Annotated in this window: 34 protein-coding genes, 1 tRNA gene and 1 pseudogene; 25 read left to right on the top strand and 11 right to left on the bottom strand. The window is 68.9% G+C overall.

From position 1 onward, the window contains the following. The first annotated feature begins 148 nt into the window (after positions 1-148). The 9 genes from ACWEF6_RS21390 (at position 149) to ACWEF6_RS21350 (ending at position 9,278) form a co-directional block, all read left to right on the top strand. A complete protein-coding gene (locus ACWEF6_RS21390) occupies positions 149-1,081 on the top strand; it encodes an ABC transporter ATP-binding protein (RefSeq protein ID WP_449684557.1) in 933 nt (310 codons plus the stop codon). Next, positions 1,078-1,818: an ABC transporter permease gene (locus ACWEF6_RS21385; protein ID WP_449684556.1), complete on the top strand. Its 741-nt coding sequence runs from the start codon at positions 1,078-1,080 to the stop codon at positions 1,816-1,818. The genes ACWEF6_RS21390 and ACWEF6_RS21385 overlap by 4 nt, the downstream gene beginning before the upstream one ends. Positions 1,819-1,837: 19 nt before the next feature. Then, on the top strand, positions 1,838-3,031 hold the full coding sequence (locus ACWEF6_RS21380; protein WP_449684555.1) for a sensor histidine kinase: 1,194 nt from the start codon (positions 1,838-1,840) through the stop codon (positions 3,029-3,031). Continuing rightward, a complete protein-coding gene (locus ACWEF6_RS21375; protein ID WP_449684554.1) occupies positions 3,028-3,633 on the top strand; it encodes a response regulator transcription factor in 606 nt (201 codons plus the stop codon). The genes ACWEF6_RS21380 and ACWEF6_RS21375 overlap by 4 nt, the downstream gene beginning before the upstream one ends. A 24-nt stretch (positions 3,634-3,657) precedes the next feature. Continuing rightward, positions 3,658-4,311, top strand: coding sequence for a YdcF family protein (locus tag ACWEF6_RS21370; protein WP_449684553.1), 654 nt, complete (start codon positions 3,658-3,660; stop codon positions 4,309-4,311). Positions 4,312-4,407: 96 nt separating this feature from the next. Then, positions 4,408-5,682: a deoxyguanosinetriphosphate triphosphohydrolase gene (locus ACWEF6_RS21365; RefSeq protein ID WP_449684552.1), complete on the top strand. Its 1,275-nt coding sequence runs from the start codon at positions 4,408-4,410 to the stop codon at positions 5,680-5,682. Positions 5,683-5,848: 166 nt separating this feature from the next. Next, positions 5,849-6,928 carry a serpin family protein gene (locus ACWEF6_RS21360; RefSeq protein WP_449684551.1) on the top strand — a complete coding sequence of 360 codons (1,080 nt, stop codon included), beginning with the start codon at positions 5,849-5,851 and terminating at the stop codon, positions 6,926-6,928. Further along, positions 6,925-8,742, top strand: coding sequence for a glycosyl transferase (locus ACWEF6_RS21355; RefSeq protein ID WP_449684550.1), 1,818 nt, complete (start codon positions 6,925-6,927; stop codon positions 8,740-8,742). Before ACWEF6_RS21360 ends, ACWEF6_RS21355 begins: the two co-directional genes overlap by 4 nt. After that, positions 8,739-9,278, top strand: a complete 540-nt coding sequence (locus ACWEF6_RS21350) for a DinB family protein (protein WP_449684549.1) — start codon at positions 8,739-8,741, stop codon at positions 9,276-9,278. The genes ACWEF6_RS21355 and ACWEF6_RS21350 overlap by 4 nt, the downstream gene beginning before the upstream one ends. 207 nt (positions 9,279-9,485) lie before the next feature. Here ACWEF6_RS21350 and ACWEF6_RS21345 read toward each other — a convergent pair whose 3' ends face one another. Beyond that, a complete protein-coding gene (locus ACWEF6_RS21345; protein WP_449684548.1) occupies positions 9,486-9,935 on the bottom strand; it encodes a MarR family winged helix-turn-helix transcriptional regulator in 450 nt (149 codons plus the stop codon). 24 nt (positions 9,936-9,959) lie between these two features. Between ACWEF6_RS21345 and ACWEF6_RS21340 the strand changes: the two genes are divergently transcribed. The 3 genes from ACWEF6_RS21340 (at position 9,960) to ACWEF6_RS21330 (ending at position 12,740) form a co-directional block, all read left to right on the top strand. Beyond that, the gene (locus ACWEF6_RS21340; RefSeq protein WP_449684547.1) at positions 9,960-11,318 is read left to right on the top strand and encodes an MFS transporter; all 1,359 of its coding nucleotides are present in this window, start codon (positions 9,960-9,962) and stop codon (positions 11,316-11,318) included. A gap of 21 nt (positions 11,319-11,339) precedes the next feature. Continuing rightward, on the top strand, positions 11,340-11,906 hold the full coding sequence (locus ACWEF6_RS21335; protein ID WP_449684546.1) for a carboxymuconolactone decarboxylase family protein: 567 nt from the start codon (positions 11,340-11,342) through the stop codon (positions 11,904-11,906). A gap of 63 nt (positions 11,907-11,969) precedes the next feature. Next, positions 11,970-12,740 (top strand): hypothetical protein, encoded by a 771-nt coding sequence (locus tag ACWEF6_RS21330; protein WP_449684545.1) that lies wholly within the window; start codon positions 11,970-11,972, stop codon positions 12,738-12,740. Here the strand turns inward: ACWEF6_RS21330 and ACWEF6_RS21325 are convergent. Then, positions 12,721-13,665 (bottom strand): sigma-70 family RNA polymerase sigma factor, encoded by a 945-nt coding sequence (locus ACWEF6_RS21325; protein ID WP_449684544.1) that lies wholly within the window; start codon positions 13,663-13,665, stop codon positions 12,721-12,723. The genes ACWEF6_RS21330 and ACWEF6_RS21325 overlap by 20 nt on opposite strands. A 32-nt stretch (positions 13,666-13,697) precedes the next feature. Here ACWEF6_RS21325 and dnaG point away from each other — a divergent pair, with 32 nt between their 5' ends. From dnaG to ACWEF6_RS21310, 3 genes are read left to right on the top strand one after another with little or no spacing between them, the layout of a single operon-like run. After that, the gene (dnaG, locus tag ACWEF6_RS21320) at positions 13,698-15,614 is read left to right on the top strand and encodes a DNA primase (protein ID WP_449684543.1); all 1,917 of its coding nucleotides are present in this window, start codon (positions 13,698-13,700) and stop codon (positions 15,612-15,614) included. A 1-nt stretch (position 15,615) separates the two neighbouring features. After that, a complete protein-coding gene (locus ACWEF6_RS21315) occupies positions 15,616-16,137 on the top strand; it encodes a hypothetical protein (RefSeq protein WP_449684542.1) in 522 nt (173 codons plus the stop codon). Between the two features lie 47 nt (positions 16,138-16,184). Beyond that, on the top strand, positions 16,185-16,952 hold the full coding sequence (locus ACWEF6_RS21310) for a trans-aconitate 2-methyltransferase (RefSeq protein ID WP_449684541.1): 768 nt from the start codon (positions 16,185-16,187) through the stop codon (positions 16,950-16,952). Here ACWEF6_RS21310 and ACWEF6_RS21305 read toward each other — a convergent pair. Then, positions 16,942-17,112, bottom strand: a complete 171-nt coding sequence (locus tag ACWEF6_RS21305; protein ID WP_003097798.1) for a hypothetical protein — start codon at positions 17,110-17,112, stop codon at positions 16,942-16,944. The two genes, ACWEF6_RS21310 and ACWEF6_RS21305, sit on opposite strands and share 11 nt — an antisense overlap. A 167-nt stretch (positions 17,113-17,279) precedes the next feature. Here ACWEF6_RS21305 and ACWEF6_RS21300 point away from each other — a divergent pair. Together ACWEF6_RS21300 and ACWEF6_RS21295 are read left to right on the top strand one after the other, a co-directional pair. After that, positions 17,280-17,352, top strand: a tRNA-Asn gene (locus ACWEF6_RS21300). Between the two features lie 377 nt (positions 17,353-17,729). Continuing rightward, positions 17,730-18,956, top strand: a complete 1,227-nt coding sequence (locus tag ACWEF6_RS21295; protein ID WP_449684540.1) for a hypothetical protein — start codon at positions 17,730-17,732, stop codon at positions 18,954-18,956. Positions 18,957-19,390: 434 nt separating this feature from the next. On the opposite strand, the gene ACWEF6_RS21290 is transcribed toward ACWEF6_RS21295, so the two are convergent. The 4 genes from ACWEF6_RS21290 to ACWEF6_RS21275 all read right to left on the bottom strand — a co-directional run bounded on the left by ACWEF6_RS21290 (position 19,391) and on the right by ACWEF6_RS21275 (position 25,492). Beyond that, positions 19,391-19,681, bottom strand: coding sequence for a hypothetical protein (locus tag ACWEF6_RS21290; RefSeq protein WP_449684539.1), 291 nt, complete (start codon positions 19,679-19,681; stop codon positions 19,391-19,393). 240 nt (positions 19,682-19,921) lie between these two features. Beyond that, complete coding sequence (locus ACWEF6_RS21285) at positions 19,922-22,918, bottom strand: fibronectin type III domain-containing protein (RefSeq protein ID WP_449684538.1); 2,997 nt, start codon at positions 22,916-22,918, stop codon at positions 19,922-19,924. A gap of 710 nt (positions 22,919-23,628) precedes the next feature. Beyond that, positions 23,629-23,958, bottom strand: coding sequence for a hypothetical protein (locus tag ACWEF6_RS21280; protein ID WP_449684537.1), 330 nt, complete (start codon positions 23,956-23,958; stop codon positions 23,629-23,631). Positions 23,959-24,025: 67 nt separating this feature from the next. Then, the gene (locus ACWEF6_RS21275) at positions 24,026-25,492 is read right to left on the bottom strand and encodes a hypothetical protein (protein ID WP_449684536.1); all 1,467 of its coding nucleotides are present in this window, start codon (positions 25,490-25,492) and stop codon (positions 24,026-24,028) included. Between the two features lie 1,389 nt (positions 25,493-26,881). Between ACWEF6_RS21275 and ACWEF6_RS21270 the strand changes: the two genes are divergently transcribed. Further along, entirely contained in the window at positions 26,882-27,082 is a 201-nt protein-coding gene (locus ACWEF6_RS21270) for a hypothetical protein (protein WP_449684535.1), read from the top strand. Positions 27,083-27,383: 301 nt separating this feature from the next. Here ACWEF6_RS21270 and ACWEF6_RS21265 read toward each other — a convergent pair whose 3' ends face one another. After that, positions 27,384-28,073 (bottom strand): NUDIX hydrolase, encoded by a 690-nt coding sequence (locus ACWEF6_RS21265; RefSeq protein WP_449684559.1) that lies wholly within the window; start codon positions 28,071-28,073, stop codon positions 27,384-27,386. A gap of 186 nt (positions 28,074-28,259) precedes the next feature. Here ACWEF6_RS21265 and ACWEF6_RS21260 point away from each other — a divergent pair, with 186 nt between their 5' ends. The 6 genes from ACWEF6_RS21260 to ACWEF6_RS21235 are packed head-to-tail and all read left to right on the top strand — an operon-like array spanning position 28,260 to position 35,580. Then, entirely contained in the window at positions 28,260-30,260 is a 2,001-nt protein-coding gene (locus tag ACWEF6_RS21260; protein WP_449684534.1) for an Hsp70 family protein, read from the top strand. Then, positions 30,257-31,546 (top strand): GTPase, encoded by a 1,290-nt coding sequence (locus ACWEF6_RS21255; RefSeq protein WP_449684533.1) that lies wholly within the window; start codon positions 30,257-30,259, stop codon positions 31,544-31,546. The genes ACWEF6_RS21260 and ACWEF6_RS21255 overlap by 4 nt, the downstream gene beginning before the upstream one ends. After that, positions 31,546-32,025 carry a nucleotide exchange factor GrpE gene (gene grpE / locus ACWEF6_RS21250; protein WP_449684532.1) on the top strand — a complete coding sequence of 160 codons (480 nt, stop codon included), beginning with the start codon at positions 31,546-31,548 and terminating at the stop codon, positions 32,023-32,025. The genes ACWEF6_RS21255 and grpE overlap by 1 nt, the downstream gene beginning before the upstream one ends. Continuing rightward, positions 32,025-33,938: a dynamin family protein gene (locus ACWEF6_RS21245; RefSeq protein WP_449684531.1), complete on the top strand. Its 1,914-nt coding sequence runs from the start codon at positions 32,025-32,027 to the stop codon at positions 33,936-33,938. Before grpE ends, ACWEF6_RS21245 begins: the two co-directional genes overlap by 1 nt. Next, positions 33,935-34,498, top strand: a complete 564-nt coding sequence (locus ACWEF6_RS21240) for a hypothetical protein (protein WP_449684530.1) — start codon at positions 33,935-33,937, stop codon at positions 34,496-34,498. The genes ACWEF6_RS21245 and ACWEF6_RS21240 overlap by 4 nt, the downstream gene beginning before the upstream one ends. Next, positions 34,498-35,580 carry a 5'-methylthioadenosine/S-adenosylhomocysteine nucleosidase family protein gene (locus tag ACWEF6_RS21235; RefSeq protein ID WP_449684529.1) on the top strand — a complete coding sequence of 361 codons (1,083 nt, stop codon included), beginning with the start codon at positions 34,498-34,500 and terminating at the stop codon, positions 35,578-35,580. The genes ACWEF6_RS21240 and ACWEF6_RS21235 overlap by 1 nt, the downstream gene beginning before the upstream one ends. A 187-nt stretch (positions 35,581-35,767) precedes the next feature. On the opposite strand, the gene ACWEF6_RS21230 is transcribed toward ACWEF6_RS21235, so the two are convergent. Next, positions 35,768-36,547, bottom strand: a complete 780-nt coding sequence (locus ACWEF6_RS21230) for a hypothetical protein (RefSeq protein WP_449684528.1) — start codon at positions 36,545-36,547, stop codon at positions 35,768-35,770. A 328-nt stretch (positions 36,548-36,875) separates the two neighbouring features. Next, positions 36,876-39,824 (bottom strand): NACHT domain-containing protein, encoded by a 2,949-nt coding sequence (locus ACWEF6_RS21225; protein ID WP_449684527.1) that lies wholly within the window; start codon positions 39,822-39,824, stop codon positions 36,876-36,878. A gap of 113 nt (positions 39,825-39,937) precedes the next feature. On the opposite strand from ACWEF6_RS21225, the pseudogene ACWEF6_RS21220 reads away from it, so the two are divergent. Beyond that, positions 39,938-40,771: pseudogene (locus ACWEF6_RS21220) on the top strand (IS5 family transposase). Between the two features lie 188 nt (positions 40,772-40,959). Here the strand turns inward: ACWEF6_RS21220 and ACWEF6_RS21215 are convergent. Further along, the coding region (locus ACWEF6_RS21215; protein WP_449684526.1) for a HEAT repeat domain-containing protein at positions 40,960-42,008 on the bottom strand (1,049 nt) is incomplete at its 5' end.

Below are 42,008 nucleotides of genomic sequence, written 5' to 3'. Positions count from 1 at the left end.
CCCCGCCACCTCTGTGGCGCGCCCCCCCCCCCCCCCCCCCCCCCACGCCACATTGGGGCGCTTGGGCCGGGCACCCCTGACACCTGTCACGGCCAAGTCGTGACGCACGATCCGGGGACCCGGGCCCGCCGGGCGGCAGCCTGGGGGCATGCGAGAAACAGACATCCAGGCGGTGGCGGCGGGGGCCGCGATCCACCTCACCGGCCTGCGGAAGCACTACGGCGACGTGCACGCGGTCGACGGCGTCGACCTGACCATCGCCCCGGGCGAAGTGGTCGCCCTGCTCGGCCCGAACGGGGCCGGCAAGTCCACCACCGTCGACATGATCCTCGGCCTGACCAGTCCCGGTGCCGGCGACGTGCGCGTGTTCGGGCGCAAGCCGATCGACGCCGTCCGCGCCGGCCTGATCGGGGCGATGCTGCAGGGCGGGGCCCTGATGGACGACCTGACCGTCGGCGAGACCGTCGGCATGGTCGCGGCCCTGCACCGCAAGCCGATGCCGGTCGCCGAAGCCCTGCGTGCCGCCGGTGTCGAAGAACTGGCCGGCCGTCGCGCCAACAAGCTTTCCGGTGGGCAGAAGCAGCGGGTCCGCTTCGCCGTCGCCCTGGTCAGCAACCCGGACCTGCTGATCCTCGACGAGCCGACGGCGGCGATGGACGTCGGCACCCGGCGCGAGTTCTGGCAGTCGATGTACTCCTTCACCGAATCCGGGCGCACCGTCCTGTTCGCCACGCACTACCTCGAAGAGGCCGAGGAGTTCGCCGACCGGGTGGTGCTGATGCGCCGGGGCCGGATCGTCGCCGACGGCTCCGTCGCCGAGGTCCGCGCGCTGGCCGGCGGCCGCACCCTGCGCGCCGCCGTCCCGGGCGCCACCGACGCCGTCATCGCCGCGCTGCCCGGCGTCAAGGAATTCGAGCTGCGCGGCGACCGCGTCGCGATCTCCAGCGGCGACTCCGATGCCACGCTCTGGGCGCTCAAGGCCGCGGTTCCGGCCGTGCACGACGTCGAAATCAGCGCCGTCGGCCTCGAAGGCGCCTTCCTGTCCCTGACCGCCGACGAGACCGCGGAGCCCGTCCGATGAACGCCACCTACCTGCTCACCGAGATCCGCCGGAACTTCCGGGCGCCCCGCTTCCTGATCTTCGTCGTCGCCTTCCCGGTGCTGATGTTCCTCTTGCAGACCAACGTCTTCACCAAGGCGAGCGATCCGCACCACGCGGAGATCGCCGCGGTGATCATGATCAACATGATGACGTTCGGCGTGTTCGCCGCGGCGACCAACAGCGGGGCCCGGCTGGCCCTCGAACGCGCGGCCGGCTGGCAGCGCCAGCTGCGCCTGACCCCGCTCACCGGCACCGGCTACCTGGCCGGCAAGGGCATCTCCGGGATGCTCGTCGGGCTGCCCGCGCTGGTCCTCGTGCCGTTGCTGGGCGTGCTGGCCGAGGGCGTGCACGTCGACGGCGGCGGCTGGGTGCGGATCTTCGCCGGCATCTGGCTCGGCATGATCCCGCTGGTGCTGCTCGGCCTGCTGCTCGGCCAGTTCGGCACGCCGGACTCGATGCAGCCGATCAACATGCTCGTCACGCTCGGGATGGGGTTCCTCGGCGGGCTCTGGATCCCGATCGAGTCGATGCCCGGCTGGATGCACGACGTCGCCCAGATCATGCCGACCTACTGGGTGCTGCAGGTGGCGCGACCGGCGGTGACCAGCGACATGGTGGTCTCGCTGCCGACGGCGGCCGGCGTGCTCGGCGCCTGGACGGTCGTGCTCGGAGCCCTGGTGATCAGGCGTTACCGTAAGGACAGCGCCCGCGTCTGAGGGCCGGAGGGGAACGACGATGGCGAAGCGCCGGTTCGGTCTGGACAGCAAGGAATCCTGGTGGGAGGACCCGCTGCCGGATGCCGCCGACCGCGGGCCCGGCGGTCCGCGCTGGCCGATCATGTCGATGGTTTTCCTGCTGCCGTTCCTCATCCCGGTCACGCGCTCGCTGCTGGCCGAGCCCGCGGTCACCCCCGGGCTCGTCGCCACCCTCGTCCTCGTCTACGCCTACTCCGCGTGCTACGCGGTGTTCCCGTACTTCTTCCGCCGGGAACGCCTGGTGAAGCTGGCCTTCGGGATCACGATGAACGTGCTGGGGCTCGCCTCGCTGGCGACGGCCGCCGGCAGCGGGTTCGTCCTGCTCTACGGCACGGCGGTGGTCGTGTTCCTGGTGCCCGCCGCCTGGTCGGTGATCATCGACCTGACCACGGTGGCGCTCGGCGCGGTGATCCTGCTGGCGCAGGGCCGGTTCGTGGCGGACTACGGCGACCTGATCACCGTCTTGTCGATCACGGTGGCGATGTTCTTCATGGGCAACCTCGTCCGCGCGGTCCGGCGGCTGGAACGCGCGAACGAAGAGATCGCCACCCTCGCCGTGGCGAACGAGCGCCAGCGCCTGGCCCGCGACCTGCACGACCTGCTCGGGCACAGCCTCACCACGATCACCGTCAAGGCGGGGCTGGCCCGGCGGGTGCTGGAGAGCGCCGGTGACATCCCGCGCGCGGTCGAGGAGATCCGCGAGGTGGAGAGCCTCACCCGCAGCGCGCTGTCCGACGTCCGCGCGACCGTGTCGGCGAACCGAGAGGTGTCGCTGTCGGCGGAGCTCGTCGGCGCCCGGGCGGCGTTGCGGGCCGCGGAGATCGACGCCGACCTGCCGCACGCGGTCGACAATGTCCGTCCGGAGTTCCAGCCCACCTTCGGGTACGTGCTGCGCGAAGCCGTCACGAACGTGCTGCGGCACTCCGGGGCCAAGCGGGTGCGCGTGCGGCTGGGCGACACCTGGCTCGAGATCGAGGACGACGGCACCGCCACCGACGTCGTCGCGGGCAACGGCCTGCGCGGGCTGACCGAGCGGCTGGCCGCGGCCGGGGGCACGCTGCGGACGTCGGGCCGGCCTGGGGGAGGATTGCTGGTGCGGGCGGAGATCCCGCTGCCCGAACCGAGCCCGGCCACCCCGGCCGTGCGCGCCGAACCCGCGGGAGGACTCGCTTGATCCGGGTGCTGCTGGCCGACGACCAGGCCATGGTCCGCGGGGCCCTGGCCACCGTGCTGGGCCTGGAGAACGACATCGAAGTGGTCGGGCAAGTGGGTTCCGGCGACGAGGTGGTGGCCGCCGCGCGCGAGACCAAGCCGGACGTCGCCCTCCTCGACGTCCAGATGCCCGGGAAGGACGGCCTGGAGGCCGCGGCCGACCTGCGGAACGCCCTGCCGTCGTGCCGGGTGATCATCTGCACGACGTTCGGCCGTCCCGGCTACCTCGCCCGCGCGATGGCGGCGGGCGCGGCCGGGTTCGTCGTCAAGGACGCGCCGCCGGAGCAGCTCGTCGAAGCCGTCCGGCGAGTCCATAGTGGACTGCGGGTGGTGGATCCGGCGCTGGCCGCGGAATCCCTCGCCACTGGCGCCAGCCCGCTCACCGGGCGCGAGCGGGACGTGCTGCGGGAGGCCAAGGACGGCAGCACGGTGGCCGACGTCGCCCGGGCGCTGCACCTCTCGGAAGGCACCGTCCGCAATCACCTCTCCGCGGCGATCGGGAAGACCGGCGCGCGGACGCGGGCCGAAGCGGTGCGTGTCGCCGAGGAGCGTGGGTGGCTCTGAGCCGCCTCTGAAAGAATGGCCCGGATGGGTACCGCTGAACGCACCAAACCGTCGGTGGCGAGCTGGGCACGCCGGATCGTCCTCGGCACGCTCCTCGTGCTGGTCGCGCTCGTCGGCGGCACCGCGTTCCGGGTCTGGCAGGTGGCCCGCGTGAACGACCGGACACCCGCCGACGTCATCGTGGTGCTGGGCGCCGCGCAGTACAACGGCAGGCCGTCGGAGATCTACGCCGCCCGGCTGGCGAAGGCCAAGCAGCTCTACGACGCGGGCGTCGCGAAGACGATCGTCACCGCGGGCGGCAAGAAGGCCGAGGACAACTACACCGAGGCCCGGGCCGGCCAGCTGTGGCTGACCCGGCGCGGCGTGCCGGCGTCGGCGACCCTCGCCGTCGGCGAAGGCAGCGACACGCTGCGCAGCCTGCGCGCGGTCGCCCAGCAGGTCGAGGCCCGCGGCTGGCGGACGGCGGTGCTGGTCAGCGACCCGTGGCACTCCTTCCGCGCCCGGACCATGGCCGACGACCTGGGCCTGGACGCCTGGACCGCGCCGACGCACAGCGGGCCGATCGTCCAGGAGCGCGTCACCCAGGTGCGGTACATCGTCCGCGAGACCGGGGCGCTGCTGTACTACCGGCTGACGAAGACGCCCGCGGACGATCTGTTCGCCACTTTCCTCGGCTGAGCGTTTTGTCGGTGACATCCGGGGCTTCGCCCCGGGTCGGGGGCTTCGCCACCCGAACCCCCGAAAAATGTCGGTGGCGCCGTTTAGGCTGGTCACGTGGACTACACCGAGCACGACACCGCCCGCCTGCTGCCCGAGGCGGCCAAGGGCGCGGCGCTGCCCGGGGCCCGGGCGGACGGGCGCAGCGCGTTCTCCCGCGACCGGGCCCGGGTGCTGCACTCGGCAGCGCTGCGGCGGCTGGCCGGCAAGACCCAGGTGGTCGGGCCGGGGGAGGGCGCCGAGGTCACCGGCGTCCCGCGCACGCGGCTGACGCACTCGCTGGAGGTCGCCCAGATCGGCCGGGGCATCGCCGAGGAGCTGGGCGCGGACCCGGACCTGGCGGACACCGCGGGGCTGGCGCACGACATCGGCCACCCGCCGTTCGGCCACAACGGCGAGCGCGCGCTCGACGAGGTGGCCGGCGCGTGCGGCGGGTTCGAGGGCAACGCGCAGACGTTGCGCATCCTCACCCGGCTGGAGCCGAAGCTGCTGTCCGCCGAAGGTGACCCGGTGGGGCTCAACCTGACCCGCGCGTGCCTGGACGCGACCACGAAGTACCCGTGGCCACGGCGGCCGGGTCAGGTGAAGTACGGCGTTTACAGCGACGACGTTCCGGTGTTCCAGTGGTTCCGGGAGGGGGCACCGGCCGAGCGGCGGTGCCTGGAAGCGCAGATCATGGACTGGGCGGACGACGTCGCCTATTCGGTGCACGACGTCGAGGACGGCGTGCTGGCCGGCCGGATCAAACTGCGCGTGCTCGCCCACCCGGACGAGCGGGCGGCCGTCGCCGAGGCGGCCGCCAAGCACTTTTCGGCGCAATCGGTGTCCACTTTGGAGGATGCGGCGGCGGAACTGCTGGCGCTGCCGGTGGTGGCGGCGCTGGCGTCGGCCGAGCCGGACGGGTCACCGGGCGCCCAGGTCGCGTTGAAACGGCTGACGAGCGAGCTGGTCGGCCGCTTCACGACGGCGGCCGTCACCGGCACGCGCGAGAAGTTCGGCGAAGGACCGCTGAGCCGCTACGGGGCCGACCTGTGCGTCCCGGGGCGGGTCGCCGCGGAGGTGGCCCTGCTGAAGGCGCTGGCCCTGCGGTACGTGATGAGCGACCGCCGCCGGCTGGCGATGCAGGAGGGCCAGCGCGAGCTGCTGATCGAGCTGGTCCACGCGCTGGCCCGCCGGGCCCCGGAGTCCCTCGACCCGCTGTTCGTCCCGGCCTGGAACGCGGCCGCGGACGACGCCGGCCTGCTCCGCGTGGTGGTCGATCAGGTCGCCTCCCTCACCGACGCCCAAGCCCACGTCTGGTACTCCTGGCACGTCACCCGCCTCCACCGCTGACCCGCGCCGTGATCGGAGCGCCGACACGCGTGATGCCCGGCCGAGCACGCGAAATGCCCAGGGGCGCACGGGCGGTGCCGCGAAACTTTCGGGTGAAGTTGTCATCCTTGGGTGGAGTTGCGCGTGGGCGGCCGGTGGGGGTCGACGGTCCGGTAGTCTCGCCCGCATGGCCACGGACAGCCACCTCCGGTTCGCCCTCGCCGTCCACACGGCCCTCGGTGCCGGGGGCGGGAACACGTGCTATTCGCCGTACTCGGTGGCCAGTGCGCTGACCCTCGCCGCGCGGGCCGCCCGGGGGGAGACGCGGGACGAGCTCGTGAACCTGCTCGGTGACCCCGACGCGCAGACCGTCCTGCTGCGGGAGGCCGCCCAGCTCGCCGAGGACGACGCCGAGCTGGCCGTGGCCAACACGTTGTGGGCCGACGACCGGCTCCCGCTCGAAGACTCCTTCAAGGCCGAGCTCGCCGAATGGCCCGGGGCCGCCGTCGCGAGCGCGCCCTTCGAAAAGGAACCCGAAACCGCTCGCGCCCTCATCAACGACGACGTCGAACGCACCACGCGCGGGCTGATCCCGCAGCTGCTGCCGCCCGGCTCGATCAGCGACGACGTCGCCGCCGTGCTCGTCAACGCCCTCTACCTCAAAGCCGCGTGGAAACTGCCCTTCCGCGAAGCCAACACCAGCGACGCGCCGTTCCACGCCCCGGCCGGCACCCGGGACGTGCCGACCATGTGGCTCAGCGAAAGCCTCGGCTACGCGCACTCCGGCGGCTGGCAGGCGGTGCAGCTGGCCGCGGCCGGTGGCCTGCAGGCCGTCGTGCTGCTGCCCGACGGCGAGCTCGCCGAGGCGGAAGCCCAGCTCGACCAGGAAAAGCTGACGAACCTGCTCGGCAAGATCCGCGCCAAGCAGGTCGAACTCTCGCTCCCCAAGCTCTCGCTCGACGTGTCCAGCACGCTTTCCGGCGTGCTGCACGGCCTCGGCGTGCGGACGATGTTCACCGACCGCGCCGACCTGACCGGGCTCTCGCCGGATCCGCGGCTGACCGTGTCCGAGGTGCTGCACCAGGCCGTGCTGCGCGTCGACGAACAAGGCTTCGAGGGGGCCGCGGCCACCGCGCTGGTCATGCGCCTCATGTCGATGATGATCGACGACCCGGTCGCCGTGGCGGTGGACCGGCCGTTCCTGCTGCTGGTCCGGCACGCCGGGACCGGGGCGCTCTACTTCCTCGCCAGGGTGGTCGAACCGTGAGCCTGAAGTCCGAAGCCGTTCCCGAGCTGGTGCCGCCCGCTCCCGAACCGCCGGAAGGCCCGAAGCGCTGGGCGTGGCCGGACTCCGCGATCGCCGGCGGGTTCCTGCTGTTCACGATCCTGCTCTACAACGGGCTGTGGTTCGACCTCAAGCGCGGTTACCTCTGGAACGGCGGCGCCGACCAGAGCCAGTGGGAGTGGTACTCGACGGTCGTCGCGAAGGCCGTCCTGCACTTCCAGAACCCGTTCACCACGGACCTGCAGAACTACCCGCACGGCGTCAACATGGCGGCCAACGCGGCGATGTTCGGCCTGAACATCCCGCTGGCGCCCCTGACACTGACCTTCGGCGCGACCCTCACCTGGGCGATCGTGCTCACCGCGGGCCTCGCCGGCACCGCGCTCGGCTGGTACTGGGTGTTCTCCCGGCACCTGGTGCCGAACCGGACGGCGGCCGCGATCGGCGGCGCGTTCTGCGGCTTCGCGCCGCCGATGATCTCGCACGGCAACGCGCACCCGAACTTCGTCGTGCTGTTCGTGCTGCCGTTCATCGCGCTCAAGACGATCCAGGTCGCGCGCGGCGTACGCCCGGTGCGCAACGGCATCGTGCTCGGGTTGCTCGTCGCGTGGCAGATCCTGCTGGGCGAAGAGCCGCTGGCCATCTTCGCGCTCGCCTTCATCGTGTTCGCGGTCGCGTGGCTGATCCCGCACCGCGCGGAGATCCGCGGCATGCTGGCCCCGCTGGGCAAGGGCATCGGGATCGGCGCGGTCGTCGCACTGGTGATCACCGGTTTCCCGTTGTACTGGCAGTTCTTCGGCCCGCAGAGCTTCCATTCGCTGCTGCACGGTTCGGCGGGCAACGACACGGCGGCCTTCACGCGCTTCGCGACGCAGTCGGTCGCCGGTGCGCCCGAGGCGGCCGCGGACGTCTCGATGAACCGCACCGAGGAGAACGCGTTCTTCGGCTGGCCGCTGATCGTGCTCATGGTGATGCTGACGATCTGGCTGTGGCGCGACGTCGTTTCGCGGGCGCTCGCGATCACGATGTACGTGATGGCCCTGCTCTCGCTCGGCATCGAGATCACCGTGGCGCACGAGGACACCGGCATCGCCGGCCCGTGGAAGTGGCTGGGCCAGCTGCCGCTGCTCGACTCGCTGCTCGAGTCCCGGCTCGCGATGGGCTGCATCCCGGTGGTGGGCGCACTCCTGGCGATCGCGACGCACCGCGTCTGGACCGCGGCCGCCGAGCAACCGGAACCCCTCGAGGGCAAGCAGCGGTTCCCCTTGAAGATGGTCTGGATCGGGGCGGTGGTGGCCGTGCTGCTGCCGATCGCGCCGACGGAGCTGGTGACGCACCAGCGGCCGCTCTCGCCGCCGTTCTTCGCCGACGGGATCTGGCGCCAGTACATCGCTCCGGGCGGTTCGCTGGTGCCGGTGCCGCTGCCGAGCACCGGGGAGGCCGAGCCGCTGCACTGGCAGGTCGACGCGGGTCTCGGCTACCCGATGCCGGAGGGCTACTTCGTCGGCCCGACGTCCCCGACCGACCGCCGCGGCCGCTACGGCGCCGTCCCGCTGCCGACGTCGGACCTGTTCGCCCAGGTGGAGCGCACCGGCCAGGCGGCCGAGGTCACCGAGGCCGACCGCACCCAGGCGCTCGCGGACCTGCGCGCCTGGAACGCCGACGTGCTCGTGGTCGGGCCGCGCCAGAACCAGGAAGCGCTGAAGTCCACTGTGGAGCTGCTGCTGCGCAAGCCGGCGGAGTTCGTCGGCGGCGTGTGGATCTGGGACGTCCGCCCGCTGACGGCGTCTTCGTGACCACTGTGGACGATCAGGGCCGCCCGGAACCGCCCTACGACGGCGACGAAGCCACCACGCTCCTCGGCTTCCTCGACTTCCACCGCGCGACGCTGGCCTGGAAGTGCGCCGGCCTGGACGCGGCCGGTCTGCGCGCGACACACCCGCCGTCCACGATGACCCTCGGCGGCCTGCTCAAGCACCTGGCCTACGTCGAGGACCACTGGTTCTCCCACGTGCTGCACGGCCGTGACCGGATGGCGCCGTTCGACGCGGTCGACTGGGCGGCCACGCCGGACTGGGACTGGGATTCGGCCGCGGACGACACCCCGGAGCAGCTGCGCGACCTCTGGGCGGCCGCGGTCGAGCGCTCCCGGGCGGCGGTGAAGGAGGCGCTGGCCGACGGTGACCTGGGGCGGCGCGCCCGGCGTGCCCTGCGGGACGGCGGCACGCCGACCCTGCGCTGGATCCTGGTCCACCTGGTCGAGGAGTACGGCCGCCACAACGGCCACGCCGACCTGGTCCGCGAGGCGGTCGACGGCAGCACCGGGGAGTAGCCAGCCCCCGGGCCGGGCGATCTGTGCCGAACGGGTCGCGGACCGTCGCCCGCCGGTCGCCGTAGGGCATGGCCGCCGGGAACAGGTTCCGGTCGCCCTCGGCCGACGAGGTCGGGCACCACCATCCGCGGGACCACCGTCGGGAGACCCGGGTTCATACCGGCCCACCCAAGCCGGTTCCGGCCGGGCGCACAAGTCGGAGCCGGATCAGCCGAGGACTTCGTCCGCGAGCCGGTCGAGGTAGCCGGCGAAGCGCTCGCGGTCCTCCCGCGGCCAGTGGCCCACCAGCGCGTCGAAGGCCTGGCGCTGGTGAGCCCGCGAAGCCTCGAGGAACTCCTTCGCGGACTTCGTCAGCGTCAGCACCGCCCGGCGCGCGTCGCGGGTCGACGTCGAGCGCTCGACGAAGCCCGCTCGGGCCGCTTCGCTCACCATCCGGCTGGCCACCGAGCGGTCGATGCCCAGCTGGCGCGCCACGTCCGCGACCGTCACCTCGTCGCCGGCCGCGCCGTCGATCGCCTGGATGACGAACAGGTTCGGCACGGTCCACGACGGCGGGGTGCCGGCGGCGAACCGGTCGACGACGTCCGGGCCCCACTGGCGCGCCCAGTGGCGGACCAGGCGGAACAGGGCCGGGCCGCCCTCGCTTGATGTGTGCATAAGGCACGTTATAACGTGTGCTTTATGCACGCATCTCGGAACCTCGCCTACGCCGGCCTCCTGCTCGGAATGGCCATGGCCCAGCTGGACGGGCTGGTCCTCACCGCCGCGCTGCCGTCGATCGGTGCCGACCTGCACGCTCGCACCGGGCTGGTCGCGGTCACCGCCGCCGGGCTGCTGACCCTGACCGTCGCGACGCCGCTGCACGGCCGGCTCGGCGACCTCTACGGCCGCCGGCTCTCCTTCGCGCTGTCGGTGCTCCTGTTCGCCGCCGCCTCCGCCTGGTGCGCCGCCGCACCCGATCTCGCCTCGCTGATCGCTGCCCGCGCGCTGCAGGGACTGGGCGGCAGCGGGCTGATCGTCACGGCGATGAGCGCGCTCGGCGAGCTGTTCGGCCGCGACGAGCTGCTGCGCCGCCAAGGCCGGCAGACGGCCGTCTTCGCGGCGGCCACCCTCGGCGGCCCGCCGCTGGGCGGGCTGCTCGCCGCCGGTCCCGGCTGGCGGTGGATCTTCCTGGTCAACCTGCCGTTGTGCGTGCCCGCCCTCCTGCTCGGCCTGCGCGGGCTGCCGGCGAAAGCGCGTCCGGACAGGGAGAAGTTCGACGTCCCGGGCAGTGCGCTGCTGGCCGTCGCGGGGACCGCCGTCGTCGCGCTCGGCACGGTCGACGCGCTCGCCAGGAGTCCACTGTGGACGCCGATCCTGCTCGGAACCATCGTGGTGGCGGGCTTTCTGTTCGTCCGGCGGCAGCGCCGCACGAAGAGTCCGCTCATCTCGCCGAAGGTGTTCGCGGACGCCGTCCTCAGGCGCGCGGTGGTGGTCAACGGCCTGGCGGGCGCGGCGCTCTACGGCACCTTCACCTACGTCGCCCTGGTCGCCGCGCTCGGTGCCCGGGCGGCGGCCACCGGGCTGCTGCTCGTCGCCATGACCGCGGGGCAGCTCGTCCTCTCGACGTCCTTCGCCGCGCTGGCCCGGCGGTACCCGGACCTGACGGCGTGGGGCCGGTCCGGCTGTCTGCTCGGCACCGCCGGACTGGCCGCGATCGCGGTCGCCGCCGCCTTCGACGGCACCCCCTGGCTGCTCGCCCCGGGGTTGTTCGCGATCGGTGCGGCCTTCGCCGTCTGCACATCCGCCTACACCGTCCTGGGCCAGACGCGGGCCGACCGGGCGCTGCTCGGCGTGACGCTCGGGTCGCTGACCTTCGCCCGGCAGGCCGGCGGCCTCGCCGGGGCCGCGGTGTTCGGCTGGCTCGCGCTGGCCACGACCGGCGGGCTCGCCGCACCCGGCCTCACCGTCGTGTTCGCCGCGGCGGCGGGGGCGATGCTGGTGGCGTGGTTCACAGCGCCCGGTGTCACGTCTGCGGACGCCGTCTCGTCCAGGCCGTAGACACCGACGAAGGAGAACGACATGCCGCGCATCCCCGCCAAGAAGACGTCCGAGGCCGGGCTCTTCCTCAAGCTCGTCTACCGGATCGCCGGCCGCCGCTTCGGCGCGGTGCCGGAGCCGATGGCCGTCACCGCGCACCACCGCGGGCTGCTGCGGGCGTCCGTGGTCCACGAGCTGCTGACCGAGCGCGTGTCGAAGAAGGTCCCGGCGAACGTGCGGGAGCTCGCCGTCTACCGGGTCGCGACGCGGATCGGCTGCTCGTGGTGCATCGACTTCGGCACCATGCTGCAGAAGCACGACGGCCTCGACATCGAGCGCCTCACGAAGATCGACGACTACGCGACTTCCCCCGCCTTCAGCCACCAGGAGCGGCTGGCGCTCGCCTACGCCGACGCGATGTCCGGCGACCAGGTCACGGTCACCGACGAGCAGGTCGCCGAGCTCGAGCGGGAGTTCGGCCGCGAGGGCGCCCTGGAGCTGACCTACCAGATCGCGCTGGAGAACTCCCGTGCCCGGATGAACAGCGCACTCGGCATCGTCGACCAGGGGTTCACCTCCGGCGACGCGTGCCGCGTCCCGCTCCCGTAGGAGGCGCCGAACCCGACCCCGGGGGGACGCGCCGCCGGGGTCCGCCGCGGGACCGTTCCGCCCATGCACCTCGTCGCCAGTGAACGGATCAAGCTCTTCAGCATCACCACGCCCTGGGTGTGCGGCATCTTCACCCTCGTCGCGCTGGCCTTCCCCGCCGTGATCGCCGCGCTCAGCGCGGGGGAGGCCCACCTGCCGCCCACGGTCGCGAGCACCCAGGCCGGCTACCAGCTCGCCCTGGTCGGCGTGCTGGTGCTGGCCGCGCTCGCGGTGACCAGCGAGTACCACTCCGGCACGATCCACGGCACCTTCCAGGCCGTGCCCGGCCGGACGCCGGTACTGCTGGCCAAGGCCGCGCTCGTCGCCGGGTACGCCTTCCTGCTCGGCGAAGCCGCCGCGTTCGCGGCCTGGCTGCTGGCGCGGGTCCTCGCCCCGGGCGCCGACCTGGCCCTGGACAGCGGCGCCGACTGGCGGATCGTCGCCGGGACCGGCCCGGCGTTCGCGCTGGCCGCCGTCTGCGGGGTCGGCGTCGGCCTGCTCGTGCGCTACACCGCCGGCGCGGTCGCGGTGGTCGTCGCCTACCCGCTGATGGCGGAGAACGTCGTCCAGCTGATCCCGCGCGCCGGCCAGGAGATCCACCGCTGGCTGCCGCTGAACGCCGTCACGAAGTTCCTCAGCGGCCGCGGCGAGGCGAACGCGGGCCGGGACGGCGGCAACGCCACCGTCCTGTCCGACTCGCCGCTGAGCCCGGGCTGGGCGCTGGCCTACTTCGCCGCCTTCGCCGCCGTCCTGCTGGCCGCCGGGATCGTGCAGGTCAAGCGCCGGGACGCGTGATCCGGGTCAGCTTGTCCGGGTTGACCATGTCGTAGATCGCCACGATCCGGCCGTCGCGGATGCTGACCGACTGGACGTGCTCGTCGAGGTCGAAGAAGCCGTCCTGGCCCGGCTGCGGAGCCAGGTGCAGGCCCAGGTCGCCGTTGACGAGCACCGGTGTGCCGCCGGTGAGGATCCCGGGCGCGTACTTCCTGGTGAGGCCGATGAAGAACCGGGCGATCTTGTCCGCGCCGACGATGAGGTTGCGGGCGGTGCGGCCCTTGCCGTTCGAGTCGCCGACGAGCACGACGTCCGGGGCCAGCAGCTCGGTCATCGCCCGGATGTCCCCGGCCTGCAGCGCGGTGACGAACATTTCGAGGAGCTTCGCCTGGTCCTCGAGCGGGACGCGCGGTGCCGGGTCGGCGTCGGCGAGGGCCTTGCGGCCGCGGGAGGCGTACTGGCGGGCCGCGTCGACCGAGACGCCGAGGGCGTCGGCGATCTCCGCGAACGGCACCGAGAAGGCGTCGTGTAGGACGAACGCGACGCGCTGCTCCGGCGTCAGCTTGTCCAGGACGACCAGCGCGGCCATCCGCAGGCCGTCGTCGCGGACCGCGACGTCCAGGGGGTCCTCGCTCACCGGCCGCCCGAACGGCGTGACGACCGGCTCGGGCAGCCAGTTGCCGACGTAGCGCTCCCGCTGTGCGGCGGCCGACTTGAGCCGGTCGAGGCAGATCCGGCCGACGACCGTGGTCAGCCAGCCCCGCAGGTCGCGGATCGCCGCACGCCCGGCGTCGTCCAGGCCGGCCAGCCGGAACCAGGACTCCTGGACGGCGTCCTCGGCGTCGGCGCGGGTGCCGGTCAGCCGGTAGGCGACGCCGATCAGGTGACTGCGGTGCTCGGCGAACCGCGCGGCGAGTGCGTCCTGGGCGGTGGGCGTGGAGGCCATGCCCCGAGTGTGCCGCAACCGGCAAAGCTAGAGTGGGTGACGTGGCAGGACGGATTCGGGAGAGCGACATCGCGGAGGTGCGCGAGCGGAACCGGATCGACGAGGTCGTCGGGGAGTACGTGGCGCTGCGTCGCGCCGGTGGTGGCAGCCTGAAGGGCCTCTGCCCGTTCCACAACGAGAAGACCCCGTCGTTCAACGTCCGCCCGACGCACGGCACCTTCCACTGCTTCGGCTGTGGCGAAGGCGGCGACGTCATCAAGTTCATCCAGAAGATCGACCTGATCTCGTTCGTGGAAGCCGTCGAGCGGCTGGCCGACCGGGTCGGCATCCGGCTCACCTACGAGGGCGGCGGCGCGACGATCCAGCGCGACCGCGGCAGCCGCACCCGGCTGGTCGAGGCCCACCGCCTGGCCCAGGAGTTCTACGCCGAGCAGCTGGTCACCGACGAGGCGCGCCCGGCGCGGGACTTCCTGTCCGAGCGCGGGTTCGACGCCGCGATGGCGAAGACGTTCGGCTGCGGGTACGCCCCCGGCGGCTGGGACAAGCTGACGAAGTTCCTGCTCACCCGCGGCTTCGAGGTCAAGGAACTGCTCACCGCGGGGCTGTCCAAGGAGGGCCAGCGCGGCCCGATGGACCGGTTCCACCGGCGGCTGGTCTGGCCGATCCGCGACGTCGGCAACGACGTCGTCGGCTTCGGCGCGCGGCGGCTGTTCGAAGACGACCGGATCTCGGCGAAGTACCTCAACACGGCCGAGTCGCCGATCTACAAGAAGTCCCAGGTCATGTTCGGGCTCGACCTGGCCAAGCGCGAGATCGCGAAGCGGCACCAGGTCGTCGTGGTCGAGGGCTACACCGACGTCATGGCGATGCACGCGTCGGGCGTGCCGACGGCGGTGGCGTCGTCGGGCACGGCGTTCGGCGAGGACCACATGAAGGTGCTTCGCCGGCTGATGATGGATGACGACGCCTTCCGCGGCGAAGTCATCTTCACCTTCGACGGCGACGAAGCGGGCCAGAAGGCGGCGCTGAAGGCGTTCGAGGGGGACCAGACGTTCGCCGGCCAGACGTACATCGCCGTCGCGCCGGACGGCATGGACCCGTGCGAGCTGCGGCTGGCCAAGGGCGACAGCGCGGTGAAGGACCTGGTCGCGCGGCGGACCCCGCTGTTCGAATTCGTCATCCGCAGCACGCTCAAGAACTACGACCTCGACTCGGTCGACGGCCAGGTCGCGGCGCTGCAGAAGACCGTGCCGATGGTGGCCTCGATCAAGGACCGCGCGGCCCGCGACGGCTATGCGTCGAAGCTCGCCTGGTGGGTGGGCTGGCAGGACGTCGCTCAGGTCGTCAACCGCGTCCGCGGGGCCGCGGGCGCGACGGACAAGCGCGGTGGGGCCCCGCTGCGGCAGTCCGCGCGCGCCCAGCAGGCCGCGCCGGCGGTCCCGGCGCAGGACGTCGCCCGCCCGGCCCCGAAGGACCCGCGGTTCGCCGTGCAGCGCGAGGCGCTGAAGGCCGCCCTGCAGCAGCCCGCGATCGCCGGGCCGGAGTACGACGCGCTGCCGCTGGAGGCGTTCACCCACCCGGTGTACGTCGCGGTGCACGAGGCGGTGCTCAAGGCGGGCGGCGCGGGTTCGGGCCTGACCGGCCCGGCGCTGCTCGACGCGGCGGCCCCGCACTGTCCGGAAGGGACGGTCCGGCGGGTGCTGTCGGAGCTGGCGGTGGAACCGTTGCAGGCCAAGGACGAGGTCGACTCCCGGTACATCTCGTCGATCCTGGCGCGGCTGCAGGAGGGGCTCGTCGGGCGGCAGATCGCGGAGATCAAGGGCAAGCTGCAGCGGCTGTCGCCGGTCGAAGCGCCGGACGACTACCGCGCGCTGTTCGGCGACCTCGTCGCGCTGGAGCAGTACAAGAAGTCGCTGGGCGAGCAGGCGGCCGCCGGCGCGTGGAGCTGAGATGAGTTTCCTGCGCCGGTTGCTCGGCGACCGCACCCCCGACGGGTTCGCCGGAACTTTGGAGCCGGGCGAGGAAGTCGTCGACAGCGCCCCGGTCGAGGGCGGCGGCCACCTGGTCGTGACGGCCCTGGGCCTGTGGATCCCGGCCGGCGAGGGCGCGCGGCGCGTCGGCTGGCACCTCGTCGGCAAGGCGACCTGGGCGGACGGCGTGTTCACGCTGACGGAGTCGGCCGAGGCCGGAACGGCGGGTACGGCGGTCGTGCTGGCCGACCTGCCGCCGGTGCGCTTCCGGCTGCCGGCGCCGGGCAAGGTGCCGCGCGAGGCCTACCAGCGTGTCGAGGGCTCGATCCGCTCCCGGCACCGGCAGGAGATCGGCGCCGGGGGAGCGTGGTTCGTGCAGCGCAAGGTGCCCGGCCGCGACGGCAGCGTGCTGCAGGTCCGGCCCGACCCGGGCACCGACGTCGAGCTGGTGACCGCCATCGCCGAGCAGGTCGCCGCGAAGCTGGTCAACCCGGCCGAATAGCAGTACGCTCGTACTCAGTACAGGCGTACTGTTTCTGGGAGGCGACCGTGTGGGATCCGGGCAAGTACCTCGACTACGCCGACCTGCGGGCCCGGCCGTTCCACGACCTCGTCTCGCGTATCGGGGCCGCGTCGCCGCGACGGGTCGTCGACCTGGGCTGCGGCCCGGGCAACCTGACGGTCTCCCTGCGTGACCGCTGGCCCTCGGCGGCGCTGGAGTGCAGTGATAGTTCACCCGAAATGGTGGAAGCGGCCCGCGGTCGCGGTCTGGACGCGCAGCTGCTCGACGTCCGCGACTGGAAGCCGGCGCCCGACACCGACGTCGTGGTGTCGAACGCCGTCCTGCAGTGGGTCCCCGACCACGCTGCGCTGCTGCGGCGGTGGGCGTCGTCGCTGCCGGCGGGGGCGTACCTGGCGGTGCAGGTGCCGGGCAACTTCAACGCGCCTTCGCACGTGCTGACGCGCTCGCTGGCGGCGTCCCCGGCCTGGGCGTCCCGCTTGGAGGAGGTGGTGCTGCGCGAGGACGACGCGGTGTCGACCCCGGCGGAGTACGCGAACCTCCTGGCCGACGCGGGCTGCACCGTCGACGCCTGGGAAACGACGTACGTGCAGCCCCTGGCCGGGCCTTCACCGGTGCTGGAGTGGATCACCGGAACGGCGTTGCGCCCGATCCGCGCGGCCCTGCCGGACGCGGAGTGGGAGCGGTTCCGCGCCGAACTGGCCCCGCTCCTGGACTCGGCGTACCCGGCGCGAGCCGACGGGATCACGTGGTTCGAGTTCCGCAGGGTGTTCTTCGTGGCCCGCGTCAGCGCTTGAGCTTCTCCCCGATCTTCGCGCGAGCCACCCCGGCGGCGCCTTGGACCATCGGGTGGTCGACGACCCGGCGGTAGGTGCGCACGAGCTGCTCGTACCGCCCCCGGCCTGCCTTGGCGCCCAGTACGTACCCCAGGCCTGCCCCCAGCAGGAACTTCTTCATCCGCGTCCACGCCTTCCGTCGTTAGGTCGTCCGACTGTCCATTGTCCAGGAAAACCGCGCGAGCGGGGGCGGTTGCGCTAAGTGGGGGGTGGTGCACGGGGCTTCCGGGGCATGGTCTAGAGTTCTTCTCGTCGGTCGGAGAGACCGGCACCGGAAGTGAGCAACATTCCCCTGTAGCTCAACTGGCAGAGCATTCGGCTGTTAACCGGAGGGTTCTTGGTTCGAGTCCAAGCGGGGGAGCAAAGCCCAGGTCAACGACCTGGGCTTTGTTGCTGCCCAGGAGTAGGGGCGATTTAGTGGCTATCTTGACAGTCGTCCAATGATCGATCGTCGTCCTGGTCGCGCGGCCTGACTGATCGCCATCGGCTGTCGGCCGCCGATGTCGGCGCCCGCGGTCAGCCGCTGTAGGTTCGATCGCTGTAGCTGAGAAGCGGTCGTATTTGGGTGCGCCGGCCCGCCCCCGTCGACGGTCCGCCTCGGCCAGGAGACTTCGCCGTCCGCTCTGTCGGTGGACGATCTGCCAGGCCGTATCGACGTCGTGCGCCTGTCCCCAATCGTGTCGACTGCGGCGCGCCAATCCGGATGACCGCGGTCGGGCACCGCATTAGTCTCGGCGGATGAGCACCGAGCGTCCCTCGGATGATCGGGTCGAGCCCGCATCCGACGAGCTGTCCGGCGACGATGCCGGCCGATCGGCAGCCGCAGTGTCGTTTCCGTCCGCCGCGGCCGAAGTGCTGAAGCCGTTTCAGCAGTTGGTCACACCGACCTCATCGGCATCTGCTGCGCAGCAGGCGATGGCTCGCATCGCACAGGACGCCGCAGACATCAGCCGGGCGATCGCGAGCAGTCCCGCTGCTCAGCTCGCTGAAAGTGTCGAGCAGCGGCGACGTAAGTTCGCCGAGATCGGGGCTGACGCGGCACACGCCACGGCCGGGGTCGCTGATTGGGGAGCCGGTTGGAAGCGGCTGCGTGAGCAGCAGTCCGAGTGGGCGCAGCAGGTCGCAGGCTCGATCCAGCGTGCTGTCGATGGGTTCGCGCCCTGGATCAAGAAGGCCGCCACGAAGGTAGGCGAGGAGGCCAGGGCCTACTACCGTCGTGCGGCGCCGCCGAACTGGATCACCGACGAGATGGTGCGGGTCGATTTCATCACGGCCGTCCGGTTGTCGCTCTCGGAAGGCATCCCGCTGGCCTGGGTGCCGGACCCGGAGACTGTGCAGCTTTTGCTCGGAGTCGCCGCCGAAGGTCCTGAGCGACGGCCTCAGCTCACCGCGATCCTTGAGGAACGTAGCGACATCATCGTTGACTATTGCGACACCCGACTCGATGAGATCGCCCGGAACTCGGGCCCCGCCGTACAGCTGCAGAACACGATTCGGCTGACCCGTCAGGCCGTTCAGGCCGTGCGTGTCGGATTGGACGGGCCAGCCCAGTCGGCGGCCGCCAACCTGCTCGACCAACTCCTGCGCAACGCCTCGATCACCGTCTTCGGCGACTACCGCCACACGAAGGCGCTCAGCCGCGTCCAGGCCCTCTCATCCGAGACCGACCGGACCGGAGTGCTGGCGTTCGTCCGGTGGCTCGGTGTGTTGCGCGAAGTAGCGACGCTCATGCCCGTGGCCACGGCGATGACGGCATGGAACCCGGCCAGCGGCCAACCACCTCCGGAGAAGTTCAGCCGTCACGTTGTCGCCCATTTCATTGCAGCAGAAGGCCAGGTCAGCCGCTCGAACGCCCTTGTCGCGGTCATGACCGCCGTCTCCCTGCTCAGCCAGCAACATGATTCGAACTGGGGCATGTGGAAAATTCTCCAAGGCGTCGGAACAGACACACCGGCCGGTTTCTGACTGCACCGTAGGCCTGCTGGCGGATCGGAGGGTGGTCAAGAGTCCGATCAGCGCGACCACTCGGCCGGGACGCGTGGTCGCGTTGAAGTCGGCGCTCGAAGTGATCGTGTCCGGCCTCGATCAGGTGGGAGGACGCCGTCTCCGGGCGTGCTCGTGACCCTCTCGCTGCCAGTGAGGTGCACAAGGCCTCCTGACCTGCGGTTTTGTCGAATCCGCAGGTCGGCTGGGGCAGTCTGGGGCAGTTCGGTGCACTTCGATGCCGTTGAGAGCGGTTCCAGAAGGGGTTTGCCCCAGCTGTGCCCCAGCGAAATTGGTGAGAGAAATTTCCCGTGCAGCTCACCAAGTGTCGTCCCGGGATCGCTCGAGGTGTCGACGTGCAACGTGATGGGCCCGGACGCCGTGACGGCGCCCGGGCCCATATCGCGTCGGTCGGACTACGCCATCGGTCCTTCCTGAAGTCCGCACAGGGCGGTGCACCGAGGGGTCGTGTGCTGCTTGTTGACCTGGTTCCAGAACATCCGGCCCATCCACGCGGGCACACCGAAGGCCACGACCTGCTCCGCCGAGGTGCCACTGCTCGGCTGGTTTATCTCGGTCGCCGCAACTGGCGCCGCAACGGCGCCGACGGCAAGCAGCCCAGCCGCCAACGTGGCGGCCAGCCTTGTGCGCATCCTGTGGCGCGTTGCCTGAGGGACATCCGCGGTGGCGGCGAACTCCGTGGTCACTGCAGTTCGTTTCCTCATGTCGGTTAAGTACCCATCTGTCCGACTTCCAACCCGGCGCGTCACCCACGAGGCAGGCTCGCCTGCGCACCAGGCCTTCCTCCCTTGAGTCACCAACCGAAGCTCAAGCAATCCGTCTCGACGGAGGAAGCAAACCTTTGCACGGCCCTGACCTCCAGACCAAGCAGGTCAGGGCCGAGGTTGGGCCGGCGCTCCATGACCACCCGGGGCGCCGGCCAGCGGCTACCGATCCGTCAATGCCAGAGTGATGCGGACGGGCTTCAGCTTGGGCGTCATGACGAGGCCCGGCAGGACCATGGAGATCGCCAGCGACCCGTCGGGCTGCCGGATGGCCGTGGCTTGCTGCGGCCAAGGGGCGATGGCGTAGGCCGTCTTGCCCGTGGCGGCCTCGACGATCGTCACCTGCCCGATCAGCGGCAGCACCCCGTTGATCCGGTGAAGGTCGATCTTGACCCGGTAGGTGGATCCGCCGCCGGGCACCGTCGCCGTGCCGGTGACCTTGGTCAGCGCTCCCTTCTTGTCGACGCCCGTGGTGAACGCGGTCTTGGGTGCCGCGCCGGCGGCCTGCCAGATGACGCCACCGGTCACCGAGACGCTGAGCTGGTCGGTCGTCGGCGCCGCCGGGGTGACGGGTGCGCTGGCGATCGAGGCAGCCCCCAGACCGGAGGCGTTGCGCGCGGCGACCGTGAACGTGTACGCGGTGCCGTTGGTCAAGCCAGTGACCGTCGCCGTGGCCTGGTTGCCACCGACCTCGACCACCTTCCCGCCGGGCTGAGCGGTCACCACGTACGCAGTAATCGGACCGGATCCGGTCTGCGCCGGCGGGGTCCAGGTGACCATCGCCTGGCGATCACCAGCGGTGGCGGTGACACCGGTCGGTGCCCCGGGCTTGGTAGCCAGTGCAGAGCCGAGGCTGGTGACGAGGCTCTGCCGGACAGCGTCATCCAGCCCATCGACCGGGCCGCCGATCTGCCCGAGCGCGGCTTCGGCCTGAGCGCGAACCTGCGGATCCGTGAGGTCCGGCACGGTCACCTCGAGCTGATCGGATGCCAGCACCTGCTGGGCTCCGGCCGCGGTGAGGTTCGCCGTGAACGTGCGAGTTCCCGGTGTCCAACCGGTCGTGTCGACCGGGATTTCCGCCCTGCCCTGCTGATGTGAGGCGACGGAGATGGTCGTCGGCGGCAACCCCGCGACCGAAACGGTGTAGGAAGCGGTCACGTTCCCCACGTTGGTGACGTCCACAGCGAGTTTCTGCCCGGAGACTCCGGCCAGCAGGACGCTGGGGCCGACGAACTGGAGTGCGCCGTCACCGTCACCGCCGGCGGAACCCATCTTCTCGAGCGCGCTGAGGCTGGGCTCGTCCGACGGCGTCGTTTCCGGTGGTGGCAACTGGTCATCGAGGTCGCTCGCGCCGAACGCGCCGACGGCGCCGCCGTCGAAGATGAGCCCCGGCCAGTCGTTGTGGCCGCGAAGTTCCGACTGGGTCTCGTCCGCGGAGACGTCTAGCCCGCTGCTCGTCCCGCTGATCGCGCCGTTGCAGTTCCAGTCCAAACGCGGCCCGGCGACGTGGTCTACACGCCGGAACTCGTCGTTGCCGATCGGGCAGAACCAGGCGATCTTATCGGTTGTGCCGGTGTAGCCGTCGTTCTCGTTCAGCGAGCGTTCGTCGAGTGCCGGGAGTTCGGATCGGGAGTAGTCGAGCCCGCGCCCGCCCATCTGCCAGCTGTAGTTCATCACCGACAGGTAGTTCGGTTTGTTGTTCAGATCTGCGCCTTCGTCGGCGCCACCGCCGCCGTGGTGCAGGCCGAGCGTGTGCCCGAACTCGTGCATGAAGGTCCCGGATTCCTGCCGGACCGAGAAACCCGAGGAAGCCGCTCCGCTGGTGACGAGGAAAGAGTCGCCGTTGAAGCGGCTCTTTGTGACCTGAGCGACCCCGGAGCTGTCGGAACCGGCTTGGCGGTCGCCGAAGATGGCGTAGTGGAACACGTCGGCGCGTGTGGCCTGGAAGTTCGAGGCCTTGATCGCGTTGAAGCCCGACCAGTCGAAGTCCTTGCTCCCGGATCTGCCGAGAGTGGCCTGGTAGGGCACCTGGCCTGCCTGGCTGCGTTCGCCCCAGGTTGCGTGGGTGACGGGGTTCATGACGCTGTTGGGGCCCGAGTCGATGTGCAGACGGATGCCGGATTGGCCGTCGGGGTTGGTCATCGGTGCGTTGGCGAACGCGGTGACGACATCGTTCATCGCGCTCTGCTGCGGCGCGAAGTTGCGGCTGTTCGAGCAGATGATCCACAGGAAGCAAGTCCGCGGCTTGACCATCCAGTCGACCTCGACGAACAAGTCCTTGTGGTCGGGCGAGGCGCCCATGGCGGGCAGATCGACCTCGGGAACGCCGTCACCGTTGGTGTCGTAGCCGTTGATCTCCCAGCTGTCGGGGAGACCGTCCTGGTCCCGGTCCTCGGGTGCCTCGCTGGGTGAGAACGCGGTGAGGTGAGCGACTCGGCCGGTGCCGTTGGGGGTGAGGTGCAGCGGCCAGCTGAGTCCGGCGCCGTTGTCGATGTGCTCCGTGCAGCGGCAGCTGTTGGGGAACGGTTGTTGCGTGCTGGTGCGAGCCCAGACTTCGGAGTATCCGCCCTCCATGTAAGTCGATCCGCCGGTCAGGGGTACCCACTGCTCGACCCGGCCACCGTCGGCCACGCAAGCCACCGCGTTGTCGGTCACCTTGCCCAGGCCGAAGTCCGAGTTGGCCAGATAGCAGTCGGCGGCGCGGTAGACGAGCGCGTCGAGATCGGCGGCGCCGGAGTTCGTGAGGGAGACGTTCGTTGTGTAACTCTCGCGGCCGGTGACGTAGGTGTCGGTCTGCGTCAGCCGGACTCCGGTCGAACCGAGGTCGACGACCGTGGTCACCCGGAACGGATCGGCACTGGTGCCGGCGCCGACCGGGCCAGCTTGGCTGACCAGGGTGAACGGAGTTCGCGCCGCCGCACCGCCGGCGGGAATGTTCGACGGGCCGTAGAGCGTCCCACCGACCGCGACGAGAGTCGCGCAGGCCGTAACTCCATAGAATTCCGGTGAGAAGTCTCCGACGTGGTTCACTGCGCAGTTGAGGTCGCCGCTGGTCGAGATGGACGATAGCGGTCCAGCCGACGTGATGATGCCGTCATCGGCCGCGAATGCCATCGGCGTCGACAGGGTCACCCCAGATAGGACCAGTGCGCCGATCATGCCCGTCGATGCGGCTCTTCGTAACCGCATGCGCGGGTAACTGGTATTTGATCTCATTTTTCGACTCCTCGCCGCTGGTATTCGTCATCCCGAGTCGGTCGCACGAGAAGCGTTATTACGTGGCTCTTGCGGCGATCTGGTAACGGAACGCCGGTTATGGGCGACTATGACGCGAGGAGGTGTGCCGTGCGTTGGGTTATTTCATTGCTGACGCTGATTGTGACGGCTGCGTGCTCAGCTTCGCCCGCAGGCAAGGCATTGCCGAGTTCGCAGGCTGCTGACGCTCGACAACTTGCCTACGTTGAGGTGGTTGGAGGTTTGTGTCCTGCGGGACCGTGTCGGGAAAGCGTCACCATCAAGCGGGACGGCTCGTGGACTCGAGAGCGAACAGGGCATGATGATCGAACGGGAGTGTTGAGTAGTAGTGCCGTCGATAGCTTGGTTGAGGCGATAAGCCAATCGTCAATTCGTACGACGTCGGCGTCGCGAACCTGTGCGGCCCTGAACTCCGATGGGCAGGTTACCGTTTACTCGATGAATGCCAAGGATGGAATTCGGGAAACCTCGACCTGTGAAGGTGCATTCTCGGGCGGCGACCCGGCAGTCGTTGCTCTGGAGAAGCTCCTCAAGGCGCTGCCATGACAGGGGCGTAGCCGGTATGCCTGCAACGGGGCCCGGCGCGCTGTGGACGGCCGGGCCCCCGTTCGCAGTCACTTCGGGGGTTCACCTCCGCTCTCGCTGACGTCTTCCGCCTTCGGGGAACGGCGGATGATCTGGGCGAGCACGGCGAATCCGCCGAGCCAAGGGCGGATGATCTTGCCCAGTTCCTGAACGACAGGTGCGGCATCGACGAGGGCCCTCGTGTCCTTCGTCGAGTCCACCAGGTGGCGGAGGAAGGCGAGAATCATGCGAACAATGATGATTCCGGAGAGGGCGGCGATGACCGCGATGGCCAACCCCGCCCAGGCAAGTTCGGACAACGTCGTTGCCGCACCCGGACCGGCTCGTCGCGTGGACCACCAGTCGTCGTTGATGGCCAAGGTGGAACGCTCCGAAATCTTTCACGTCGCCCGCGTCGCCGTCCCGAAGTCATCTTAGCCAGCCAGCTTAAGCTCCCACCCACGGCGGCAGAATTGTCTTGGGTGTCGGGTTCAAGGCGGCGTTGGTCTCTGCGATCACGTCGGTATAGCGCGCAGCATGGAGCAAGGCCATCCGCAACCAGTGTCGCACTACATGGCTCGCCTCGGCCCAGGTGTAGACGCTGTAAGTCTCGTAGGGAACCTTATCCGTAGGGTGTGTCGCGATATTGCGCAAATAAAGAATACTTGCCAGTGCGTCCGTTGCGGGTTCTTCGGCTTCGCTATCAGCGGCTTTCCTTGACGCCAAGTCTGACTGGACGTCTAAGAGATGCTTCAAGGAAGGCGGAGTTTGTGTGCTGATAGTCAGCCTGTTGAGTAGTTCGCGGACCTGTCCTTTCGAGTTCATTTTGTTCCATTGTGTCTTCGAGTAGTTCTTGCCAAAGCTGTGCCAAGCGAGTAGCTGCATCGCAGAGATTGCGGTAGGCAGATGAAGTTCAATGGTCAGGTCGTTGGCGATCGCCATGTAGTATGACGTTGCTCCCTGTATTGCCCTGAATCCTGCGGATGACGCAGTCGCGTCTAGCGTCGAGCCGACGATGCTGGCAACCTGCCTGGAAGCTTTCGCATCGGTCATCCATTGGCTGGACGATCTGCTGTAGGGGTCGACCGGAGCGCGACGCCACCGACACCAGACCGGTTTGGCGTGGCGGTAGCCCACGGGTAGGGCGCAGGTGGTGCGTCGTCCGAGTGCGATCGTGAGCCCGAGTCGGACCCGACTTAGTGCACTGAAAGCTTCATCTCCAGTAAACTGGGTTCCGTCGGCTCGTCGTAAGTCGCCAACATGAGTAAATCGGTATCCGCGAGTGTCCTGGAGGGCGTCCCACTGGTCGCTCATTTCGCGACAGGTATCAATGGTGACGATCCACCCGTCTCCGCGGGCGACCGTTCTGCCGTGCCAGGTATCCTTGAGGTTGTCCGGGTCGCAGATTCCAGTGGCGTCGAAGCTGCGCCAGCCGTTGGGGATCATAAAGGTGACCGAATCTAGTTGTGAGCCGTCTCCGACTTGTTGCTCTACCGGTCCACTGACAATATGCGACTGCAAGCGAGGCTCGGGTGCTTCGGTGGGCTGTGGTGGCACCACGCCCTCTGCTAGGTCGACGAGCAGGTCTTGCTCCTTGGCCCAGAAGTCCGTCGGACTATGCCTTCGAAATGCGCGCTCAAGATCTTCTTCTTGTGTTGGTCGTGATCCTCGGAACTCCAGTCGCGGGGTGGGGCCCCAACGCCACCGAATGTCGCCAGAAAACGGTACCTCTTCAGCGGCGAAGCGAAAATCACCGGCAAAGAGAAGAACGTCCTCGTTCACGCCGGAAGGCCGGTAAAAGGGTTTTACCGCATCCGGGAAGTCATGCTCTAGCAGGTGACCATCGCCGATGCTGTAGGTCACGACTCTGCGCCCGCCCTCGATGGTGACCATGGGCATCTCGTGCTCTGTCACCAGAGTCCACCTCCCGAACGCCAAAATCACGGTCGCGGCCCGCGGCGTCGCTGAAACCTCGGGGCGCCCTGTCGACGCCTCCCGAGCGATCAGTTAACAGTGCCACCGGGTGAGCTGCAACGGTAGTGATTAAGCGCGCTCCCTTCTGGCTGCAACCGGCGGGCGGCTCGAACCTTCGGGCTCATCGCTGTAGTCGGTCCTTGTTCGGCGCCCTTTAGGTGCAGTTCAGCCAAGTGCTAGTCGAGGCTCTGGTCGCTACGGCCAGGGACGTCGCTGCCGAGGCCGTTTCGGGTTGTCCAGATGGTGTGGTTGACGTCGCGATGAGGTATTGCCGTACTCCGCCGGCTGGCGGGGCCCGGTCGTCGGCAAATGCGGCGGCAGTGGCCCAGGTCGGCGGCGATCGGCGCCTTGAACTGCAGGCCGCGCGGTAGGAGGTATCGGGTCAAAGAACCTCTGGCGATCCACTGTTCGGGCGACGCTACTGGGGCACTTGTGATGACCCCATCTCGCCGCCGTCGGCGCGGTGCCCCAGTCTTGCCCCAGCTACTCGTCGGTAGCTGAATATTCTCTTGTCGAAACTCAAAGTTCGCCGGTGCGAAAAAGCCGCCCTACCTGGATCTTTGGATCCGGCGAGCGGTGTTTCGTCACTGTGGAGCTAAGGGGACTCGAACCCCTGACTCCCTCACTGCCAGTGAGGGTTGATCATGGTTCTGACCTGCGGCGATAGAGAATCGCCTTGTCATTTGGTGCGCTTCAGTGCCGTTGTTGGCAACTCCGTATTGTTGAGTGCAGCTGTGACAGGGGGTTTGCCCCAGCTGTGCCCCAGTGAAATTGGTGAGAGGACCGCCCGCGTTCGTTGCGAACAAACGTGCGGTTGGCACGGGACCCCGGGCTTGGAGCCAGTCGAGCAGCATCAAGTCGAGCGGTGCCGTACAGCCGGAACCCGCACTGACCAGCCACGTCAGTCGCACCGCCGGTTCCCCGCGTTGGGCTGCCGAGCAGCCGCTTGCCGAGGCGCACGCTCTGCGGCATGAGCGCGCGTTGCGCTGTCGTGTGGGACGGGTGTCGGAACGGTGAAGTCAGGTGCCGAGTTTCATTTGGCTGCAGGCGAAGTCCTGTGAGGAGGTCTCGTCGGCCACGCCCCGGGCATGATGGCACTCCAGGAGGCACGGTCGGCGGCCGATCGGGATCAGGCGTGGGAGCTGGCTGCTGCTCCACCACCGATTTTCGCCAATCGCGTGGCAGAAGGCGTGATGTCGGGCAGTGCAGTGCTCTCCCGCTGGCCGACCGCCGTGGTCGATTCGTGGGTGTTGCCTGGACTCGCGAGCCATGAGGGCAGCGCGGTCCGGAGCGACATCGACGGTCGCTGAGGCCGGTCCGGCTGGCCAAATGATGCTCGACTGGTCACTGCATCACACCCTCGTCCGGCAGGACCAGGTGACCGAGCTGGTCCTGCGGGTGCGTGAACTCGGTCGCGGCACGCTGACCGTGGTGTGCGACGTTTTCAGCGCCACACCGGACTGCAACAAAGTCCGGCTGCTCGCCGGCCGTGCCACAGGAGCAGGGGTGTGTTGGCACTCTACCTGGTGACTCGCCGACGCAGATCCAGGAGACATCTGGTTCACCTGAAGCCCGTGGGCGGCGGCGTTCCTGCGACCGGCGCATGGACTGCGCCTTGTCGGCTTCGCTCCGGCGGGGCGGTGCTGGCCGGCCGACCCGCGCGGAGTTCCTCGGCACCGCGGCAGCGGCGCACCAACGCCCTCCAATCAGTATGGGGTGCTGTTCGCTACGCGACTGAACCGGTGCGTGCCCCTAACTTGGCCCGAGTTGCCGCTCTCTCGTCCTGGAAGGTCCCGTGTGCGGTCGGCAAGTGCCTTCGTCGTGTGTCAGCTCAGTTCGGCCTGAGCATCGGCGGATTGAGCTCAGTGGCATGGCCCGCTCGGTATAGCGTGGCGGGTCGCCCAAACGTCGAGGCGCGCTTGTGGTCGGTCGTGACCAAGAACCCCTCCGTCTCTCGCACTTTGCGGTGGAAATTCGGCGCGTCGAGGGTCACGCCCCATACGGTCTCGTAGACCTCACGCAGGTCCCCGATGGTGAACTCGGGTTCGCAGAAGCCGGTGGCGACCGTGGTGTACTGGAGCATCGTCCGGGCCTGCTCGACCGCGTCGGAGAGGATCTCGTTGTGGTCGAAGGCGAGTAGATCCGGAGCCGCGAGCAGATCCCTGACCGGCCACCACTGCGCAGCGCGCGCGTCGGAACCCGCGTCCGGCATCGGCAGGTCGGGAGCTATCGCCAGGTACGAGCAGGTGATTACGCGACGCTCGCGCGGATCACGGTCAGGGTCGGAGTACACCCGGACCTGTTCCAGGTGGAGTCCCTCGAGGCCGGTCTCTTCCTCCAGTTCTCGTGCAGCCGCCTCGTCGAGCCGTTCGCGTCCACGCATGAAACCACCGGGCAGGGCGAGTTTGCCCTCGAAGGGGCTCGTGCCGCGCTCCACGAGCAGCACGTTCAACGCGCGTTCGCGGATCGTGAGGATCACCAGGTCGACGGCGATGTGGACGAGGGGTCGCTCTCGTGAGATGTGAGGCACCCCTGAAGCGTAACCAATTGTCAGCTTGACACGAACCCGGCCCCTGATAAAGTCATGCTGACAATAAGTCGCCTGTCTGCTGAGTGAAACGCCCGGCGAGGTGCCGGCGACTACTGGGTGGCATTGGCCAACTTCACCGCCCCGCAGGCGGCCGCAAGCCTGCCCGGAGGGATTCTCATGATCGTTTCGGTCGACCTCGGCGCGTCGCTGACCAAGGCGGCAGTCTGGGACGGGAGCGCCGCCGACGTCACGCCGGTAGCTGTCCTCGGCGAGCTCCAATGGTCTTCTTCCCTTGCGCTGCAACGGGATCGGTCGCTGGCGACCGGCCGGGCCGCCTGGCTCTCCCGCAAGAGCGCGCGGGACGCTCCCCGCTACTTCGCCGGGCTCAAGCAGCTGGTCAACCTCACGACCGAGGTCGAGCCCGTACATCGCGAGATCTGCTTTCCCTCCGGCGACACGCGTCCGGTGGTCCGGGGCGTGCTCACTGTGCTCGATCACGTGCTGTCCGCGGTGCGGGCGGCGCACGGTGAGCCCGAGCACGTCGTGCTTACGCACCCGGTGATGTGGGGGGATCCGGAGAAGGTGGTGCTCACCGAGGCCGCGACGGCGCTCGGAGTGCGCTCGGCCGGGTTGATGAGCGAGGCGGAGGCGGCCGGCCGGCACGCGGCTGCACAGGGTGGACCGGACGGGACCATCGCGGTGTTCGATCTGGGCGCGTCCACCTTCGACTTCGCGGTACTGCGCCTGGGTGCGCGCGGTTCGCCGGAAGTGCTGGCGGCCGCCGGCAGGTTGTGCGGCGGTGACGACTTCACCGCGCGGCTGCTGTGGCTGGTGCGCCGGGAGGCCGGTCCCGACGCGCTGGCCGAACTGGACCGGAAGCTCGCCGATCAGCCCGAAGTCGTCGCGGACGAGGCGAACAAGGCGAAGGTCGCGCTGTCCACCGGCGACCGCACGATCTTCACCTCCGGCGACCACAACGTCGAGCTGTACCTCGAGGACTTCGAGGAGGCGACCGATCCGCTCGTCGGGTCCTGCCTCGCCGTCGCCGCCGAAGTGGTGAAGTCGCTCGGCGGCGTCGAAATCGACCGCGTCGTGCTCACCGGCGGTGCCGCGCGGGTCCCGCAGTTCCTCAGACGGGTCGAGGGCTTGGCGAAGGACGACTGGGCGGCGGAGTTCGTCGACCTGTCTGCCCAGACCTCGAGCAGCGCCGCGGCGCTCGGGGCACCGCGCCGTCCGCTGCCTTGGGTGCCGGACACCCCGCGGGCCCGGCGCCCGTTCACGAAAACCACGCGGGCCGCGGTGCTTTCACGACCGGGAGGCAGCGTGGCCGGGGCGCCCGGTGGCGTCGTGGCGCTGTCGGCGACGTCGACCCTCGAACGGCACTTTCGCGACGCGGCCGCGACGCGGGGGACCGCGGGTGGCCCGCGGACACCGGTCGTCAAGATCGCCGCGGACCCGTCGACCGGGCGAGTCCTGCTCGCGAGCCCGTCGCCGGGGTTCAAGTTGTCCGAGTTCACCCCTGGCGGCGATCTCCGTTCCGCGTTGGTGTTCGGCAGGCTCGACGCCTCGCCCGTGCGGCCGGACGGCGAGGTCACGGCGCTCGCTTGCCGCGGCCCGATGATCGCTTGGACGGAGACGAGCGAGCGCGGAGGTGCGTTGATCGACATCCGCGACTGGCGCTGGCACCCTCTGCACCTGCGCGAACCGGTGCGGGAGCTCGTGTTCACCGACGAGCCGTTGCTGCTGGTGCGCACGGACGACGCCTTGGTCGCGCTCGAAACGCCGTCACTGCGGGAACTTGCGTCCATGCCCTTGCCGGGCGAGGCGCAGCTCGCCGTCGATCCGGCGCACGGACTGGTCTGCGTTGCCGGTGACGGAGTGGTCACGACCTACGCGGTGCATTCCACCGGCTTCTCCCCACGCTGGAAACGCGAGCTTCCGTCGGTGGGCGCGGGTGTCTACCCGCACGGCACGACAGAGCCGGTGTTGATCGTCTACGACGCGTCGGCGGGGGCGTACCGCGCGTTCGACGAGCGTTCCGGAGAACAGATCGCCCTGTGCGACAACGGCGTCGCCCCGCCGCCCGACGGCTTCGTGCCGAGCCCGGACGCCGGCGTCGTCTACGTCCGTCGCGGCCGGATGCTGGACCGGCTCCACCTCGCCGAGGTGCGTTCATGACGACCGTGCCGGAGCTGATCGCCCGGCGGTGCGAGCGCTTGCTCGCCCAAGGCCGGTTGACGGAGACCGCGTTGGTGCTCGATGTCGTCGCCCAGTGCCGGCAGCCACTGCGAGTGTTGCTGGTGGGTGACGTCTCGACCGGCAAGTCGACGCTGCTCAACGCACTGGTCGGGCAGGCACTCGCGGACACCGCGTACGAGGAGAAGACCAGTGGTGTCACCTGGTTCCACGGCCCCGGCCTGACGGGGACGAGGTTCGCCGACCCGGCGCACAGTTCGGTGGCGGTCGACTTCCCATTGGCCGGCCGGATCGTGCTGGGTGACACCCCGGGCCTGAACAGCAGCTCGGAAAACCCGGCGAAGACGAAGGAACTGCTGGGTGGCGCCGGGCTCGCCGGGGCCGCGGCGGCCTACCTCGTGCTGGTCGACGGCGAGGCCGGCGCGGGGTGGGCCGAGATCGTCTCCGACCTCGGGGCGATCTCTTCGGGACCGCTCGACCTCGTCGGCAACATCGTCCTGGTCACCACGAAGATCGACAAGATCGTGGACGTCCCGGCGTTCGAACGGCGATCACGCGGCCAGGCACCGACCACGTTGCGCTATGTCGGAGTCAACCAGCTGATGGCGGCAGCGGCGCGCACCGGCAAGATCGACGACCGCGTCGCGTCGGCATTCCTGCGGCTGCGCGGCCGCCCTGACCTGCTCGCCACGGGAAGCCTGGACTGGCGCCGGATCCAGGAAGGACTGCCGGGGGAGGACGTCGAAGCGCTGGAATCCGTCGTGGGAGCACCGAGATCGCTGCCGGGGCTGCTCGGCGAAGCGGCCGGGCTGACCACGACGGCCGAAGTGGCCGCGTTGTTCGAGCGGGCGTCGCGCATCGAGGAACTGGAGGCGGTGCTGGCGGACCTGGCGGAGGACGCCGAGCTGTTCACCGCCGTCGCCGCGCTGCACCGGCTCGGCAGGGCGGCGGATCCCGGTCTCGCGGCGGTGCTGAGGTCGATGGTGCGGGAGATCACCGGCTCGCCCGCGTTCGCGGTACTGCACCGGCGTGCGGCCGCCCGCTTGGTCTGTCACACCGATGTCGGAGAACCCTTCAGTGAGTCACAGCGCGCCGACATCTTGGTGCTGGCACGGACCGGAACGTGCCGTGAGCCGGACAGCCTGCGCGTGCAGTGCGAGGCGGTGCTCACCGATCCCGCCGCCGGCTCCCGCACTCGCCAGGTCGCCGTGCTGATTCTTCAACTGCTGCACCGGATGCGGCTCGTCCCAGTGGAACGGGGTGTGTGATGAAAAGACTGCTCGTCGATCTGCGCGTGCGGAGCAGCCGCCTGCTGATCAGGCTGGCCACCGCGCTCGATCCGGCGCCGCGCCGCCTACCCGCGGACCCCGGGCCGCCGGCGCACCGGCCTGCCGCCGCACCGCGTCCCGAGCCCCCGATCCACTCCGAGCCGCCGGCGGAACCCATGTCCGCCGACGGTGTCGCCGCGACCAAGGCGGTGCTCGCCGTCGCCGACCTCGTGACCAATTCGGAGCTGGCGAGACGGCTGTTCGAAGCCGCCTGCCGGATTCCCGGTGTGGTCCCGATCCGGCCCGGTCCCGGCGACCGCTACGACCCCCTCGAGCACGAGTTCGCGGAGCTGCGGCCGACGACGGTCGCGACCGACGCCGACCGGGTCGCCGAACTGCTCACTCCAGGATTCCGCAGCCACGCGTCAGAACTGATCCGTCCGGCGCGTGTCGCCGTACACGACCTCACGGAGGCCTGATGTCCGAGATCGCCGACCGGCTCGACCGGGTCGCAGCCGAAATACTCACCCTGGCGGAGAAGAGGCAGGTCAGCGCGTCGAGCCGCGCACCGCTCGCCGCGTTGACCGGACGGTGGCGCGAGTCGGTCGCGAAGGTCGCCGTGGTCGGCGAGATCTCGGTCGGGAAGTCGACCCTGATCAACGCGCTCGTGGGAGCACCGATCCTGCCGACCGGGGAGGAACCTCTGTCGTCCGTGCCGGTCGTGCTGAGCCACGGCCGCTACACCGCGGCCACCGTGCACCTCGTCTACGGCGGGCAACCGCATGTGCACCGGCTCGGCGGCGCCGACGACATCGCCACTCACCTCACGACCCGCGGTGAGCGCGTGCTGCGCGAGAAGTACGGCCGCGACGCCAGAGTGCTCGGAGCGGAGGTGACGGCCGAGTCCGAACTGCTCGCGAGCGGGGTGCAGCTGATCGACACCCCGGGTGTCGGCGGCCTCGACCCGGCGCACCGCAGACGCACCGTGGCCACGCTGGAGGACGTCGACGCCGTGCTGTTCACCATCAAGCCCGACCGCCCGATCAACGAGAACGAGCTCGCGTTCCTCGCCGAATCCGCCGACCGGGTGCGAACGTACGTCATCGTCCAGACCCGCCGCGACGAGACGACCCACGCCGACGCGCACCTCGCGGCGGAAATGGCCCGGCTGGCCGACACCCGCACCTGGTCCGCCGTGGTGGGGGCCGACCGGGCGGACGAGCTCGCCGCGCGGTTCGCCGGTGCGTCCGGTGTTTCGGTCGCCGCGAAGCTCGCCCTGGACGCCGACTGCTCGACGGCCGCGCTGGACCGCAACGGGATCACCGAACTCCGCAAGCGCCTCACCGAGAACGTCGTCGACCAGGTGGCCGAGATCCACCTCGGTGACATGGTCCGGCTGACCAGGAACGTCACGGCCGCCACCGGAGCCAGGCTGGAAGATCTGCTGGCGCTGCTGGAGGCCGGGAACCGGAACGATGAACCGGTCCGAGCCAGGGAGGAACGCATCCGGCGGTGGGTCAAGCGCGAGGGCGACAACTGGCGGGACAACCTGCGCACCGCGACGGCGGACGCACAGCGGGAGATCACCGAGCGCGCGAACAAGCGCATCCGCGAGCTACGCCGGGACTACCTCGACCGGTTCGCCACGATGAAGACCAAGGCGATCAAGCCCGCGGTCGACGTGCTGGTCGTCGAACCGGAGAATCTCCTGGTTACCATGCGGGGCGTGGTACGGGAGCGGCTGAAGCGCGCGATCGAGGCCTTGACGGAGGGCAAGAAGGACGACCCAATCGCCCGCGGTCTCGACCAGTGGCTGACCGCGGTCGAGATGGAGGGCAGGCTTCCCGATCTGGGGGACACGTACCGCACGCCGCAAACACGGGTCCAAGTCGAAGACTTCACGCCGGCCGCGTCGTTCGGCGTGATGTCGATGTACCGGGAGCAGGTCCGGACGACACGGGCCGGCAACACCCACCACGGCGCCGGTTCGGCGCTCGCGGTAGCGACCGCCGCTTTGCTGAACCCCCCGGTGCTGATCACGCTGGGGCTCGCGGCCGGCGTGTTCGGCGCGATCGGGGCGTGGCGCCGCAAGCGGATCGACACGATCGCCGCCGCGAAAGCGGTGTATGCGGAGGTGGAGAAGGCAATCCTCAACCAGGCGCTGCCGCACGCGAAGAAGCAGGCCGAGGGTGACCGCGACGCGGTCATTGCGGGCGTGGAACTGCTCACCGAGCAGGAACAGGAGCTGATCGCCCGCGATCGCGCCGATCTGGACGACGTGGCGAACCTGCCTCCGGAGGAGCGGGCCGGCCGGAAGAAGAGCGTCGAGTTCGACCTTGCTTGGGTTGCGCAGGTCAACACCGAGCTCGACGACGTCGAGAAGGGGCGATGACGATGGCTGGTGCCGTGTCCGTCGCGGACGACCCGGTCCGCGACGTGCTGATGTCCGAGTACGAGATGCTCAAGGGCGAGCAGAAGGCCCGGATCGTGCTCCGCGACCGGTTGATGTACGCCACCTTCGCCGCGCTGGCCGCGGTCGTCGCCCTGAATCTCGGCGGGCCGAAGGCGGCGCTGCTGCTTCTCCTGCCACCGGTGTGCATCGTGCTGGGCTGGACCTACCTCGTCAACGACGAGCAGGTTTCCGCGATCGGGACCTACCTGCGTGACGTACTCGGGCCCGCGCTCGGCCGCACGCTGGGCGGAGTGGTGGTGCTCCGCTGGGAGACCGAGCACCGCCGGGGAACCGGCCGGGTGCTGCGCAAGTCCCTGCAGCTCGGCGTCGACCTGCTGATGTTCCTGGTGCCCTCGCTCGTGGCGGTCGGCGGGTACTGGCTCACCGGACCGGTGACGCCGGGCCTGGTCGCGGTGTCGCTGGCCGAACTCGGCGCGGCGGTGGTGCTCGGTGTGCGCATCGTCGGGGCCGCCTCCCTGACCGGCGGAGGGAAGAACTGATGGAACGGCACGACCTGGGACTGATCGTGCCACTCGAGGAGGAGCTCGCCTACGTGCTCGCCGAGCTCGACCGGACCGGCGAGCGGCGGATCCAGGGCACCCTCTACCACCAGTTCCGGCTCCGCGACTCCGGTGTCACCGGCGTGCTTTCGGTGATCTACGGCATGGGGCAGCCCAACGCGGCCGTGGCCACGCACGAGATGCTGGCCCACTTCGAAGTGCCAGTGGTCGCGGTGGTCGGCACCGCGGCGGCGTTGAGCAACGAGGTGGCGCTGGGCGACGTGGTCCTCGCGCAGGAGATCCAGAGCTACCTCCACGCGGGCAAGGTCGTCGACGCTCCGGCCGCCGACGGTGGGTGGCGGCTCAGATTCGCCGGGACGAGCTGGAAGCCGTCGTACCCGCTCTGCAGCTACCTGCACGATTACAAGCACAGCGCCGCGGGCCGGGAACGGGTCCGGACGTGGGCCAAGCGCGGTCTCGCCGAGTGCCGGATCGCCGGCGACGCCCGGCCGGCACGCCCACCGCGTTACCACGTAGCTCCCGTCGCTACCGGGGACGTGGTAGTCGCCTCCGCGGCCTTCCGCGATGAGCTGCTGGCGCACAACCGCAAGCTGGCCGCGCTGGAGATGGAGGCCGGGGGCGCGGCACTCTCCGGCTACCACCGGGCGAACGCGGTCGACGTGCTGGTGGCTCGCGGTGTTTCCGACCGCGCCTGCGACGACAAGGCGGCCACCGACGGAGTCGTGGACGTCGACGGCAATCCGAACGCCTGGCGTGCGTACGCGGTACGCAACGCGGTGAACCTCGTGAAACTCCTGGTCGGCGCGCCGGACTTCCCTCGCCGTCACGCCCCCCGCGGTCCCGCGCCGAAGGCAACCCTGCAGACGGTGGCAACGACCGCGGCGCTGGTGACGCCGCCCGCGATGCTGGCCGGTATCGGTCTCGCCGGACGAATCGACGGTTCACCGGACAGCGAGCCACCGGATGACCAGTCCGACGATGAATGGCGAGAGGACCCGGATATCGCCGAAGCCGGTTCCGTAGATCAGAACGACGACGCATGCGAGGTCGACTTTCCATGACCCGCAGCGGTGATTCCCGGCCTCGAGCATCCCTGTCGTGTTGCCGCCGCGTCTGTTCGCGTCGTCCGCTCATCGGCATGAGCGTGCGTTTAGGTTCTGCGGCGTCGTTGCGGCGTTTGACGGAGTGATGGCGTGCAACCTGCGAAGCTGACCTCTTCGACACGCGACTTCTTCGGAGTCCTGGACGTCAACTTGCCGAGATTCTCCGCGTTTCGACAACCTTGGTGTTGTAGTGGGCACTGTTCACGACGGTAGTCTCGACGAGCGTCTCAAAATGCTTCATTTCCTTTAGTTTGCAGAGGAATTTCCGCTCTCCAAGCTTCTCCGCCGCAGCCGCCGTGCCATGTTCCCAGCTTCCTGCAATAATCACGATTTCTGACGTATCTGGCGCTAAAGGGTTCGACGTCCGAATGATCAAGGCGTAGTCGGTAGTTGGAAGACCTGAGTCGTCGTACTGCGGCATCAGTATGCGGCCATGCCTTAGGTCTTGTACCACGGCTGCCTCGCGCTCTGGGGCTTCGGTAAAATCGTATGAGATCACTCCCTTTAATTTCGCCATCATCGTCCTCGTCGCGGCATTTGCGACCGGCCCGCCGATCAAGACGAGGTCCGACCTCAGGTCGCGCGGCGATAGTTGTTTCGATTCGGCGATGGTCCCGGCGAAGCCGAGTTTGCGGAGTTGGGTCTCGATTTCGACCAGCGCCTCGATGTCACCCATGCCTACCACGCCGGCCTCGTGCCACCACCGCTGTTGCGTCTTGAAGATATGAGCCCCCGGGACGATCAACGGGTGGCGGCCGCCCGGCGCTCGCCAGAATTTACGCGCGCGAACCAGTCGGAGGCGCCGTCTCGCGTTCGTTGCCGTCCAGACCAGCGCGCCCCCGATGGCGGCAGCGATCAGGTTGGTGGAGATGTCGGGGAAGGCGTGGACCAGCCAGCGTCCAACCTCACCGACGGCCAGCCCCATGCAGAGTCACCCCTCGTCGATGCAAACCTCTTTGCTTAGTCGCACTCGGCCAGTGTCCTGTTACCGTCGGTCGGTTGTTGCGTAACCGGCTGACAGGGAAGCGGAACGTCTCTTCATCGGCAGAAGCGGATGCTTGCAGCTACGTGGCGGTTGCGCGACCGCGAGTCATTCGCGATGGGCGCGAGACCGCCGGTTGAGGACGGAGCTATCGCTCGCAAGTGGCGCCTTGGGCATCTTGATCTGCCCGATTTGCACGTGGAAGCCTGCCGGAGCGTGTGAGCTTGCAGGTTCGGCGGACATGGCAGGCGCAAAGTGACCGGTTTCAAAATCAGCTGATGAGGCCACTGTAGCTCCGGGCGCTCACGAGGACGACTGTGCACGTGGCCACCGACACGCCGTCCTGGAGCCGCAGCGCCTGCTGACACTGTCGCGCGTTAGTCAATGGCTCGTTGCTCACGATGCGCACTGTCAGCGGCACGTACCGCGTGCTGACCGGCTTGTCGATCACGATCGTCGCCTTGCCGCATGTAGCCAACGTGCTCAGTGCTTCGTCGTTGGGAGACTGACCTCTCAGATCGATACTTCTTGTGAATTTCTCCTCTTGGAGAATTTTGCATTCGGCGGCGTCGACTCCGTCGAGGACATTTCGGGGTTCCAGGCTGGAACCTGGTCCCACCGCGTTCTTGATCGCGGCATCGGCGATCTGAACTGGGTCTTTTGTCGTAAACGACGGAACCGCACTGCCCATGACCGAAATTGACCCGTCCGGTCGCACGAGGAAGGCGGTAGGACCTCCGCCGAGCGTGAACCAGAGCGCGGGAATGGCAGCATCGGTGACCGGGCGGTTCCGTGGCAGGGTGTACAGCTGATACGGTCCGACGGTCTGAGCCGAGTCGATGCCCTTGGCGATAGCTTCGAACGTTCCGGGGGACATATCCGAGAACTGGCCAACGATCGTCACTGAAAAGTGGATTGCGCTGGATTTGGCACCGCCAGCGAGCATCTTTTGCGCCACGTCCGTGGGGGCGCCACCGAGTAGCCTAGCAACATCGGCAGCGTCGAGCACCGCCGCGCACTCTGCTGTCCCGTTCGCGTCGACAAAGGTGGAGAGGGTGGCGTCGGCGTGAGGTAGGCCGGTGGAGGAGCAGGTCTCGGGCTGGGACTGGTCAACCACCACGAAAGCGGACAGCACGGTTGCGGCCGCGAGCCACGATGCGGCCGCGCGGACGCCGGGACGTCCCATCCGCACGTCCTTGCTCCGGATGACGAGCCGTTCTTGCAACGCGACATGCCAGAATTCGTACCCGGCGACCCCGGCCCGCAGCAGTCCCTTGTCGCGTGCGTCAGCGAGGAACCGCTCCAGCCGGAACGGTAGCCGTCCAGACGTTCCCAGCAGCACCTTGGCGACCACATACCTGGGCCAGCGGCTGGTCAGCAGGACGGCGACCACCAGCAGAACGGTGACCACGACGGTCAGGATTACGAAACTCTCGACGTTCTTAGCGCTTAGCTGTGGCATCGCATCGGCAACCGGTCGGATGACGACCGGGATACCCAACGTGGCGGCGACTCGCTGGCCGGCTTGTGACCCCAGGGCGACGGCCGCAGTGCACGGAACCACCGTAAGTGTTCCGGCTACCACCAGCGTGGCGGCCGCGCCGAACAGCGTCGCACGCCGCTCACGCCGTAGGACGTCGGCCGGCTCGGCACGCCCGAGCACTGCGGCCCGCGCGATCAGGTACCGGTGGAGACCGACTGCGAGCGCGCAGACCATGGCAAGTGCCGTCATCACGGACGCGTACCCGACTATTGCGACCACCCGCCGATCAGGCTCGTCGCGGAAACCGAACACCGCCAAGCCGATCACCAGTGCAATCGCGGCCGGGACCAGGACGAGCAGCGCCCCGTCGCGCGCGCCGGCGCCGAAGCCCAGACGCCGTTGATCGACTCGGCGGCCCAATCCGAGGAACCACGAGATTGTGCAAAAGAGCCCGAAGACCGTCGCCGAGATGAACGGCGAATCGAGGATGTCAAGCGGGTCGTTGATGGTCAACGGAATCAGAGCCGCCAGGACCAACCCGCCGCCGGCCAATCCGACGAGTGCGCCGGTCCAGGGAGACAGCACACGATTGGGCAATTTCCATCGGTTTAGTTCGCGCTCGGCATGCCGGTGCAGATGATGAGCCAGGTAAGTCAGGTAGCGCCGGGCCTTGTCCGCCGTCCACCGGTTGCCGCGCTCCGGGTAGACGGAGTCGATCAGAACGTCGACCAAGTGGTCCCGCACATCGTTGCCACTCGTAAGGGTGAGCAGGTCCGTGGGGTCCCGTTCGGCGTAGGCCCGGGTGAACAACGAGAGCATCAACGGCGTCGACAGTGCGACGCCCAGTGGGCCCGCCGGGTCGTCCCGGACGGCCTTCACGACCGGTGCCCAAAGCTCGTTGGACCGGAGATGGCGGGCGATCTGGCCCGGGGTCAACGGCATGACCTCGAACACCGGGGACTGGCGTAGCGCGGGCGCCCCAGCAGCCATGCCTTCCGCATACTCGACGGACCGGCAGGTCAGGAGGAGGGGGCGGTTGCCGGCCAGAGTGGCATTGATACGGCTCAGCGCACGACGACGGAGGTGCTCGGGGAGTTCGTCGAGGCCGTCGAGCACCGGGAAGATCACTTTCTTGTCTAGCAAGGCCCGGGGGATGCGTTCGGCACCGGCATAGTGGGCCGCCGCCAAGGCACGCACGATGAACGTGTCAAGGTCGTCTTCGACGGGATCCCACGCCGACAGCGAAAGCAGAACGGGCACCTTTTCGCCGTGTTGACGCCGGGACAGCAGGCCGACAACGAGGGAAATGGCGAGGAAGGTCTTGCCCCCTCCAGGTTCGCCGAGCAGTACAGCACGTTGCATAGGCAGGGCATAAAAAGCAGCGGCGATGTCCAGGACGGCCCGGTCTGGATTGCCGGTGACGACGCGACGGGACCTTGCGGCCGAGCCCACCTGTCGCCACTGCACCGGCAACGCGTCCTCGGCGCCGGAGCGTATCCGGCGTGCGTCCAGTTCCGGACCCCAGCGGTCCATCAGTTCCGCAGCGAGTGCGTCGCCGGCAGCCTGGGTGTCGACGGGCTTATGGCGCGCGGCGATATAGCGCGTCAGCGCGACAAACCCACCGACGAGCGCGATCAAGCCGGCAAGCAAGCTGACCAGAGCGTTGATGGTCTCCAGCGGAGATCTCACCAGCACGTAGACGGCAACGGCGACCACGGCGGCGAGCACCGCGAGCATTCGGCGGCGGGAGGGAAAGGGCACCTGTGGAGGTCGCGGCCAGGCGCACAACGTTACACCGTTGCGAGGTCCCTTAAGAGGTCAGTTCAGAATGAGTCGGCGTGTCGTCTTGCCTGGCATGCGGGGTTTTCCAGAATCTTGGTGTAGGTGAGGAGGTTCTGACCGACCAGTTGTGGGAGCGGCTGGAGCCGCTGCTTCCGGTGCACCCACGTCGCTTCCGCTATCCAGGCCGCAAGCGCGCTGACGACCGGGCCGCACTGGAAGGCATCCTGTACGTCGTCCGCACCGGCATCGGCTGGAACCGCCTGCCCACGGTGTTGTTCGGCGCGTCCGGGGCCACGTGCTGGCGGCGGCTGATCGAGTGGCACGAGGCGGGCGTCTGGCAGCAGTTGCACGAACGCCTGCTCGCCGAGCTACGTGCCGCCAGACTGCTGGACCTGTCCGCCGCGCTGGTCGACTCCACTCACCTGCGTGCCCTCAAAGGGGCGGAGCACACCGGTCCCAGCCCGGTCGACCGGCGCAAGTTTGGCTCGAAGCACCATCTGATCACCGACGCCTGCGGCACCCCGGCTCGCGGTCACGCTGACCGGCGGTCATCGCAATGAGGTCACTCAGCTGATCCCGCTGATCGACGCCATCCCAGCGATCCGAGGTGTGGTCGGCAAGCCACGCCGCCGGCCGCGGCGGCTCTACGCCGACCGCGGCTACGACCACGACAAGTACCGCCGCCTGTCCGCGCCCGCGGCATCACCCCGCTGATCGCCCGCCGCGGCATCGAGCGCGGCTCCGGTCTGGGCAAAGTCCGGTGGCCCGTGGAACGCACCTTCGCCTGGCTCAAAAACTTCCGCCGCCTGCGCATCCGCACCGAACGACGAGTCGACGTCCACCAAGCCATCCTCAGCCTGGCCTGCTCCGTGATCTGCCTCCGCAAACTCATTCTGAACTGATCACTAAGCAGAACCACCGGGGCCGGCAACCGGCGGATGAACCACGTCCTGCGCATCGCAGCGATCGTGCAGATCCATCACGACGCCGAGGGGCGCGCCTACTACCGACGCAAGCTAGCAGCGGGAAAGACACCGAGGCATTGCGTTGCCCCAAACGACGACTGTTCGATGGTCGGCTTTGCGCGAAATCAAATGCACGAAATCAAACCTTCCTGTGCATAATCCCATCCGGTTCGTTCTTCAATCTTGTCTCGTACTTCGAAGGCTGGCTCGGCGCAAGCTGCGGCTAGATCTTCGGCAATTACACTAGAGAGATGCGGGTGCTGACGAGCCCATTCTACGAATGTGGCCGCTGTTGCCCTACGCACGTCGTCGTCGTCGTCTCGAAACAGTTCGATCACCGCTCGCCGGAGATCCGGCGTTGGTGCAGCATGTCGCAGTGCTTTGACAGCTTGTTCCCGTACGAAGTAATCACTATCTTTAGTGGCGAGCTGGATAAGCGAGGTGATCACTGGCTTGCTCAGCTCCCCATGATCGGCCAGTGTCGCGCCTGACCGCACTCGCACATCCGGGTCGGCGTCCGGATTGGTGGCGAGCTGGAGCAGGGCGGTGGTCACTGGTTCGCTTAGCCGCTCACTGTCGGCAAGTGCTGCGGCCGCTTCTGCTCGTACGTTCGTGTCGGTGTCGGGGTTGGTGGCGAGCTGGAGCAGGGCGGTGGTCTCTGGCTCGCTTAGCTGCTGGCGGCTGGCAAATACGACCGCTTGTACTCGCACCTTCGTGTCGGTGTCGGGATTGGTGGCGAGCTGGAGCAGGGCGGTGGTCTCTGGCTCGCTTAGCCGCTCACTGCCGGCAAGTGCCACCGCTTGCACTCGCACGTCCGTGTCGGCGTCGGGATTGGTGGCGAGCTGGAGCAGAGCGATGATCACTGGTTCGCTCAGCTGCTCACCGCCGGCCAGCGCCGTCACCGCTCGTACCCGCACGTCCGTGCCTGTGTCGGGATTGGTGGCGATCTGAAGCAGGACGGTGATCAGTGGCTCGCTCAGCTCCCCGCGGGCGACCAGCGCCGCGGCCGCCGCCACCCGCACTTCCGAGGCGGTCTCTCGATCAGTAGCGATGTGGGACAGGGCGGTGATCGCTGATTCGCTCAACACCTCGCTCCCTGCCAGCGCCCACGCAGCCTGGGTACACAGGAACGAGTTGGTGTCGGTGTGGGAATTGGTGGCGATTTGGAGTAGGG

The organism is Amycolatopsis sp. NPDC004772, assembly GCF_053601215.1.
Note: the sequence above shows the minus strand (reverse complement) of the source record. Positions and strands in the feature narration are given on the sequence as shown.

What these genes read in the sequence shown, in the direction of transcription:
- ACWEF6_RS21390 (WP_449684557.1), top strand. Translation starts at nt 149, where the DNA reads ATGCGAGAAACAGACATCCAGGCGGTGGCGGCGGGGGCCGCGATCCAC.
- ACWEF6_RS21385 (WP_449684556.1), top strand. Translation starts at nt 1,078, where the DNA reads ATGAACGCCACCTACCTGCTCACCGAGATCCGCCGGAACTTCCGGGCG.
- ACWEF6_RS21380 (WP_449684555.1), top strand. Translation starts at nt 1,838, where the DNA reads ATGGCGAAGCGCCGGTTCGGTCTGGACAGCAAGGAATCCTGGTGGGAG.
- ACWEF6_RS21370 (WP_449684553.1), top strand. Translation starts at nt 3,658, where the DNA reads ATGGGTACCGCTGAACGCACCAAACCGTCGGTGGCGAGCTGGGCACGC.
- ACWEF6_RS21360 (WP_449684551.1), top strand. Translation starts at nt 5,849, where the DNA reads ATGGCCACGGACAGCCACCTCCGGTTCGCCCTCGCCGTCCACACGGCC.
- ACWEF6_RS21345 (WP_449684548.1), bottom strand. Translation starts at nt 9,935, where the DNA reads ATGCACACATCAAGCGAGGGCGGCCCGGCCCTGTTCCGCCTGGTCCGC.
- ACWEF6_RS21340 (WP_449684547.1), top strand. Translation starts at nt 9,960, where the DNA reads ATGCACGCATCTCGGAACCTCGCCTACGCCGGCCTCCTGCTCGGAATG.
- ACWEF6_RS21335 (WP_449684546.1), top strand. Translation starts at nt 11,340, where the DNA reads ATGCCGCGCATCCCCGCCAAGAAGACGTCCGAGGCCGGGCTCTTCCTC.
- ACWEF6_RS21330 (WP_449684545.1), top strand. Translation starts at nt 11,970, where the DNA reads ATGCACCTCGTCGCCAGTGAACGGATCAAGCTCTTCAGCATCACCACG.
- ACWEF6_RS21325 (WP_449684544.1), bottom strand. Translation starts at nt 13,665, where the DNA reads ATGGCCTCCACGCCCACCGCCCAGGACGCACTCGCCGCGCGGTTCGCC.
- ACWEF6_RS21315 (WP_449684542.1), top strand. Translation starts at nt 15,616, where the DNA reads ATGAGTTTCCTGCGCCGGTTGCTCGGCGACCGCACCCCCGACGGGTTC.
- ACWEF6_RS21305 (WP_003097798.1), bottom strand. Translation starts at nt 17,112, where the DNA reads ATGAAGAAGTTCCTGCTGGGGGCAGGCCTGGGGTACGTACTGGGCGCC.
- ACWEF6_RS21295 (WP_449684540.1), top strand. Translation starts at nt 17,730, where the DNA reads ATGAGCACCGAGCGTCCCTCGGATGATCGGGTCGAGCCCGCATCCGAC.
- ACWEF6_RS21285 (WP_449684538.1), bottom strand. Translation starts at nt 22,918, where the DNA reads ATGATCGGCGCACTGGTCCTATCTGGGGTGACCCTGTCGACGCCGATG.
- ACWEF6_RS21270 (WP_449684535.1), top strand. Translation starts at nt 26,882, where the DNA reads ATGATGCTCGACTGGTCACTGCATCACACCCTCGTCCGGCAGGACCAG.
- ACWEF6_RS21260 (WP_449684534.1), top strand. Translation starts at nt 28,260, where the DNA reads ATGATCGTTTCGGTCGACCTCGGCGCGTCGCTGACCAAGGCGGCAGTC.
- ACWEF6_RS21255 (WP_449684533.1), top strand. Translation starts at nt 30,257, where the DNA reads ATGACGACCGTGCCGGAGCTGATCGCCCGGCGGTGCGAGCGCTTGCTC.
- grpE (WP_449684532.1), top strand. Translation starts at nt 31,546, where the DNA reads ATGAAAAGACTGCTCGTCGATCTGCGCGTGCGGAGCAGCCGCCTGCTG.
- ACWEF6_RS21245 (WP_449684531.1), top strand. Translation starts at nt 32,025, where the DNA reads ATGTCCGAGATCGCCGACCGGCTCGACCGGGTCGCAGCCGAAATACTC.
- ACWEF6_RS21240 (WP_449684530.1), top strand. Translation starts at nt 33,935, where the DNA reads ATGACGATGGCTGGTGCCGTGTCCGTCGCGGACGACCCGGTCCGCGAC.
- ACWEF6_RS21235 (WP_449684529.1), top strand. Translation starts at nt 34,498, where the DNA reads ATGGAACGGCACGACCTGGGACTGATCGTGCCACTCGAGGAGGAGCTC.
- ACWEF6_RS21230 (WP_449684528.1), bottom strand. Translation starts at nt 36,547, where the DNA reads ATGGGGCTGGCCGTCGGTGAGGTTGGACGCTGGCTGGTCCACGCCTTC.
- ACWEF6_RS21225 (WP_449684527.1), bottom strand. Translation starts at nt 39,824, where the DNA reads ATGCTCGCGGTGCTCGCCGCCGTGGTCGCCGTTGCCGTCTACGTGCTG.